The organism is Candidatus Hydrogenosomobacter endosymbioticus (assembly GCF_021654655.1).
Lineage (GTDB): Bacteria > Pseudomonadota > Alphaproteobacteria > Holosporales > GW7 > Hydrogenosomobacter > Hydrogenosomobacter endosymbioticus.
Map to the genome: position 1 here is coordinate 1 of NZ_AP025225.1, position 57,671 is coordinate 57,671.

General features: G+C 41.3%; 51 protein-coding genes and 2 tRNA genes (1 of these 53 running past the window's edge). 34 read left to right on the forward strand and 19 right to left on the reverse strand.

Annotation, left to right across the window (positions count from 1 at the left end; genetic code table 11):
* Positions 1-100 precede the first annotated feature (100 nt).
* Positions 101-1,540: a chromosomal replication initiator protein DnaA gene (gene dnaA, locus HYD_RS00005; protein ID WP_236865072.1), complete on the forward strand. Its 1,440-nt coding sequence runs from the start codon at positions 101-103 to the stop codon at positions 1,538-1,540.
* A 568-nt stretch (positions 1,541-2,108) separates the two neighbouring features.
* Here dnaA and HYD_RS00010 read toward each other — a convergent pair.
* From HYD_RS00010 to HYD_RS00025, 4 genes are all read right to left on the reverse strand, one after another.
* Positions 2,109-3,590 (reverse strand): hypothetical protein, encoded by a 1,482-nt coding sequence (locus HYD_RS00010; RefSeq protein WP_236865074.1) that lies wholly within the window; start codon positions 3,588-3,590, stop codon positions 2,109-2,111.
* A 212-nt stretch (positions 3,591-3,802) separates the two neighbouring features.
* The gene (locus HYD_RS00015) at positions 3,803-6,301 is read right to left on the reverse strand and encodes a UvrD-helicase domain-containing protein (RefSeq protein ID WP_236865076.1); all 2,499 of its coding nucleotides are present in this window, start codon (positions 6,299-6,301) and stop codon (positions 3,803-3,805) included.
* A 168-nt stretch (positions 6,302-6,469) separates the two neighbouring features.
* Complete coding sequence (locus HYD_RS00020) at positions 6,470-7,225, reverse strand: ABC transporter ATP-binding protein (protein ID WP_236865078.1); 756 nt, start codon at positions 7,223-7,225, stop codon at positions 6,470-6,472.
* A gap of 122 nt (positions 7,226-7,347) precedes the next feature.
* Positions 7,348-9,612, reverse strand: coding sequence for a hypothetical protein (locus HYD_RS00025; protein WP_236865079.1), 2,265 nt, complete (start codon positions 9,610-9,612; stop codon positions 7,348-7,350).
* 501 nt (positions 9,613-10,113) lie between these two features.
* Between HYD_RS00025 and rpsB the strand changes: the two genes are divergently transcribed.
* From rpsB to HYD_RS00065, 8 genes are all read left to right on the forward strand, one after another.
* On the forward strand, positions 10,114-10,911 hold the full coding sequence (gene rpsB, locus HYD_RS00030) for a 30S ribosomal protein S2 (protein WP_236865081.1): 798 nt from the start codon (positions 10,114-10,116) through the stop codon (positions 10,909-10,911).
* Positions 10,912-10,969: 58 nt separating this feature from the next.
* Positions 10,970-11,830, forward strand: coding sequence for a lysophospholipid acyltransferase family protein (locus tag HYD_RS00035; protein WP_236865083.1), 861 nt, complete (start codon positions 10,970-10,972; stop codon positions 11,828-11,830).
* 135 nt (positions 11,831-11,965) lie between these two features.
* Positions 11,966-13,672, forward strand: a complete 1,707-nt coding sequence (gene metG / locus HYD_RS00040; protein WP_236865085.1) for a methionine--tRNA ligase — start codon at positions 11,966-11,968, stop codon at positions 13,670-13,672.
* A gap of 178 nt (positions 13,673-13,850) precedes the next feature.
* Positions 13,851-14,504: an amino acid ABC transporter ATP-binding protein gene (locus HYD_RS00045; RefSeq protein WP_236865087.1), complete on the forward strand. Its 654-nt coding sequence runs from the start codon at positions 13,851-13,853 to the stop codon at positions 14,502-14,504.
* Positions 14,505-14,592: 88 nt separating this feature from the next.
* The gene (gene mtaB / locus HYD_RS00050; protein WP_236865089.1) at positions 14,593-15,849 is read left to right on the forward strand and encodes a tRNA (N(6)-L-threonylcarbamoyladenosine(37)-C(2))-methylthiotransferase MtaB; all 1,257 of its coding nucleotides are present in this window, start codon (positions 14,593-14,595) and stop codon (positions 15,847-15,849) included.
* Positions 15,850-15,917: 68 nt separating this feature from the next.
* A complete protein-coding gene (locus HYD_RS00055; RefSeq protein ID WP_236865091.1) occupies positions 15,918-16,343 on the forward strand; it encodes a GNAT family N-acetyltransferase in 426 nt (141 codons plus the stop codon).
* Between the two features lie 117 nt (positions 16,344-16,460).
* Positions 16,461-17,744: a tyrosine--tRNA ligase gene (tyrS, locus tag HYD_RS00060; protein WP_236865092.1), complete on the forward strand. Its 1,284-nt coding sequence runs from the start codon at positions 16,461-16,463 to the stop codon at positions 17,742-17,744.
* A gap of 111 nt (positions 17,745-17,855) precedes the next feature.
* Positions 17,856-19,145, forward strand: coding sequence for an MFS transporter (locus HYD_RS00065; protein WP_236865093.1), 1,290 nt, complete (start codon positions 17,856-17,858; stop codon positions 19,143-19,145).
* Between the two features lie 56 nt (positions 19,146-19,201).
* Here HYD_RS00065 and trxB read toward each other — a convergent pair whose 3' ends face one another.
* From trxB to HYD_RS00080, 3 genes are all read right to left on the reverse strand, one after another.
* The gene (trxB, locus tag HYD_RS00070) at positions 19,202-20,155 is read right to left on the reverse strand and encodes a thioredoxin-disulfide reductase (protein WP_236865094.1); all 954 of its coding nucleotides are present in this window, start codon (positions 20,153-20,155) and stop codon (positions 19,202-19,204) included.
* Positions 20,156-20,293: 138 nt separating this feature from the next.
* Positions 20,294-20,366 (reverse strand) — tRNA-Phe (locus HYD_RS00075).
* 503 nt (positions 20,367-20,869) lie between these two features.
* Complete coding sequence (locus HYD_RS00080) at positions 20,870-21,751, reverse strand: hypothetical protein (RefSeq protein ID WP_236865095.1); 882 nt, start codon at positions 21,749-21,751, stop codon at positions 20,870-20,872.
* Positions 21,752-21,923: 172 nt separating this feature from the next.
* On the opposite strand from HYD_RS00080, the gene HYD_RS00085 reads away from it, so the two are divergent.
* Positions 21,924-22,799, forward strand: coding sequence for a hypothetical protein (locus tag HYD_RS00085; protein ID WP_236865096.1), 876 nt, complete (start codon positions 21,924-21,926; stop codon positions 22,797-22,799).
* Positions 22,783-23,727: a glycoside hydrolase family 3 N-terminal domain-containing protein gene (locus HYD_RS00090; protein WP_236865097.1), complete on the forward strand. Its 945-nt coding sequence runs from the start codon at positions 22,783-22,785 to the stop codon at positions 23,725-23,727. The genes HYD_RS00085 and HYD_RS00090 overlap by 17 nt, the downstream gene beginning before the upstream one ends.
* 112 nt (positions 23,728-23,839) lie before the next feature.
* On the opposite strand, the gene prs is transcribed toward HYD_RS00090, so the two are convergent.
* Positions 23,840-24,772: a ribose-phosphate diphosphokinase gene (gene prs, locus HYD_RS00095; RefSeq protein ID WP_236865098.1), complete on the reverse strand. Its 933-nt coding sequence runs from the start codon at positions 24,770-24,772 to the stop codon at positions 23,840-23,842.
* Between the two features lie 152 nt (positions 24,773-24,924).
* Here prs and HYD_RS00100 point away from each other — a divergent pair, with 152 nt between their 5' ends.
* From HYD_RS00100 to mgtE, 4 genes are all read left to right on the forward strand, one after another.
* Positions 24,925-26,016: a hypothetical protein gene (locus HYD_RS00100; RefSeq protein WP_236865100.1), complete on the forward strand. Its 1,092-nt coding sequence runs from the start codon at positions 24,925-24,927 to the stop codon at positions 26,014-26,016.
* A gap of 145 nt (positions 26,017-26,161) precedes the next feature.
* A complete protein-coding gene (locus HYD_RS00105; RefSeq protein ID WP_236865103.1) occupies positions 26,162-27,544 on the forward strand; it encodes a phosphomannomutase/phosphoglucomutase in 1,383 nt (460 codons plus the stop codon).
* 187 nt (positions 27,545-27,731) lie between these two features.
* Positions 27,732-28,433, forward strand: a complete 702-nt coding sequence (locus HYD_RS00110) for a transaldolase family protein (protein WP_236865105.1) — start codon at positions 27,732-27,734, stop codon at positions 28,431-28,433.
* Positions 28,434-28,574: 141 nt separating this feature from the next.
* Positions 28,575-30,002, forward strand: a complete 1,428-nt coding sequence (mgtE, locus tag HYD_RS00115) for a magnesium transporter (RefSeq protein WP_236865107.1) — start codon at positions 28,575-28,577, stop codon at positions 30,000-30,002.
* 163 nt (positions 30,003-30,165) lie between these two features.
* Here mgtE and HYD_RS00120 read toward each other — a convergent pair whose 3' ends face one another.
* From HYD_RS00120 to HYD_RS00130, 3 genes are read right to left on the reverse strand one after another with little or no spacing between them, the layout of a single operon-like run.
* Positions 30,166-30,456: a DUF167 domain-containing protein gene (locus HYD_RS00120; RefSeq protein WP_236865109.1), complete on the reverse strand. Its 291-nt coding sequence runs from the start codon at positions 30,454-30,456 to the stop codon at positions 30,166-30,168.
* A gap of 49 nt (positions 30,457-30,505) precedes the next feature.
* Positions 30,506-31,783 carry an HlyC/CorC family transporter gene (locus HYD_RS00125; RefSeq protein ID WP_236865111.1) on the reverse strand — a complete coding sequence of 426 codons (1,278 nt, stop codon included), beginning with the start codon at positions 31,781-31,783 and terminating at the stop codon, positions 30,506-30,508.
* Entirely contained in the window at positions 31,780-32,343 is a 564-nt protein-coding gene (locus tag HYD_RS00130) for a shikimate kinase (RefSeq protein ID WP_236865113.1), read from the reverse strand. The genes HYD_RS00125 and HYD_RS00130 overlap by 4 nt, the downstream gene beginning before the upstream one ends.
* A gap of 61 nt (positions 32,344-32,404) precedes the next feature.
* On the opposite strand from HYD_RS00130, the gene HYD_RS00135 reads away from it, so the two are divergent.
* The 4 genes from HYD_RS00135 to HYD_RS00150 all read left to right on the forward strand — a co-directional run bounded on the left by HYD_RS00135 (position 32,405) and on the right by HYD_RS00150 (position 35,232).
* Positions 32,405-32,686: a hypothetical protein gene (locus tag HYD_RS00135; protein ID WP_236865115.1), complete on the forward strand. Its 282-nt coding sequence runs from the start codon at positions 32,405-32,407 to the stop codon at positions 32,684-32,686.
* Positions 32,687-32,751: 65 nt separating this feature from the next.
* Positions 32,752-33,720, forward strand: coding sequence for a tyrosine recombinase (locus HYD_RS00140; RefSeq protein ID WP_236865116.1), 969 nt, complete (start codon positions 32,752-32,754; stop codon positions 33,718-33,720).
* A complete protein-coding gene (gene rlmB, locus HYD_RS00145) occupies positions 33,710-34,495 on the forward strand; it encodes a 23S rRNA (guanosine(2251)-2'-O)-methyltransferase RlmB (protein ID WP_236865117.1) in 786 nt (261 codons plus the stop codon). Before HYD_RS00140 ends, rlmB begins: the two co-directional genes overlap by 11 nt.
* A gap of 128 nt (positions 34,496-34,623) precedes the next feature.
* A complete protein-coding gene (locus HYD_RS00150; protein WP_236865118.1) occupies positions 34,624-35,232 on the forward strand; it encodes a hypothetical protein in 609 nt (202 codons plus the stop codon).
* A gap of 43 nt (positions 35,233-35,275) precedes the next feature.
* Here the strand turns inward: HYD_RS00150 and HYD_RS00155 are convergent, their stop codons facing one another.
* The 4 genes from HYD_RS00155 to HYD_RS00170 form a co-directional block, all read right to left on the reverse strand.
* On the reverse strand, positions 35,276-36,001 hold the full coding sequence (locus HYD_RS00155; protein ID WP_236865119.1) for a YebC/PmpR family DNA-binding transcriptional regulator: 726 nt from the start codon (positions 35,999-36,001) through the stop codon (positions 35,276-35,278).
* 29 nt (positions 36,002-36,030) lie between these two features.
* Positions 36,031-37,122: an NAD(P)H-dependent flavin oxidoreductase gene (locus HYD_RS00160; RefSeq protein ID WP_236865125.1), complete on the reverse strand. Its 1,092-nt coding sequence runs from the start codon at positions 37,120-37,122 to the stop codon at positions 36,031-36,033.
* Between the two features lie 136 nt (positions 37,123-37,258).
* Positions 37,259-38,059, reverse strand: a complete 801-nt coding sequence (locus HYD_RS00165; RefSeq protein WP_236865127.1) for a hypothetical protein — start codon at positions 38,057-38,059, stop codon at positions 37,259-37,261.
* Positions 38,060-38,221: 162 nt separating this feature from the next.
* Positions 38,222-39,115, reverse strand: coding sequence for a hypothetical protein (locus tag HYD_RS00170; protein WP_236865128.1), 894 nt, complete (start codon positions 39,113-39,115; stop codon positions 38,222-38,224).
* A 233-nt stretch (positions 39,116-39,348) separates the two neighbouring features.
* Between HYD_RS00170 and rpsG the strand changes: the two genes are divergently transcribed.
* A complete protein-coding gene (gene rpsG / locus HYD_RS00175; RefSeq protein ID WP_236865130.1) occupies positions 39,349-39,822 on the forward strand; it encodes a 30S ribosomal protein S7 in 474 nt (157 codons plus the stop codon).
* Positions 39,823-40,071: 249 nt separating this feature from the next.
* Here rpsG and HYD_RS00180 read toward each other — a convergent pair whose 3' ends face one another.
* From HYD_RS00180 to pheS, 3 genes are all read right to left on the reverse strand, one after another.
* On the reverse strand, positions 40,072-41,502 hold the full coding sequence (locus tag HYD_RS00180; RefSeq protein ID WP_236865132.1) for a bifunctional UDP-N-acetylglucosamine diphosphorylase/glucosamine-1-phosphate N-acetyltransferase GlmU: 1,431 nt from the start codon (positions 41,500-41,502) through the stop codon (positions 40,072-40,074).
* A 106-nt stretch (positions 41,503-41,608) separates the two neighbouring features.
* Positions 41,609-41,914 (reverse strand): YbaB/EbfC family nucleoid-associated protein, encoded by a 306-nt coding sequence (locus tag HYD_RS00185; RefSeq protein WP_236865133.1) that lies wholly within the window; start codon positions 41,912-41,914, stop codon positions 41,609-41,611.
* 221 nt (positions 41,915-42,135) lie between these two features.
* Positions 42,136-43,164, reverse strand: coding sequence for a phenylalanine--tRNA ligase subunit alpha (pheS, locus tag HYD_RS00190; RefSeq protein WP_236865134.1), 1,029 nt, complete (start codon positions 43,162-43,164; stop codon positions 42,136-42,138).
* A gap of 192 nt (positions 43,165-43,356) precedes the next feature.
* On the opposite strand from pheS, the gene greA reads away from it, so the two are divergent.
* The 13 genes from greA to HYD_RS00255 all read left to right on the forward strand — a co-directional run bounded on the left by greA (position 43,357) and on the right by HYD_RS00255 (position 55,213).
* The gene (greA, locus tag HYD_RS00195; RefSeq protein ID WP_236865135.1) at positions 43,357-43,842 is read left to right on the forward strand and encodes a transcription elongation factor GreA; all 486 of its coding nucleotides are present in this window, start codon (positions 43,357-43,359) and stop codon (positions 43,840-43,842) included.
* Positions 43,843-43,999: 157 nt separating this feature from the next.
* A complete protein-coding gene (gene ileS, locus HYD_RS00200; protein ID WP_236865137.1) occupies positions 44,000-46,870 on the forward strand; it encodes an isoleucine--tRNA ligase in 2,871 nt (956 codons plus the stop codon).
* Positions 46,871-46,882: 12 nt separating this feature from the next.
* Complete coding sequence (locus tag HYD_RS00205) at positions 46,883-47,572, forward strand: hypothetical protein (protein ID WP_236865139.1); 690 nt, start codon at positions 46,883-46,885, stop codon at positions 47,570-47,572.
* Between the two features lie 82 nt (positions 47,573-47,654).
* A complete protein-coding gene (locus HYD_RS00210) occupies positions 47,655-48,035 on the forward strand; it encodes a DUF4167 domain-containing protein (protein WP_236865141.1) in 381 nt (126 codons plus the stop codon).
* An 85-nt stretch (positions 48,036-48,120) separates the two neighbouring features.
* Entirely contained in the window at positions 48,121-49,446 is a 1,326-nt protein-coding gene (locus HYD_RS00215) for an MFS transporter (protein WP_236865143.1), read from the forward strand.
* Positions 49,447-49,682: 236 nt separating this feature from the next.
* Positions 49,683-49,772, forward strand: a tRNA-Ser gene (locus tag HYD_RS00220).
* A 476-nt stretch (positions 49,773-50,248) separates the two neighbouring features.
* A complete protein-coding gene (locus HYD_RS00225) occupies positions 50,249-51,523 on the forward strand; it encodes a phage portal protein (protein WP_236865145.1) in 1,275 nt (424 codons plus the stop codon).
* Between the two features lie 14 nt (positions 51,524-51,537).
* On the forward strand, positions 51,538-52,077 hold the full coding sequence (locus tag HYD_RS00230) for an HK97 family phage prohead protease (RefSeq protein WP_236865147.1): 540 nt from the start codon (positions 51,538-51,540) through the stop codon (positions 52,075-52,077).
* A gap of 39 nt (positions 52,078-52,116) precedes the next feature.
* Positions 52,117-53,334, forward strand: coding sequence for a phage major capsid protein (locus tag HYD_RS00235; protein ID WP_236865149.1), 1,218 nt, complete (start codon positions 52,117-52,119; stop codon positions 53,332-53,334).
* An 11-nt stretch (positions 53,335-53,345) separates the two neighbouring features.
* Entirely contained in the window at positions 53,346-53,864 is a 519-nt protein-coding gene (locus tag HYD_RS00240) for a head-tail connector protein (protein WP_236865150.1), read from the forward strand.
* 30 nt (positions 53,865-53,894) lie between these two features.
* Entirely contained in the window at positions 53,895-54,242 is a 348-nt protein-coding gene (locus tag HYD_RS00245) for a head-tail adaptor protein (protein WP_236865151.1), read from the forward strand.
* Positions 54,239-54,604, forward strand: a complete 366-nt coding sequence (locus tag HYD_RS00250; RefSeq protein ID WP_236865152.1) for a hypothetical protein — start codon at positions 54,239-54,241, stop codon at positions 54,602-54,604. The genes HYD_RS00245 and HYD_RS00250 overlap by 4 nt, the downstream gene beginning before the upstream one ends.
* A 72-nt stretch (positions 54,605-54,676) precedes the next feature.
* Positions 54,677-55,213, forward strand: coding sequence for a hypothetical protein (locus HYD_RS00255; protein ID WP_236865153.1), 537 nt, complete (start codon positions 54,677-54,679; stop codon positions 55,211-55,213).
* A 26-nt stretch (positions 55,214-55,239) separates the two neighbouring features.
* On the opposite strand, the gene HYD_RS00260 is transcribed toward HYD_RS00255, so the two are convergent.
* Positions 55,240-56,112, reverse strand: coding sequence for a DMT family transporter (locus HYD_RS00260; RefSeq protein ID WP_236865154.1), 873 nt, complete (start codon positions 56,110-56,112; stop codon positions 55,240-55,242).
* Between the two features lie 60 nt (positions 56,113-56,172).
* Here HYD_RS00260 and HYD_RS00265 point away from each other — a divergent pair, with 60 nt between their 5' ends.
* Positions 56,173-57,671: the 5' portion of a hypothetical protein gene (locus HYD_RS00265; protein WP_236865155.1), read on the forward strand. It continues 379 nt past the right edge of the window; 1,499 of the gene's 1,878 nt are visible here — the first part of the coding sequence; it begins with the start codon at positions 56,173-56,175; the stop codon falls past the right edge of the window.

Below are 57,671 nucleotides of genomic sequence, written 5' to 3' on the forward strand. Positions count from 1 at the left end.
CGCGTAAAAGTTTTTGTTTTTATTTTGACGGTTTTCTGCGAGGCAGTTTTGCCCGGGGCTGTTTTCTTCGTTCTGGTTGTGTGTTTTTTCGGAGGTGGGTGTGCGCGTTGAGTATGGCTCTCGTTGTGGCGGGTGTGATGTCGTGGATGGCGGCTGTAGTGGCGATTTCTCAGACCGACCATTTGAGGAGGGGCGCTGGGCCTCTGTGAAGGACAAGGCTCGAGTGTTTTTTGGTGAGGCCGTGTTTGCCGATTGGATTTCAAACCTGAAGTTTGTTTCGGCTGAGAGCGGTGTTGTGCTTTGCGGTGTCCCTAATAAATTCGTCAAAGATTGGATAGAGATGCATTACTCAGAGGCCATTGAGGCGTTGATTAGGTCTGAGGGGGTTGGGCGTTTCGGACTCAAAATATTTGTGGAGGAGCCGTCCGAGGTTTATGGAAATGCTGGCTTGGGACTGGAAGGAGATAGACTCAGCCTTATGGAAAGGGGTGAAGAATTTGGTCGCGTCCAGGAGGTTCATGTTGTTGGGTCTGCTCTTAATGATGATTTTACATTCGATTCATTCGTGATAGGTAGATCTAACGAGTTTGCGTATGCGGCGTCTAAGAGGGTGGCGGAGTCTTGCGATTCAGCCTATAACCCTTTTTTCATATATGGACCTGTTGGACATGGAAAGACACACTTGGTGCAGTCAGTGGCTCGATGTATGTCTGCAAAGAAAAAACGCGTTTTGTACATAACTGCGGAGAAGTTCATGTACCAGTTTGTCAAGGCTATCCGCGACAAAGACATTGTTTCTTTCAAGGATCAGTTTCGAGCCGTTGATGTTTTGATAGTTGATGACGTACAGTTTATAAGCGGGAAAGACTCTACTCAAGAGGAGTTTTTTCATACATTCAGCTCTCTTATAGACAACAAGAGGCAGGTTATCATCTCTGCTGACAGGTCTCCGTCAGATCTTGACGGAATAAAGGATCGCATTAGGTCTCATTTTTGTTCGGGTCTTGTTGTGGATATACATAAAACTTCCTATGATCTTCGAATGGCTATATTAAACTCTAAAGTGGCTAGGTCTGGTATTTTTGTCCCAGTAAGCGTTATAGAGTTTTTGGCAAGTAAAATATCGTCTAATGTTAGAGAGCTCGAGGGAGCTCTTGTTAGGGTAGTTGCTCATTCAACCTTGATTGGGCGCAGCATAGATTTAGAGATGACGCAGGAAGTCCTAAGAGACCTGCTTCGTTCTTATGATAAGCAGATTACCGCAGAGCACATTCAAAAGATGGTAGCAGAGCATTACGGTGTGAAGGTTGCGGATATCACATCTTCAAAGCGTTCTAAAAATATAGTTCGACCAAGACAGGTTGCAATGTTTTTGACAAAGACAATGACGAGTATGTCTTTGCCTAAAATCGGGGACAGTTTTGGTGGTCGCGATCATGCAACAGTTATCCATTCTATACGGAAAATCAGTTGTTTTATGAGCGAAGACCCGTCTTTTAGTGCTGAGGTTGCTGCGCTCAGGAAGAAGCTTGATGGTTAGACGCTGGCCTCAAAGCGTGAGTTATTGTTATTATTTTGCTGTTTTGCGCTGGACGCAATGTAACAGTGCGGTGGGGCTTGTTCTGAGGCGTTCTCTAGCTTCATACAGCTGAGAAGATGTGCTGGCACGAATAGGCGGTTAACAGAATTTCTGACAAAACAAAGCTACCAACAAAGAAATAAAATGGAAATGATGTATTATTCAAAGAACCAACAATATGGGATATAAGCTTTTTCCTATAAATGTCTCTGAGTTGGTCTCGTATAAAAAGAATTGATTTTATGTTTATTTGTTGCTTTCTGAAATTTTTGTCCTCACATAGTTTTTCTTTGCTGTGTTGATGTGTTTCTGCCAGGATTTAGATTTTTTCCTGTAAAAATATTTTTTTGCGGTTGTTTTTATTGTGGCGCCATTTTAACAATGTGAGACGTAGTCATTGTTATTGGTAGAAGTTTTTGGACCGCATGTGGATGGGGAGCTGACTTTTTTATCAATATGTACGATTGTGGACATAGATTGAAAAAAAAGGGGCCGAAGCCCCAAAGCTATGCTTAAAGAAAAATGCTGTTTAGTTATTTTCAGCTTCAAGCTTTTTCGCAGCCTTATACTTTTCTCTAAAGTTGGTTTTAACCTGGTCGGCCCACGCAGTGCTGGCTGTATGTATTCTGGAATGTATCTGCGCTTGTAGTTTTTGTCCAGTCGTGGAGAGTTTTGTTGGTTCTTCGTATATATATCCTTCAAACAGAGCCTGAATAGCCGCTTTAGGATCTGTAATTGAAGAGCCTCCAGCGACCGCTCCCTGGATCCATCCGAGGTATCCTGTGGTTTTTCCTTTTGCGCCAAGCCTTAAGTCATTCGCGGCTTGTTTCTCTAGCGCATCAGCGTGACTCGAGATCAATTTTTGAGCTGTTGTCTTGCTGACCATTCCTGCAAGAGTCATGTATGCTATTCGCTCAACATATTGGTCCATATGTTGAGAAGTCATGTTTGTCATCATATCTAGCTTTTCTTGCCAGGAGTTTGCGCTGAATGATCCGGTCGGAGCGTTAGGCGTGATGATTGGGTGAACGGCATAGTTTGTTGCTAGCGCGTTTAAAGCAACGTCCAATGCTAAGAGCTCAGCGTCGGTTGGAGCTCCTCCTCCAGCTTTCCCTCCAGTGGCGCTGTAAGCGAACATAATAGGAAATACTACAGACTCTCCTTCTGCAAGCTCGAATGACTTTCCGTCCCACCCGGTTGCCATAATGTATTGGGACGTATCCCCAGTTGTTTGCGATGCCGATGCTGGTGTGTTCGAATAGCTGGCGGCTGTGTAGTCATTATATTTTGTAGCGTCAAGGTTCCACCCAGCAAACGCAGCGTATTTTGTAGTGTCTTGGTCGTATGGACTTAAGGCGTGCCAGGCTAGTCCGCCAACAGTCGGATTAGCTGTCGAGGAAACTTTTATCACAAGTGGATTTTCTTTTTGGGCTGCTACTGCGCCGCTTGTTTTGCTTAGACAGTTTGATGGAACAGCGGTTGAGCTTCCTGGAACTATTGCCTGGTCTAGCTTCGCATTCATTCCAATTCCCAAAGCATTAACTGTTACTTTCCCTCCACCTTTAGCTGTAAACTTTATGGTTGTGTAGGAGGCGTTGGATGCTGCTGTATTCGGGTCAATGACCGTTTCGAACGAAAGATCCCCGAACCCTGTCAAATGCCCTATTTGAGATTTATATACCTTGTTATTATGTAAATCAGTTACAGGGCTAATGTCATTTGGGAAATATTTTGACAGGTCCTGTCCGTTCAGGTTTATCGAGTGGCCGGCCTCATTTTTTGCATTGAAAAGAAATGCCATAGCATTGATGTAGTTCGCGGGAAGAGGAGTGCCAGTAGTAGGGTCACTTGTCCAAAATCCTGTCACTAATCCTGATGTATCTACGCCGAGATATTTGCCATCTTTTGTTACCACATGCGTTTGTTTCCATGATTCTGCGTCGGAGTTTAGGAATGCAGCGGAAAAAAGCGCCGCTATCACAAAATTTTTTGTCATCGTATTTTTTCTCATATTTTTCAACTTGTTATGCAACCTCGATGTATAACATACGCTATATTCAAACAAAAATCAAGAAAAAAATTTTTGAAAACATGCGATTAAACTGCTAATATTAAGTTATTTTTTGTGGCTCAAGAAGATTTACATAAATAAGTCTAGTTTTTATTATTATTTTATCTGAAAATCAAAAATCAGCTAGCTCGGTTAAGCAAATTTTATGAATTTCAAATTTTTGATTCCTGTGATACAAATGCATAAAATTGCTCTTCTGCTCGGGTTATTGCTACGTATAAAAGTCTTGCGCGCTCCTCAGCGGTGTATTTTTTGTTGAGATCTTTGAGAGATTTTACAGTTCGAGAGGAGCTTTTTTCTGGTGGGCGAATAATAAAAAAGTTATCGCTATAGAGAAAGTTTTCTCTAGTGGATTGTTGGCCGGAGATGTCTAGAAGAAATACTATTGGCGATTGAGTTCCTTTTGCCCCGTGTACAGTCATTAATTTTACGGAGTCCTTATTAGAATGAGAAACATCTTTTTTTACTATCCTTTTCGTTTTTTCCACGTGTCTTACGAACTTGCTTATAGAAGGAGCCGGAGAGGTGTTTTCAAACTCTTGTGCTGCGGTAAGAAAATTCTCGACAAACTCTATGCTTTGCGGGCCAAGTCTTTTTAAAAAAGATTTTATGGAATTGTCGCTGGAAACTACTTTTATGAAAAATTCATATGGAGACAGCGTGCGTGATATGGAAGACCAATATTCAAGTTTTTCGTATATCAGGCGGATTTCGCTATCAATGGTGGACCTTTCTTGCGTTTTTATTTTGCTTTGCAGCTTTTTCCAAATAGACGACTTTCCCCTATCATGAGAAAGCCAGAACAAAGCTTCTTCGGAGCAGCCAAGAAAAGCTCCTTTTATTGCCATGGCAAGCGCCCAGTCGTTGTGATGGCACATGGCCCAGCGAGCTATCCATATTAGGTCTTGCGATATTTGTTGCTCAAAAACGTCATATCTATCGATTCCGCTTATTGGAACAGAGCAAAAATCTGCCTCTTTGACAATGGATTCGAAAAGGCAGTCTCTTTTGGGAGTTAGAATCATTATGTCGCCGAAGGAAGGTTTTCTTTCTTTTGTATAGAGCCACGAATTTTTAGATGAGACTAGTTCTATTATCTTTTTAATAGTATTTTTAGCTAATTGTATATGAAAATCGCATTTATCGTCTTTATTATTATAAGAGCATTTATTTATACCAACTATTCCACTGAGTTGGGCTAGCCGCGCACAAGAAATATGATTCCGGAACGGAACTCCCATTGAAATGTTTTTACTGGAGAAGATGCTGTTAACTGTCAGCAAAATTTTTGGTACAGACCTGAATGAAATATTTAACTGCACTTCTCGAAAGGGTTTTCCGTGATGGCCGGCCCAAGTTTTTAAAAATTCTTTTGACTGAAACAAATGTGAAGGAGATGCTCCTTGGAATCCATATATCGATTGTTTTGGATCAGAAACAACCAGAAAAGATCTATGCGGAGACTGGTTTAAAAATACTGCCGCTTCTATTAAATGTCTTACAATCCCCCACTGTGCTATGCTTAAATCTTGCGCCTCATCGACTAGTATATGGTTTATGGTTTGCCCTATATGGTGCAAAACTGGTCCCATTGATTCTGGGCTTCGCATCATGGACAGTGTTTTCAATATAAGGTCGTCATAGTCAAGCGAGTTTTGATTTATTTTTTTTTCTTCATATATGCGCAAAAATGTGTAAAAAAGCTTTGTATACTCTGAGGTAATTTCTTTTATTCTGTGCGAATTTTGCCATTCAGAATAGGACAGAAGAGCAGAAACTTCTTTATCTACAAATTTTTCTATGACTTTGTTCTGGCTGTAAAATTTTTTTGAAAAAACATTTTTTCTTGGTAGCATTTCTTCTGTGAGAAAAATTTTTTGGTATTCAAAAGAAAATCTTGGACGCTGGGCTATGAATGACAAAGTTTGTTTATCTTTTGCGCTGCCATGAACATCGCATAGCAATTCAAGGTCAGCTATGACGTTTTCTGAGAATACTGTTTCTGGCAAAGGGGACGTAGATCGCAAAGATCCTAAAAATGATATTTGACTTTCTGTTGACGGAAGGAAGGACCTGTTTTCCATAAGCTCAAACAGTCCATCGCGGATCGTGCTTTCTGAATAGCTTTTAGACAGCGTTTTTATGGATTCTTTTGCGCTGTCATAATCATAAAGACTTTCATATGCATTTTGTGTCAACGTCGCTTTTGCTCCGTCGTCAATTAATGAAAAGTCCTTATTTACGCCGCAGTATTCGTAAAATTTTCTAACAATTCCACTACAGAGTCCGTGGACTGTAGAGAAACTCTTACTTATGGATTCTTCAGACAAGTCTGGAGCCGCGCATTCTACATTGGGATTTGGGAGAGGATACCCGAATTTGCTGCACACTTTGTTAGCAGAGTCTATGAGCTCTAGCTTTCCGTCGCTTGAGAGGAGGAGGGAGCGCGTTCTGTGAGCCATTTCTTCTGCAGCAGCGTTTGTGAACGTTAGGCATAGAATTTTCCTTGATTCTGATTTGAAGACTTGCAATAGAGCGACTCTGTGAGCGAGTACTCTGGTTTTTCCGCAGCCAGCAGAGGCCTCGCACCATATGCAGGAGAAAGGGTCCATGGCGTCTATCTGCTCGTCTGTAAAACTAGTTTTTTGCATTGAGGCGAGGATGTTTGTTGGTACAGGATTATATACCGAAAAGCAAGTATCTCAGAAATGTGTTGCGAAATTCTGATAGAATCTTTGTTTGCGATGCGTATTGTTATAGCAAGAAAGAATAAAAAGCAGGCTGTTGTACCTAGTTTCAAATAGGCTATTTAGTTGATGTCAGCTTATGTCTAGCCGTAAGGTTTTGTGAAATCGTTTGCACAGGTGCGTGTTATGTGTCGCCATGACAACGCTCATACCGTTGTTTGAGCACAGTGACAGCAGGATATTGAAAACATCTTCTGAGGTTGATTCATCTAAATTTCCTGTTGGCTCGTCGGCAATTAATATCTGCGGAGAGTTTGCAAGTGCCCGTGCAATCGCGACACGCTGTTGCTGTCCGCCAGAAAGCTGATGTGGCTTGTGCTGAGCTCTATTCGAAAGCCCTACAAGCGACAAAAGTCTCATTGCGTTGTTTTCCGCAGCCTTTTTACTAGCCCCAGCTATTATTTGTGCGAGCATGACATTTTCAAGGGCGGTGAATTCCTTCAGAAGGTGGTGAAATTGATAGACAAAACCTATGGAATGGCGTCTTATAAGGGTGCGCTCTTGCTCTGATAGTTTGCTTGTAGGGAATAAAGACGGCGGTGCGTTTTCCTCTTTGCGTATGTAAATTTCGCCGCTTTGAACGTTATCTAATAGGCCTAAAAGGTGCAACAAAGTGGATTTTCCGCATCCGGATTGCCCAACTATAGCTATCATCTCGTTTTTTCGTAGGTTAAGAGATAAACAGGAAAGAGCAGAGATGCTTTGGTCGCCCTGCTTATATGAATAGCTTACGTCAACTGCAGATAAGACAACGGGCGGCTCTTTTAGTTCTGTTTGCTGACGAAGCGGCTCATTCGCGCCTGGCGTACTGTTTTTTTTGCTAACCATGTGGTGCTAATATCGATCGGCTGATTCAATATAACCTCAAAGGCCAAAAAGCTCTAGCTCTGAAGAAATATTACAACTGATTTCTTTGCGCAATATTTTGAGAACTTACTTTTGCAATCAACCTAGTTTGTGACGCGAGAATTCTTCCGCAGCCTGCAATCTATTTTTTTATGGTCAAACTCCATCTTAAACAGGTGATCAATTTTTCTTTCATGTAACCCAGAGATATAGTCATACAGTAACATGTTACTAATTACATTTTTAACATATTGGCGGGTTTCAGCAATAGGGATTGTCTCTATCCAAAATAACGATGAATTAACGTTTGTTTTGCTTATGTCGAAACCTCTTAACCATTTTTCAGCATTGCTTTCGCCAGAGTTATATGCCGCTATCGCAGGTATATAGCACCCGCTGAACAGCTCTATTGTGTTGAGCAGATATTCTATGTCGACTGTTGTTTTGCGTTTCGACCATAGCTCTTTTTTGTTGTTACTTTTTGCCTTAAAAAGCTGCGTCTTGTTTTTTATAAGTTGCTGCGCCTGCTGCGTAAGGACAACAAAATCGGTTTGATCTGTTGTTTTATCAGGAGCTGGTTCTGTTGTTTTATCAGGAGCTGGTTCTGTAACTATTATAGCCTTTATGAGCGATGAGTCGACATCAGGGCGCTTTATAAACGAAAGCTTTATGTCTGGGAAAGCAATTCGAAACAGAGATTTACAGCTGTAAGAGAATTTTTTTGCAAAAGCTATTGCCTGCTCTTTTGAAAATTGCTCTACCACATTTAAAATCGCTATTTTATACGCAAGCATCTCTGTCTGAGAAAGCGAAGCGCCACGCGAACGGATGAAATCGTTTACGATAGAATTTATGGCTTCTACGCATGGTCTTTTTTTCATCGAGGTATGTCTTAGCAGGCGGATTAGCTCCGAAAAATCTTCTCCAGCTTGAGAACGATACGAATTTTCTCCATTAAGGTCCAGAAACTCCAATTCAAAAGGTTTGTTTGCTTTGTGTAAGGCGAGCATTCCATATAAAGAAAAAGCATATTTACCTGCAGATCGAAAACTCTCACAAGCCGATTCCTTTAACCCAAGCTTTTCCATGCATACGCCTCGCCAATATAAGGCTCTGGCGAGCGCTTTTTCTCGACATGCTTCTGGCAGGTCTTCGGACATATGTATTATATACTCAAATAGCTCCAACGCCCTTTTATAATCAGAAACTCCAAAGGCATACGTTACTCCAGCAAGAGCAACGTTATCAGCTATTTCTTCTGGGTATGTTTTGAAGTTTGCTGATCTGATAGACAGAGCAATATCTGCGGCATTTTTGAAGTATTTTTTTGCCAAAGCATATTCGTTGTTTGCTGCCAGTATTTTTGCGCGAGATATTAATTCGTGCGCCATATGCGCGGAAAGCTTTATCCATGCCGATACTTGTTTTGTATTGTGTGACGATTGAACTGCAGAGCTCGAGTATTTGTTGAATACGCTTATAGCTCCTTTATAGTTGTAAATTTTTAGAAGAGCTTCTGCATGCGCTAAAGGATATATATAAAACTCTGGTAAATTTTTACTTAGTTTTTTATAAAATTTACTGAATTCTTCGATTTCATATGTTGACGGTATATATTTTTTTTCTAAAAATGACAAACATCTCGAAAAAATGTGATAACAACATTTTCTATAAGGGCCTAAAATAGATTGATTTTTGCAAGAGCTTTCTAAACGGACTATGTTTTTTAACCATGAATTTGCTAGATCTAATCTTTCAGAAAATACTAAATTAGCGAACCTAGAGAAAAATACATCGCTTTTCAGCATTTTAGCGTTTTTATAAAACTTCAAAATATACAGCAAAATCCTTTGATCTTGTTTTGAAATAGACGTGCTTTCTGCAACATATTCTCTGAATGCTTCCTGAGATTTTATTGTGTCGATGCCTTTTGCTTGGTGGTATATTTGCCATCCCAAGGGAGTGAGAGGATATCGTTTAGAAAAAAACTCTATACAGCAACGGTCATTAACTGCTTGATCTCTATAAAGCGACCTCTCTCCGGCGATTTGAAGTTTATTCATACACTCTGGGAAAAGCTTCACATAGATTTCTCTTCTTTTAAAGATTTCTGACATTGTTTGAAAGTCTATAACAAAAGAGGCGTCTACCAGAGAGCCTGAAATCAAGCTAGCGTCTTTTTCGAGGTCGTTATGCATAGCGCAAGTGTCGGCCGTGGTACTGCTAGACCGCTCAGAAACGTACACGATGTTGTCTGGAAACAATGGATCTCCGCACGAAAGGGATAAGCCGTTGGAAACGAGCGCAGAAAACAAAAAACTGCAACAAAACACGCGCGCACGCGTTTCCTCTGCTACTTTCCTAATCATCTTTTAAGCGATAATTGCAGCTAGGGCAAGACGTGCACCCAGACAGAACAACCGCAGCGCCAAAGGCGACGATAGACAGCGACATTACAAAGCAACACTTTAATAGGTTTTTCGAGAACTTCATGGCTATAATTCCTTTTAAATATTTCTTAGCAAAGTAGTATAGTTGAAAAATTTTATATATCAAGCAGTTTTCTGATTGGCGTTTCTGATTGTCATCTGTACGTTTTTATATGGGCTTTAGGAAATTTGAGACTATTTGTGTAGAAATGGGATTATGTTGGCTGTGGCAGAGCTTTCTTAGTTATCGTTTTCTGAGTGTAAAAATCAGTCTTTTTATGAAGGTTGATTTTTCTTATGAATTTTGAGCTCTTTTTATGTATAGAATTTTTTGGTACAATCCGCTGAGTAGTCTATAATTTCTCACGCAGATTCGATTATTCCGGTGCCAAGTTTGGTGTTGTCTGCGGAGGTGAAACTGGAAAAAGGGATTTATTTTGTATGGAAAACATAACTGTAAGGCGGCTTTTGGACGCAGGGGTCCATTTTGGGCATAGGGTTCAGCGTTGGAACCCTAAGATGAAGAAGTATATATACGGCGTTCATAATGGAACACACATTGTAGATCTTCCTCAAACGGTTGACTGCATGAACAGAGCCTTAAATGTTTTGCGCGGTATAGTGAAAGATAGAGGGAGAGTGTTGTTCGTGGGGACTAAGCAACAGGCTAAGGATATAGTAAAGGTGGCTGCGCAGAAATGCGGCCAGTATTACGTTGACCATAGGTGGCTTGGCGGTACACTTACAAACTGGCGCACTATCGTTCAGTCTATTAATAGGCTGAACTCTTTGAAAGAGAGAATATCTTCTGACGATTTTTCTTCATATACAAAGAAAGAGCAGCTGTGTTTTAAAAATGATGTTGAAAGATTAGAGCGCGCGCTTGGCGGTATAAAAGACATGGGTGGTTTGCCGGATGTTTTGTTTATCATAGATATAAACAAAGAGGCGATAGCTACTAGAGAAGCGCGTCAGCTTGGTATTCCTGTAATTGCTATTGTAGATACGAACTCAAATCCAGACGGAATAGACTATCCAATTCCAGGAAACGATGACGCTATTAAAGCTATACAACTTTATTGTGATATTGTCTCTGACGCTGTTATAAGCGGTATACAGGAGGAAATGCGTACGGCAGGTGTTGAAATTAGCCAAAGTAAAGATCTTCCTCAGAGTAGCGAGAGTGAAAATCAGGCTCTTTTGCAAGCTTTTGGAGGCGCCGATTCATCAGAATCTTGAACAACTGGTTTTGTGTTTTAAGTTCGGTTTTTGTATTTTGTAAATGGGGAAATAGAGAGTGCTTTTGAAGTGGCTGCACCTTTTGGAGTTTTGCGGGCTTAGATTAGTGTGCGCGATTTTTGGCTCTCTTCCGGAGAAGTCTGCCTCTGATTTCGGAGGTTGGGTCGGTAGGGTTTTTGGTCCGTTTTTTCCTGTTTCAAACAGAGCGCGCAAGAATCTTGAGTTTGTTTTTCCGTACATAAAAGAAACTGTTAAAGAAAACATAGTGCGCGACGTTTGGGATAATCTTGGAAGAGTTGTGGCAGAGTATTGCAATCTTGAGAAAATATCTAAGAATCACGATCGTATGGAAATCGTGGGGGCTCATGTTGTAGAAAAGCTTAGAGATGATGGGCTTCCAGCTATTTTGTTTAGCGCTCATCTGTCTAATTTTCAGATAGCAACTTTGGCAGCTCGGTCGCTTGGACTTTCTATAGTTCAAGTGTACAGAAAAACTAACAATAAATACATCGATGGAGTGATGCGTTATATGCAAGCAAAAGCAGCGAGCGGCGTGATTTCTAAGGATCAGACGAAGCAAATTATAAAGTCCCTCATGGACGGGAAGCACTTGTTTATGCTTGTGGATCAGAGAGTGCTCGAAGGTGTGCGTATACCTTTTATAGGGCGAGACGCTCTTACCACAACATCTGTAGCTCGATTATGCAGACGGCTAAGGTGCCCCTTAGTTCCAGTCCGTGTTGAGCGCGTTCATACACATAATTTCAGAGTTACATTTCACGATCCTATTAGTATAGAAGGCAATACTGATGACGAAGTGATGCGCGAAGTGAATAGCATAATTGGTCTTTGGGTTAAAAAGGCCCCGAGTCAGTGGATGTGGATTCACAAACGATGGGAGATTCCTACTGAAAGCTGAAGCTTCCTTCTGATGTCATTTCGAAGTAAGAGGTTTGAGCAATCATTGCTTTTGTCAGAGTTTATGAACTTTCTCCTTAACTAGCTGGTTACATGCGTGTATAATCTTCGAGTACGATAGGACATGCCATGCATAATGCGAAAACATCTTATAACTAGCGCTCTTCCATATATAAACGGCGTAAAACATATAGGGAATCTTGTTGGCTCTATGCTTCCCGCAGACGTGTATGCTAGGTTTTTGCGTCAAAATAGCGGAGAGGTTTTATTCATATGCGGAACCGATGAGCACGGTACTCCTGCGGAAATAGCGGCAGAAGAAGCGGGAAAAGATGTGCGGGAATACTGTGATGAAATGTATGAAACGCAAAAGTCTATTTATGAAAAATTCGGACTAAGCTTTGATTATTTCGGGAGAAGTTCTGCAGGATCTAACAAAGAAATAACAAATGAAATTTTTCTAGCGCTTTGGAATAACGGGTACATAATAGAAAAAAGTATACGGCAGTATTACTCGATAGACGATGGGAGGTTCCTTCCAGACAGGTATTTGGAGGGAACGTGTCCCGTATGCAAATACTCTAGAGCTAGGGGAGACCAGTGCGATGGTTGTGGGGCTCTTCTTAATCCGGAGGAGTTGATAGACCCTGTGTCCGCGATAAGCAAAAGCAAAAATATAGAGCTTCGAGAAACGAAGCACCTTTTTCTGGATTTATCCAAGATAGAGGGAAAGGTTGACGAATGGGTGTCTCTGCATGATAAGTGGCCAGATGTTGTGAAGGGAATAGCGAAAAAATGGATCAACGAAGGGCTGAAGTCTAGGTGTATAACGCGCGACTTAAAATGGGGAATTAACGTTTCGCTTTACGAATATAGTGATAAAGTTTTCTATGTTTGGTTTGACGCTCCAAACGCATATATAGGAATAACTAAAGATTGGTCTGAGTCTGTTGGAAGGCCAGAAGAATGGAAGGAATGGTGGACTCCTTGTGACGAAAAAAAAGTCTCTTATACGCAATTTATGGCAAAAGATAACGTGCCGTTCCATGCAATATTTTGGCCTGCTATGCTTTTCGCTGCGAATTTGGGATTTAAACAGGTAGATTATATAAAGGGCTTTAATTGGCTTACATACGATAAAGGAAAGTTCTCTACAAGCCAAAAACGAGGGATATTTACAGATTCTGCGCTAAAGATGTTTGATCCAGACTATTGGCGCTATTATCTGATCGCAAATTGCCCAGAAGGAGACGACTCTGATTTCAGCTTTTCTCATTTTGCTTCGATAATAAATAAGGATCTTTGCGATGTTCTTGGCAATTTTGCTACGAGAGTTCTCGCTCTTTTAGAAAAACATTTTGATAGCGCTATTGCTGTTGACCTGAGAGAAAAAGGTAATATCGACGAACATCTTTTAAAAAATGTCTGCAAACATGTCGACGAAATAGAAGAGAATCTTGATAGTATGAGGTTTAGAAAAGCTGCTTCTTCTATGCGTGCTTTTTGGGCTTTAGGAAACGAGTATATTTCTGAAAAAAAACCATGGAATGAGGTAAAGCAAAATAAATGTGCCTCTGCTGTTTGTCTTGCCCACTGCGTGCATCTTTTAAGAGCATTTGCTATAACCGCACACCCAGTAATTCCTTTTTCTTGTAGGAACATCCTAAAGATACTGAATGATGTCGGAGGAGAAAAAAATATAGACAGGCTTTCGTTCGATGAAGCGAAGAATTTTCAATATTTTAAGCCTGATCATAAAGTTGGGGCTCCGCAGAGGCTTTTTGAAAAAATAGAAGATGATAGGGTGAAAGAGTTGACCTTAGAGTTCGATGGACGCTGCTAGATAGACAAATGACATGGCATTAATGTTGCTCTGTTGCTTTTTCTTGAACCGCCGGAAATACTGTGGCAATCTGTTGCGAGGGAGCGTCTCCGCTTTCTGGCAAAATTGTGGACTTTCTATTTTTATTGATAGAATACTACTGAAACACGGAAAAATAAGTATTTATTAGGGGGGTCGTATGCTGAAAATTGAACATCTTTACAAAAAGTTTGGAGATAATATGGTTCTGAACGACATTAGCATGTCGGTAGACAAAAACAGCATCTTAGGAATTGCCGGTGCGTCGGGAGGAGGAAAATCTACTCTTCTTAGATGTATTCAGGGGCTGGATACGCAGTATAGAGGATCTATAACGTGCGGTGGAAAAGTTTCGTTTATGTTTCAGGATTTTCAGCTATTCCCGCACATGACAGTTATGGAAAATATAACGTATGCTCCAAGGCTACACGACAAAGCGAAGGACCATTATATTCTTGCAAAAGACATATTGGGGAAGCTTGGAGTTTTGGAGAAAGCGGATGAATATCCGTCGAAGTTGTCTGGCGGACAAAAACAGCGAGTAGCTCTCGCGAGGAGTCTTATGGTATCGCCAGATCTGTTGTTGTGCGACGAGCCCACCTCTGGATTAGATATCGCCACAACTTCTGATGTCGTTTCTTTGCTTAAAATGATACGTGACATGGGGGTTACTATATTGATCGCATCACACGATTTAGACTTTTTAACGAAAATAGCTGACCACATAATCGCCCTCAAAGGTGGTAGAATTTCTGCAGAGCTATCGACAACAGATGTTGAAAACCCGATAGAATATTTAAAGAAGCACTACTAAAGGCGATTTGATGGTGTGTTGCGTTTATGAATAGGGCGCTAGCGTGTTATAATGCGCTTTCTACGCAGATCTTGTCTTAGAGTTTATTATGCAAAAAAAATGGATAGGCGCGCGGGTGGTTACTCTCGGCTGTAGGCTTAATCATCATGAATCAGAGGTGATGAAGGAAATAGCAAATGAAATAGGAATTGGTGATGTTGTGATCATAAATACTTGCTGCGTTACATCTGAGGCAGAGCGGCAATCTAGGCAAATGATTAGAAAAGCAAAAAAAGAAAATCCGTCGTCTGTTATAATAGTGACCGGGTGCGCGGCAGAACTGAATTATGATAAGTTTTGTGCCATGCCCGAGGTTGACTTGGTTATCAGGAACAGAGAGAAAGCAGATAAAAAAATATTTACCAGCAAAATTAAAGAGATAAAAGAAGCTGGCTGCAGTTGCGGGCATGAGCAGGGCAAGGAAAGAGATCGTGATGCAAAAGATAGAACGAGATTTTTTTTAAAAATACAAGATGGATGTGACAATAACTGTTCGTATTGCATTGTTCCAAGCGTGCGGGGCAGAAGTCGAAGTGTTCCGATTTGCGACATAATTGAATGTTCTCGGTCCTTAGCGCGTAATGGGGCCTTAGAAATTGTGCTCACAGGCGTTGACATAACGTCATACCGTGATACGGAATCTCTAGGTGCCGGAGGATTATGCGACGTTGTCAAAAGCATAGTAAAAGAAGTTCCAGCTATCCAGCGAATTAGAATATCATCCATCGATCCTGCGGGCGTAGATGACGAATTGTCTCGGGTCATATGCCAAGAAGAAAAGATAATGCCTCACCTTCACCTTAGCCTTCAGTCAGGAGACAATGTTGTATTAAGGCGTATGCTCAGGCGGCATTCTCGCGAGCTCGTTTTGGATTTATGCGAAAAAATTCGCTCTATGAGGCCAGGTTTTGCTTTCGGCGCAGATGTAATTACTGGCTTTCCAACGGAAGATGAAGATATGTTTCGAAACACTGTTGAGTTGATTGAAATGTGCAGAATAAACAGCCTTCACGTGTTTCCTTTTTCTCCGAGACCAGGAACATTAGCCGCTGGTATGAATCAGGTTTCCCCGAAAATAGCAAAGGAGAGAGCCGCTAACCTTAGATCTGTAGGAGAGAATTTGATGAAAGAATATATGCAAAGCCAAATTGACTCTATTGCCAAGGTTTTAATAGAAGACGGACGACTTGGCTATTGTGAGCATTTTGTAAAAGTGGAAACGAACTCGCAGGTTAAGCGCAATACAATAGTTGATGTGAAAATTTCTGGATTCAGAGATAATTGTATGATTGGTAATGTTGTTTGAGGTTAATTGACGCTGGGCGAATCATGACCATATAATAATAGAGATGATTCAAGTATTTACTTAGTGTTATGTGTGCTGAAATTTGTTTTTCTCAGGCGGAAAGCGGATGCGATGCTTCGGTCATAACGTCTGGTATAAACGAAGAGGCGAAAGCTCTTGGAGTAGCGAGCAGTTCTGAGCCGTTTTCTTTTTTCGTGAAAGATGATGGTGGAGCCGTAATTGCTGGGTGTAATGGGTATTTTGTTCATGGCTCTGCGTATACAGATCAGCTGTGGGTTGCGAAAGAATATCGTGGCAATGGGCTTGGAAGAATTGTAATGAATAAGGTCCACAAAGAAGGAATGGAACGCGGTTGTTGCATTGCTACAACTTCGACTATGAGCTTCAGGAATGTGGTGGGTTTTTACGAAAAGCTGGGATATGTTGTCGATTTTATACGAGATGGATATGCCAATGGCGCGAGGTGTATATTTTTGCTGAAGAAGCTCGCATAGGTTGTTGTCCTTGTTGGCTTTTCTTACAGTTGCTGTTTGATGGGCGCGGGATAAAAGTCTGGAACTGGATCTTTATATATACTAGAATCCTTTAAATAGTTTTTGTTGGAATGTTTTGTGGCGATATATAGAAGTGATTTATTGAAAACTCTTGAAGATCGTGGATTTATCTATCAAAGCGCAAATTCTGAAGAATTAGACGAAGCTTGCGTCAGTGGTTCTATATGCGGGTATGTTGGGTTTGATGCTACTGCGCAAAGCCTTCATGTTGGAAATTTGATGGTTATTATGATTGCGCGATGGATGCAGAAGTTTGGCCACAAGCCGGTTTTATTGATGGGCGGAGGCACAACGAAAATAGGAGATCCTTCTGGTAAAGATAAAGAGCGCACAATGCTGGATGAGTCTCAAATAAACAACAATATAGACAACATAAAAAAAGTTTTTGCCAAAATGATGGATTTCGAAGGCGAATGCTCTGCGAGGATAGTGAACAATGCCGACTGGCTAGATAAGCTTTTGTATATTCCTTTTTTGCGCGACATAGGGGTGCATTTTTCCGTCAATCGTATGCTGACGTTTGACAACGTTCGGCTTAGGCTAGAGCGTCAGCAAAACCTAAGCTTCATAGAATTCAACTATATGCTTTTGCAGTCATACGATTTTTTAAAGCTTAATCGAGAATACGGATGTGTACTTCAGTTTGGAGGAGCTGATCAGTATGGGAATATAGTGTGCGGTATAGACCTTGTACGCAAGGTTTTGGGAAAAACTGTCTACGGCTTTACGTGCCCTCTTCTTACTACTTCTAGCGGAACGAAAATGGGAAAGAGCGAAGGTAGGCCCATATGGCTCGATAGTGATTTGCTCAGCCCATACGAATATTGGCAATTTTGGAGAAACGTTTCCGATGCTGACGTGGTACGGTTTCTTAAAATTTATACATTTCTTCCCATCGGAGAGATTGAAGAGCTGGAAAAAATGGTTGGATCGTCTGGTATCAACGAAGCTAAGGTTATACTTGCGGATGAGGCTACAGCTATACTGCATGGGAAAGAAGTTCTTCCTTCGATTCATGAGAACGCAGAGTTTGCGTTTAAAGGGGGCGCAGCAGGAGCTGCTTCTGCTGGGGGGCTCCCGTTTGCACGAACTTCATTAGAGCAAGTAGAAAGCGGACTATTAGTTACAGATGCTCTCACCTCGCTTGGATTTGCTCAGTCGAAAAGTGCTGCTAGGCAATATGTGCGTGACCGAGCCGTCAGTGTAAACGATAGAGTTGTGGTGTCAGAATTAGCAACCGTCTCGAGCGCAGATTTCGTGAAAGAGACATCTTCCGAGAAGCTATGTGCAAAAATTTCTGTTGGAAAAAAGAAGCACGGTCTGATTTATCTTGATTCATAATTTTTTGCCTATTTTTTAACAAGCGTAGGTGCTGTAATTGCGCTCATATTTGAATAATTTCTTCTCATAGGCTTTAATATGTCTTTAATGCTATCGCAATGGTTGGGAGGTATGTGGAAATTTACTCAAGTAGCAATTCGCGTTTCTCGTTTTGTCCATATCGCTTCTCTCGGATTTTCTAGCGGGGTTCCGTTTTACGTAATAGCTTCTGTCATATCTTTATGGCTTGCCGATTGTGGCGTGAGCAAAAAGATGATAGGAATTTTTTCTATTGCCTCTGTTCCATATGCGTTTCGAATATTTATAGGGCCAGTTATTGATTCTGTGCGAATTCCGTTTTTGCCTTTTGGGAAGAGAAAAAACTGGGCACTGATTGCTCAGTTTATGGTAGCATCAGGGCTTGTTTCGATGAGCTTTTTAGACCCAGTATCGCAACTGTGGCGGCTGTTTTGTGTATGTATGTTCATTGCTATGTCTGCTGCATGTATGGATACAGCCCTTGAAGCTTATCGCATAGAGTTTACTATTAGTAAAAAATTAGCTTTAAACTTGAAACCTCATGCATACCAGTTTTCTTCAGCAGGAGTTGCCATGGTCGGAGCTAGAATTGGTATGTGGAGCGTTGGAGTGATTGCGCTGTCTTCTGCTCATTATTTTTCCTGGGCCGTCGCTTTTAGAGTGATCGCGCTTCTTATGCTTGCATGTGCGGCGTCTCTGTTGTTTGGAGAGGAGCCCGAATTTAATCCCTCAAGCACGCGAGCTACAAACAGGTTTATAAATATTTTTACATCTATAAAAGATAGCTTTTGTCATTTTTATATAAACGGAAGCATTGCTCGTATAATTGTAGCGATAATTTCGTATAAGGTTTTGTCTATGGTTTTTATTCGTGAAATGTGGAGCCCGTTTTTGATTGAATCTGGATACACGAAAATGGAAATAGCGGCTATAGACAAAAATATTGGTACAGTTGCAGCTATAATTGGTGTTAGTGCCTGCGCGTATATTGTGACAGTAATGCGTGTTCGCGCTCAGATTGTTTTGCTTTTAGCGCTGCACGCTGTGCTGACGGTGCTGCTGATTGCTCATTGTTACTGCGGCAGAAACTTTGCTCTTCTTGTGGCGTGCATAGTGATGAAGCAGCTGGTTGGTGGAATAGGAGCTGCTGGAGGGGCGGGGTATATCGCGTCAATTTGTTTTCCTCCTAATACCGCCGTTCAACATTCCATATTTTCTTCTGTAAGTGCTGCAGTTAGAGTGGCTGTAAGCGTGTTTGCTGGATTTTGTGCGGATAATCTTTCATGGCAGAAGTTTTTTATGGTTAGTTTCGTCATATGCGCTATATCATCGGTTTTTGCTATGCGCAGCGTATTCCCAGAAACTATAAAGGCTCAACGCTAGCATTACATTAAAAATACAGTAAAATTTTTAGCTAGTATAAATGTTAAGAAAATTGTTTATAAATCGTAAACCTTGCCCAAAAACTCTTTTACCTGAAGAGCTGCTATGCACCCGTAACCAGCTGCAACGACAGCTTGTCTGAATTGCTCATTCATAACATCCCCAGCAGCAAAGACGCCATCGATATTCGTAGAACATGTACAAGATTTCGTCGCTATATACCCGCTATTAGTTACCTCGATATGATTGTTGAATATTCCTGAGTTTGGAGTTCTTCCTATGGCAATGAATACCCCTGATGTTTCTATGCTGGATTCAGCTCCAGTTTTTATGTTCTTGATTTTTGCTCCTGTAACCTTCTTTGGTGAGTGGGAACCATGTATTTCTAGAACAACTGAATCCCACACCATTTTCACATTGCTTTTATCAAAAAGTCTATTCTGAAGAGCGATCTCAGCTCTGAGTGAGTTTCGCCTGTGAATGAGCGTAACACTTTTTGCATGGCCGCTTAAAAACAAAGCATCTTCCACTGCTGTGTTTCCGCCCCCAACGACAATAACATCTTTTCCTCGAAAGAAAAAACCGTCGCATACTGCGCAGCCAGAAACACCATATCCCAAAAATTCCATTTCACCAGGTATGTCGAGCCAATTTGCAGATGCTCCAGTTGCTATTATCACGGACTTTGCTCTGTATGCGGAAGACTTTCCCTTGCACAGAAATGGGCGAGCAGAAAAATCCACCGCTTCTATGATGTCGTCGAGTATAGTTGTGCCATAACGTGCGGCCTGTTCTCGCATATCTTTCATTAGCTCGCGGCTTCTGATGGGATCCTTAAACCCAGGGTAATTTTCTATGTCTTCTGTAAGTGTCAGCTGTCCTCCAGGCTGATTTCCGCTTATCAACAGCACCTCTATGGCAGATCTGGACGCATATATGGCGGCGGTATACCCCGCTGGTCCGCTTCCAATAACAAGAAGATCTGTTTCTATAGAGTTATGAAGAGTCATAATAGAGGCTCCTTTTTGATACTAACTTTTTTCTGGTTTAGTAAATAACCTTCCGCTATGTTTACAACTAACGGCAAACAGTATGCAAACACAGCCATCAACCGCAACTATGTAAATAAATACAATTTTACGGGGAAGTGCCCAGAGCCGGAATTGAACCAGCGACACGTAGATTTTCAGTCTACTGCTCTACCAACTGAGCTATCTGGGCAAGAACGAGGCGTAGCCCGCACTAACAAAATACTAATTGACAGTTTCTGGAAAATCAATAGCCCAGAGCTATACTTAATGGTTGTCTAAAAATCGATGTTTGAGAATATGCGCTTTATGTCATATAAAGTTTGACTCTGTTCACAAAACAGCTCCAGCAAACAAAGTTGTTTTGTGTAGAATTTTTTACAGAGCTCTGCAAAGATTTCTATAAAAAGCGATTTTTGTTTAGTGGTCTTGCGGTAAGTGTTATTTAAACATAAATGTACGCAAAGCACGGTGAGAAGGATGATAGACATGCGGGAACCCAGCTCTGCTCCAGATTTTCCCGTTTTCTATTGTTGCTTGTAAGCTTACGCGCGGTGCGTTCTCGTGTATATAATAAAACAAAAAAACCGGCCCCCAAAGATAGAGAGCCGATTTCGGAAAAAAGACTCTATCCCCGCACACGAACAGGCTAGACTATTGTCTGCCTGCAAGTGTAGCGGATGCTGAACTAAATAATTACATAGCCCTGCAGGTTGGGAACTTGTACTTCAAAGTAACCATTGCAGTCAAGATCGTGGAGCGAAGCTTCAAACGAGCCTTCTGATCAAACATATTGGCAAATTTCTTAGATTCTTTTCTTCCAAACGAAACAGTGCTCTCTAGACCTGCGACGATGTTGTTGGTCAAATTGGTTTCAAAACCTCCACCAAACTGAGCATAATTGATCCAAATCGAACCACCTCTGTTCTTCTTACTCATATTCCAGCTCTTCTTCGCTAAAGGACTAGCATTCCTGATTGCTGCGTTGACTATTTTCATATCGTGAATTTCCCAACCAGCGAGCACGTATAGCAAAGTGTTATTGTTGACAATTCCACCAAGACGTACACCAGCGAGGAAAGACCCGCGATCCTGCATCCTGCACCTTCCGCTCACAACATTCAGCAAAGACTGTCCGGCTTGGTTAACTAGCACTACAGAAGGCATAGAGCTGTGCGCGCCATTAACGCTTCCGCCAGCAAAAAAACCTGTAACAATTGGAGAGTTTCTTAATTTGCAATCGAAACCAAACTTAAGCTGAAACGCAGGTGACAAAATTGTCCCAGAAAGATTTTTCCCAATTTTGTTATAGTACAACTGCTCTATAGAAGACGCCTCGCTCTGAGAATACGAATAGTTGTGGTTATCAAGCAGGGTTGACATATCGACAGCGTTCTTGAAAGATTGTTTCACTTTATTAGACGCAAGTCCGACACCGAGACCAACATATCCGCCGGAGCTAAAAGTCGTAGACGACTGTTGGGCGCCAGACATGATGTCCTGGTCGGCAGCGAAGGCTGCAATTCCAGATACAGAAGCTGCAAGAGCAGCGCAGAGCATACCAATTTTCAAATTCATAAAATTTCTCCTTTAAAACAACAACAGTAACAAACAAGACTACTGTGCGTATTGCTCAGTGATTTCACAATGACAGGACAAAAAAATCAATCCATTTCTAAAAAACGGAAAAAATTTTATCTGGAGTTGCTTTTTTGCAACAGTAAACGCAAAGCTTAGGTTGGAGTTGAACTTGAAAAATTCATATCTTGAATATAATGGAACAAAGGATAAAATCATAGTATACGTGCTAAATGGTGATTTTGTGAGAAAGAAAAAGGGCGGTCTGTCAAAAGGAAAATCTGGAGCCTCGCTGAACAACTTAGTTAACTATATAAAACTGTTCTTCTCTGTTTTTGGAGCGGGTGCGTTTTTGTATGTGGGATACAAATTTTTGTTTTCTAGTGACGGAAATATTGCTGCGTTGCCGCCGATAGTGCGCGGACCGTCGGAACCTATAAGGATAAAAATCCAGAATAAGAAAAATGGAGAGGAAGCGGCATCAAAATACGTGTATCGTCAAATAGAGAAAAAGTTTAAAGAGGGAGGGGCTCCTGAGAGGCTTCTTCCACCTTCTGAGGAGCCGATAGTAAAGGAGCGTATAGATGAAAAGCAAAAGGGCAAGGAATCTTACGCCGCTCAGAATGAACCTGTTCATAGCGCGAAAACGTCTGGAAAAGGGACGGATGAAGCGCTTCCGAATGACGAAACAGATGTGTCTGATTCTGTAGACAGTATACTGAACAAGCAAAGTGAAACTCTTACTGGAAAAGCTTCTGGCGATGAAGATTCGTTGCGTTTCGCTGGGTTATTTTCTGAGAATGGGAAAGTTATGGCGAAAATTGGATATGCCAGCAAATCTATTTCTGATGCTAAGTCTCAATGGAAAAAAATCGAGAAACTATTGCCAAAAAAGGTTGATTTCCCAGCGCCGTCTTTTGTGAAAGTGAATAAAAAGGGTAGAAACTTCTATTTTATCGTGATAAAAAGATTTAAGTCTAGAAAAGAGGTTGATCTTCTTAATTCTTACTTATCTAAAAAAGGAGTTAGCTGTGTTTGTGTGCAATAGGCCGGTGCTGCCTGTAATTTTTGGGGTTGCTGGTGAAGAAATTTCGGTTGAAGAGGCTGCTTTTTTCAAAAAGTATCCTCCAGCTGGATTTATTCTTTTTAAGAGAAACATATCTAAAGAAGAAAAGGTGAGGTCGCTTACAACTGCTATGAAAGAAATATCCGAAGAAGAAAGTATACCAATTCTTATAGATGAGGAAGGCGGAGACGTATCTAGGATAAAAGATCTGGAGGGCGCCCCGATTGGTAGGATTGTAAGTGAATATGAAAACTCTGCTTCTACGATCGAAGAGGCGGCATCTTTATGCGAGTCCAGTTACAAATCTATAGGGGAATTTTTGATTTCTCTTGGAGTGTCCGTTAATTGCGCTCCAGTGCTAGACGTGAAAGGGCCTGATACATATAGCAGTTTCAAAAACAGGTGTTTCAGCAGCGACAGTTCAACTGTCTCTTTGCTTGGTGCGGCTGCTATGAGAGGGCTTAAAACTGCCGGCTGCGTTTCTGTTATGAAGCATCTTCCTGGGTATGGTAGCTCCAGAAGCGACAGTCATTTAAAGTCAACAGTTATAGATAGTTTGCCAGATGGGCATATGTTTGCTTTTAAGAGATGTTCTGGAGAATGGCAGTGGGGTATGAGCTCGCATCCGATATTTCTGTCTATAGATAAGGAGCATAGCGCAACGTTTTCGAAAATAGTTGTTAATGAAGTTATACGCCGTCAGATTGGGTTTGATGGTTTTTTGCTTACGGATGATCTATGCATGGGGGCTCTTCATGCTTATAGCATGTGTGATAGGATAGAGATGTCTCTTGAGTCTGGACACGACTGCGCCCTTGTGTGTAGCGGCAGTTTACGTGATTTGGAAAAAGCGGTCGAAGGAATCCCTTTTATGTCCGATAGATCTGTTGAGAGAATGATAAGTGTATAAGAGTGTGCTTATATAACGTACATATTGTGAATTCAGCTGCGATATCATTTGCTGAGGAAAGGGACGCAGCGCTGTTGCTGGGTATATGTGTGTGGTGTTTCTGGAGTTTTGTCTAGGCCATTGCTGAAAACGCGGCTTTTATAGACTCTGCCAGTTTTTGTGTACACGATATCACGCTAATCTTGCGGCGGTTTATGCATGCCTCACTGACAGAGTTGATGCTGTTGCTCAGAGAAAGTGCGCTTATTTGAGACATTTCTATTTTGTCCAAGAGATTATTGCTAAGGTTCGTAGCGTGTGTCACAACAGCTCCGATATTCTTGGCTCCGGCGTTGTATAAAGTTGTGGACGTTTCGAGAAGAGTAGCCCCGGAATCAAGGATATCATCTATTATAATGCACTTTTTCTCTTGAACATTTTCTCCTAGGTCTATTTTTATTTTATTGCCTGGCAGGCGTGTTTTTTTACACGCAACAAACATTGATCCGAATGTTTTTGCAATATTTTTTGTGTATGCCGCTCTTCCACGGTCTGGAGAAACAAACGTAATTTCTGAAAGATCTGTAATGTTGGAGTGTGCGGCATGTTTGTCTATCATAAAGTCTGGATCGACAGAGACTAGCCTATTTGAACGCAGAGCTGTTAAGTTTTTATTGTGTATGTGAAGTGTTATTATCTTGTCGGCGCCGCATATGTTAAGCAAGTTGGCGACCGTGTTGGATGCGGAAAATTCACTGCCTAGAGGATGGCAATCTTGTCGTGAACAGCACAGGTATGGCACGCATACCAGCACGGTTTTTGCACCGATGGATTTTGCCGCATTAACTGTAAAAAGGGTTTTTATGAGGAAATTGTTGGGCGTATCGTCGAGCGGAGCTACGATGCAAACATTGCTCCTATACAAAGCTCTCCAATCGGCAGCTACGTATATTTCTCCATTGGGGAAAGTATGCGAGCGAGTGAAAAGCATTGATGCTCCGAGATATCTTCCTATGTTTTTTGAGAATTCTGCGCATGTATCCGAGGAGACCGCTATTATCGACATAGCCGTATTCGCCATTTATTTTTAGACGATGATACCAGAATTTATGATGCGTTTGCCCAAAATGACTGTGATTTTTTGCTCTGTTAATCAAATTTTCTCTGTTTGCATGGTATAGCTTTCCCAATTGCGCTTAAAAATGCCAATTAAGGAAAATGAAACGATTCTGTTTTGTGAGACTTTTTACTAATACAATGGCTGTGGCTGTTGTTGAATTTATAGTTTTTGTAAGCGTTAGTCGCGGGGAAAGCACTTTTACTGAACGCGGATCAAGATATGAGTTGACCATTGGAAACAAAAGCTTGATATTGAACGAACTGAATATGCCAAAATTCACAGAGTCTAAGATAGGGCTTTTTAGTTGTTATTTTGAAGTTCAGGCAACAAGGGATTCTGATAATGTCGAATATTACAGTTGGCTATATGACGACCTGGATAAGCAAGGAAATTTTGTTTTTACTAGAGATCACAGAGCAATTGCTGTGGAAGATGGATATTCGTATGAAACGGATGGAGGTATTGACGGATTTTTCAGTATAAATACAAAAATTCATGGAAACGAAACAGAACTTTCTGATGGTTCGAAGGATCAAAAGATAACAATTACGAGCGTATTTACTGCACTAGATGATTTAAAAAATGTGAAAATCGGGAGTTTCAATCATGTCAGTGGTGGAAGCGCGGAAAAGATCAGCAAAACATATAAAGGCAGTGAAAACTGCAATTTCATATGCGCTTATGAAAATAAAATAGGGGGGTATCCTGCTGTTGGAGTATATGTGCAGCCCTCGGATTCACCAAATTATAAGACATTCTCTGGGTATGGGTGGCGGCTTGACGAGGCTAATATAGGGAGCCCTATTTCTGCAGAAAGCAATTATAGAATAGATGCTTTTGCCCTAGGATCAGACTCTGACCCAGAGTCTAACAGTATAACGTCGTTTTCTATGAAGAATGGAGAGCAAGTCGTTCTTAAAGTTTGTTTGCGCGGTGTCCCTGGAACATATTTATCGTCTACTGAGTCCGTTGATGAAGTCGGAAAGTATATGGTCCCTTATCCGCCTACTCCATCGCGACTCAGTCTTAAAGAGGCGGTTAAGCTTTGGTTTGAAACCCTCATATCTACTAGATGCCCTATAGATCCAAGGGCTGCGGCAATATGGAGGCAAATACGGTTTAGAGTGGAAAATCTCGAAGAATATAGAAAAGCGCGTGCGCACGAGGTATGTAAAAGATATGTGGAATAAGTCTTGCGAAGGAAATGAAATCTTCGAGGATTGTTGCTGGGCTAGTTTGGGTTAGTGTTTGACGAAGCTTAGGACTAGCGTCGTTTTCTTTTCAGGATCTGGAGTAGTATAATTTCCACGTAGGCTGATTATAATGGGGCGCTTCGTGAATAGGTCAATATTTCGAGAGTATGATGTAAGGGGGACATTCATGAAAACTCTGTTTCCAAAGGACGCTTTTGACATAGGGGTTTCGTTTGGTGCTCTTTGCGCAGTGAAAGCTGGAGACGGCTGCGGGGAGCTATTGGTTTGCGTGGCTCGCGATGGACGACTAAGCAGCCCTGAGCTTTTCGAAAATCTTGTGCGAGGACTTGTTAGCGCTGGCGTCACGGTTATAGATTGTGGAGTTGGCCCGACTCCGTATTTGTATTGGACAGATTTTTATTTGAGGCCAGCCGGCGCTGTGATGGTTACAGGTTCACACAACCCGTCATCTGATAATGGGTTTAAGCTGACTGTAAAACAGGCTCCTCTTTTCGGGGATGCTCTTAGGGCTATGTGCGATATGTCGACTCAGTTCATTGGAGGGGACCGTCAGAAGCGCGGTAAGGTTGTTGAGTGCGACTATAGAAACTTATATGTTAATGCGCTGATAAACTCTGTGGAGCACGGACTTCATGGATTTTGCGAAAATATAGTTTGGGATCCTGGGTTTGGAGCTAGCGCAGAAATTTTACACATGATAGCGGCGCGCCTTCCTGGCAATCATTTTATTATAAATGGTAAAATAGACGGATCCTTTCCTGGAGCAACTCCTGATCCAACTGACCCTGGTCGCGTGGAACGTCTTAAAGAATTCATAGCTACGCATGAATGTGCGGCTGGGTTCGCTTTTGATGGTGACGCTGATAGGCTTGTCGTAGCAGACGAGTTTGGCGAAATTCTTGCAGGAGACGAACTGTTTGCTCACTTTATCAGCCATAAATTGGCTACAGATGGAGGGAAATGCAACTGTATTGTAGACGTTAAATTTAGCGATATTTTAAAATTTGACCTTGAGCACAAAGGAGCGAAAATAAGGCAAGCAAAAACAGGCCATGTTCATATAAAATCATCTATGCGAGAGTTAGAGAGGTCAATAGCTGGCGAAGTTAGCGGGCATTATTTCTTTTCAGATGATTGGAATGGTTGTGACGATTCTATCTATGCGGCACTTAGGTTTATGAATGTGATGAAGGCAAACAACAGGAGATTGAGTGAATGGAGCTCTCATCTTCCTCCCAGATATGCGTCGAGAGAGCTACGGCTTAATTGTCCTGAAGATGTGAAGTGGAAGGTAGCGGAAAATATAAAATGTCGACTGGAAAATGTTTCTATATCTGAAATAGATGGTATTAGAATTACGTGTGACGACGGGTGGTGGCTTGTTCGTCCATCGCAAACTGAGGAAAAGGTTGTTGTGCGCTGGGAGAGCCCGACTGTTGATGGATACAGCAAAATGGAGCGTCGTATAATGATGTTGCTTAGATCTTCTGGCGTGGCGGTGTAACTTTATGCTGAAAACAGACCGTGCATGGTAGATTATAGTGCCGGATTTGTACGTGCTTGGTGCATACGGTTGACTGCTTGGATTTCTGTTGAGGAGTATTTGGTTTGTATTTGTAATTAACGTTTTGACTTTTTCTGCGATTTCATACAGAATCTGATTCGAGGGCTTGGTCTTTAATTGTTGATTAATGATATTTTTTCTGGACAGCGTTTGCTTAAGAGATATAAAAGAGGCTTGTAGTACTGGGTTGATTGATGGTATAACCACAAACCCTTCTCTTATTGCTAGGTCTGGCGTCGATATGGACAGCGTTGTGCGCGACATATGTTGTGAAGTGAGCGGTCCCGTTAGTGTTGAGGTGATGTCTGATGGGGTGGACGGAATGCTGTCTGAAGCCGACAGGTTTCTCGAGTTTGGAGAGAACGTGGTGGTAAAAATTCCTGCTAGCGCCGATGGGTTTGTTGCATGTAAGCGCCTGTGCGATCGCGGAGTGAAGGTGAATATTACTTTATGTTTCTCTGTTGTGCAGGCGCTTTTGGCCGCTAAGGCTGGTGCAGAGTATGTGTCTGTGTTTATAGGAAGAGTGGATGATGCTGGATATGATGGGTTGCGGGAGCTTTCGGATATTCGTGAAATGTATGATAATTACGGGTTTCGAACAAAAATCCTTGCAGCATCTGTCAGAAGCGTTTACCACATCGCAGAGGCGGCTAAGATAGGCGCAGATGTTGTTACGATTCCAATGAAGGTTTTTCGTCAGCTTAGTTCTAATCTTTTTACTGAGTCTGGAATTCGATCTTTTTCCAAGGATTGGAAAGAGTACATGTCGAGCGGTACGGCGAAAGCAAGGGACGTTCGTTGTGTTAAAGAAGTTTGTTATATGGAGTGACTGCTATGATATTTCCTGAACATCCCTAAAACTTTTGGCGCTTCCATGGCGTCTTTAGTACGATTTTGAAATGGATTTTTGGTTTAATAAGTGGGGCTGGTTCGTTTTTGTGCTGGCTTTACGGCGGGGGTTTTTTGTTTTTTGTCTCGCTGGTGGTTTACGTTCAAAAACAGGGAGTTGTTGAGAGCTATGACTGGGGTTTCTGATAATTCAAGGAAAGAAAAGTCATATTTACTTATCGAAGATAAAGTTGGCCAAATACAGGATGCTTTTGACAGCGGTATCGTGAATAGCGTGTTCGTCAAGAATCTTGTTGTTGGTCTTCATGCCAGCGAAATTGCCCAGATAATCCAGTATATAGACTATTCTTATAGAGAAGCCCTGATAACTCTTTTGAAACCGTTTGATCCTGAGGTGTTTTTGTTTCTAGATGAGCACCTTAGGGAAGAACTCATAGCGGTTCTTTCTAGCAAGGAAATAGCGGCTATTGTGGAAGTTATGGAAAGTGACGATGCGCTTTCTATATTGCTTGATTTGGATGAAGAACAGCAAAGGAAAATCCTAGCTAAGCTTCCGAAAACTGTTGGCAATAGTCTTGAGAGAAAATTACGGTACCCTCCGGAAAGCGCAGGGAGGCTTATGCAAAATGAGGTTCTTGCCCTTCCGCAAAGCTGGACAATAAAGGCAAGCCTGGAGTATATAGCAAATGAAGGGTCTTTGCCGTCTAATTTTCATGATGTATTTGTTGTTGATGAAGAGAACAGACCGGTTGGAGTTCTTTCTCTTAGTAAGCTTGTAAAAAGCGTAAAAAAGGATCTCTTGCAGGACGTTATGACCGGTTCTGTGCGCACCATAAAAGCACAATTGAACCAGGAAGAAGTTGCTTTTTTGTTTAGGTCATACGACCTTATGTCTGCGCCTGTGGTCGATGCGGACGGAAAAATTGTTGGCATGATAACCATAGACGATGTCGTGGACATAATTGAGCGCCGCGCGGAAGAAGAAATAATGCATATGGGGCGCATAACTACTTCTGATTTTTACATACCTGTTTTTAGGACCAGCCTTATACGAATTCAGTGGCTTATTGTGGCATTTGTTGACGCTATTCTGTCATCAGTGGTTATAGACCAATTCCAGTCTACTTTTGAGGGGCGTGCCGCTCTCACAGTACTTATGCCAATAGCGGCTGCGATGGGAGGTAATTCCGGGATCCAGTCTGTAACTGTGACCGTCCGCGCTCTTGCAACGCGAGAACTTAGCTCTTTGAATATGTGGAGGTTTGCTGTAAAAGAGTTGGCTGTATCTATGTTGAATGGGTCTGTGTTTGCTGTTGTTATTGGGTTGATAAGCTTTATATGGTTTCATGAGCTTTTGATATCGGTAGTTTTGAGTAGCGCTGTTGTTTTTAGTATGTGTTGGGCCGGATTTGCTGGTACGTTCTTGCCAATATTTATAGAAAAGCTCGGATATGATTCTGCTCTTAGCTCTGGCCCTCTTTTGTCTATGACAACCGATATACTTGGGTTTACATCTTTTTTGTGGCTTGCGCAGGTGCTTATTTTATAGGAGTAACGCGGTGTAACGGCAAATGGGCGGCGTGGAGAGATGGATAAGCGTTCGGTTTTTGTGGCTATCTGCTGTTGGTTGCGGGCCCGTTTCTCCTCTCGTATGCGGGACGCAAAATGTTGCAGCACCGATGCGTGAGCTGAGGTTATCTAAAAAGTACAAACTATATTCTGGAGATTATGATGGTTTTATCTCTGCTTTCCTCTCCTTTATGTATGAAAACCGATGACTTTGGTACTTCGAAAAATTTGGAAAGTTCGTTTAGCACAGCTTTGTTTGCTTTTCCATCTTCCGGTGCGGCGGTTACATACACCCTGACAAGCTTGTCTCCATACTGTCCTGACTCCACTAATACCGTGTTTCTCGATGCTTTTGGAGAAACTCTAACTCGAAAACGTACAATTTTTGTTCGTGAAAGTTCGCTTTTTATCTCGTGAAGATAGTCGCCATCCATTTAAAAAACCTTTTTTTGTGTTGTGGTTCTGTATGCCAACTCATTATAGTCACTCAGCTGGTAATTTTATAGCTGGATTTTCATTTTTTGGCAGTATTTTTACGAGGACTATCTGATTTTGCTGTTTGCGAAGTATTTTTATTTCAAAGCCATTTATTTTGACAATGCTTCCCGTCTCTGGTATCTCCCTCGTTTTTTGAAGAATCAGACCAGCAATAGTAGCCGCATTTTCACACTCAAGGTCCCAATTATACTGCCTTTTAAGGTCTCGAAGAGTAACCTCTCCGCTAACTATATAATGCCCCTTGGATGTAACTCTTACTCCAGAAATTTTTATATCGTGCTCATCCAGTATTTCACCGACAATTTCCTCAAGTATGTCTTCAAGAGAGATCATTCCTAATAGGGCTCCATACTCGTCAACGACAAACGCTTGATGTTTATGCTTTTCACGGAATAGTTGAAGTTGGGCAAACAAAACTGTCGACTCCGGTATGAACCAAGGAGAAGACGCTAGAGATGCGAAATCTATATCTGCCGGTTTCGAGTTTTGTAATGCGCGAGCAAGGTCTTTGACATTTACAACTCCTACAATATTGTCCGGACTCCCTTTCCATAGTGGTATGCGCGTGTATGTGCTTTTAAGTATCTTGTTACACAATTTTTCGGTTGGCGTTTCTATGTCAAAGGAGACGATATTTTTTCTGTGTATCATTATTTCTTCCACAGAAACATGTGACAAATCTAATATGCTGTTTAGCATAGCCCTTTCGTGAACGACGGCGCCATCTCCGACATGCAGGTCTATCGCTCCGCGCAGCTCATCTAGATTCGATTTAAGCGGCTGCGACTTTATGCTTATACCAAATGTGGACAGGGAAAATCTTGCTATTTTATCTATTACTACTGTTACGGGGAACAAAAAATTTCTCAACAGTTCAAGCCAGCTGGCAAGAGCTATCCCAACTTTTTCCGGATTGCGATATACGTATATTTTCGGCAGTACCTCAACATACACTGTTATGAACAAGGCGATAAAAAACGACGCAATAACAACCCCTATTTCTCCTGTAAGTTCAACTAAAACATGAGTTGCAAGAGCCGTTACCCCAGCTATTAGCCACGTGTTTGCAAGAAGAACGCTGCTTATCAACGTAGACATATTATCCTGAAGAGACAGAAGCAGCATGGCGCGCTTATGCCCTTTTTTGGCCAGCTGATATAATCGCAACCTTGAAGATGCTGTCACAGCTGTCTCGCTCGCAGATAAAACGGCAGCGCACATCACGGCTATAATGCTAACTATAATCGAGATAACTAAGCTCATGAATTTGGGTACAAAAACTCCTTGAGCGCGGAAAGCACGCGCATAACCGTATCTTGATAAGTCTCATCATCGCTCTCAACATGGATATCCGCAAGCCGATATACCGGATATCTTTCTTCTGTTATTTTTTGAAGAGCGGCCTCTATACCCTCTTCTTCGAACATCTTGGGCTTTGCCTTTCGAGACTGTATCCTAAGGGCTATGGTGTTTATATCTGCCTTAAGCCAAACAGTTATAGCAGATTCCTGTAGTAATGAACGAGTAGACTCGTTCATAAAAGCGCCATCACCAGTTGAAAGGACATGAACCGGCTGCGTCTCTATCAGCCTCTTTATGACTTTGAATTCGACGTCTCTGAACGCGGCTTCTCCCCACTGATCGCAGATACTCGCAACGCTATACCCGCCAGACGCAGCTTCCACTTCCTGGTCTGAGTCAAAAAATGGCATCCCAAGCTTTTTGGCCAATCTCCTGCCTATAGTGCTCTTTCCAGACCCCATCATACCAATTATTGCTATGATCTTCGGAACATAAAAAGGAGCGAAATCGTAAATCTTCATTGATTTTTCCCCCCGCGTCTCATACACTAGCAAAAACACCGCGAATAGACAATAGATCAATATGGTAAAGTCGAAGGTAAAGTCAAAGTGGAATTGGTGGAATTTTTTCAGAAGCTTATCTTCTGCAAAGGCGGTGGTGCTCGTAACGGTTGCTGGCGTCTGCTTCATAGTTTTCGCTATATTTGTATTGCTATACTTCGTTCCTCCTGTCCAAAAAGTTGTAGAGAAAGAAGTTCCTAAAAGCGTGTTTATCAAGAGAAACAACAATACGGAGAAATATGGCGACGATACATATAAAAATCGGGATGTTGGCGAAGAAATTGTGAAAGATAGAGCAAGTTGACATTTCTATGTATGAAAATTGTGATTGTATTTTGCAGAGTTGCTTTTTGGTGGCTGGAGTAGGCTATGGGAGAGGGCTCTAGGAATTGGGTTAGCTCGTTTGAGTGCGAGAATATAAAATTGGCGGAGTTGTTCTTAGAGATGATGGCTAGCGAAAGAGGCGTGGCTAAGTATACTATTCAGGCATATAAAACAGATGTTAGAGGCTGGATAGAATTTTTGGGTAATCGGGCTGTTTCGCATGCTACGCGTGCAGAAGCCGAAGAGTATGTCTTGATGATGAATTCTGCTAGCTTGAAAACAAGGTCAATCGCTCGAAAGATATGTGCGCTTCGTCAGTTTTATAAATTTTTAATATCAGAGGACTTGGCTCTAGTTCATCCCTTTGATGACGTGTGCGTATCGATAAGACAAGATATTTTGCCAAAAATTCTTTCTATGACGGATGTATCGACGCTGCTTGAAAGCGCGCGTAGAGATGCTTCTGCAGAAGGAAGAAGAACGTGGGCGATAGTGGAGCTTTTGTATGCGACAGGTATCAGAATATCAGAGCTTGTCTCGCTTCGTATGGGGTTCGTTTGCGACATTATGAAGGAGAGTTTTGAAGGGTATGTGAATATAAAAGGTAAAGGAGGGAATGAACGTATTGTTTTTACTACGCAAAGATCGATAGAAGCCGTGCGAGCATATGTTATGATACGACCGCTGTTTTTAGACAAAGAAGAAAATGATTTTTTGTTTGCGTCTAGGGGAGCTACAGGACATATAACTCGCCAAAGAGTAGGGCAGATTTTAAAGCAACTTGCTGCTAACTGTGGCATTGCTAATGAAAAAATATCTCCGCATGTTTTAAGACACGCCTTTGCAACACATTTGCTTGAAAACGGGATGGATATAGTTTCATTGCAAAGCTTGTTAGGACATAAAGACATTTCAACGACTCAAATATATACGCATGTTAGCAATTGTAGGCTTTCTGAAGTTGTTGATAAATTTCATCCTCTTGGAAAGTCGGAGCATAAAAATGAAGAGTAAGCATTCGCGTAATTACAATAGCAGAGCTAATAGAGCTAGACACAGCTTTCAGAATATGGAAATCATTTGGGGAACCCATGCTGTCGCTGCGGCCCTTAGAAATCCTCAGAGAGTTATAGACAGGCTTTGCTATGTTGGAGAGATGGACGAGGCGATACGAGCTCTTGCCGAAAAGAAAAATGTGGATTTTTCTGCGGTTACGAAAGATGAAATGCGGGAGCTTCTGAGAGTTGGCGTGAATTCTGTTCACCAGGGAATCGCGGCGGTAGCTCGTCCATTACAGCAAATTTCTGTAGGCGATATTTGCAGGCACAGATTTGTCTTGCTTTTAGACCATGTCACAGATCCTCACAATGTAGGCGCCATATGGAGAAATGCTGCTGCGTTTGGAGTTGGAGCTGTTGTCATGACAAAGCGCCATTCTCCGTCTATTACTGGAGTAATCGCTAAGGCCGCTGCTGGAGCGCTTGATTTTGTCCCGTATGCATATGTTTCGAATCTTGCAGTTACAATCGAATTATTGAAAAAAAACGATTTTACAATCATAGGGCTGGACGAAAGTGGAAAAACGCCTGTGGATAGTTTTTTTGACGCTATGATTGCTCCTCCTGTCGCCCTTATAGTTGGAGGGGAAGGCTCTGGTATGCGCCATCTTACAAAAAAATCGTGTGATTTTCTCGCATGTATTCGTACAGACCCTGAATTTTCTACATTAAATGTATCATGTGCAGCTGCTGTGGGGATGCATGCTATTTGGCGAAAAATATGTGGATAGCCTGTTATTAATGTTCTTTTTATTGTTTTTTGCTATTATTTATACACTATATGTGTGTGTAGATTTTTAACAAAATGAATGGCGATAGAAAAGTTTTATTAATTGCGTTTAGTACGACGCTATTAGCTGTGGGAAATATAATTATTAACCAGGAGGCATATGCTTTTTGCACAATATCTAAAATACAAAATAAGACAGTTGTTGCTGAATGTGACGAGAAAGACGATATAAAACAGTCTATTCAAGAAGTGTTGGATTCTGTGCGTATGGAAAAAAGAAAAACCACAGATATGAACCTGATTTTGAGAGGTGACCCTTTTAATTTGGTAATTGGAAACAGCTCTATGGAGGTTAAAGCGAAAAATAGAGGCGCTAGTTGGACCGCAAAAACAAGTGATGGCACAGAATTGTCGTCCGGAGGTGGAGCCTTGGAAAAACCAGAGCTAAAACAACAGAATACAAGCGATGATCGGCAAATAAATTCGATGTATTCTTTAGAAAAACAAGCAGAAAAAGAAAAAATTAATGCTGAGCGTTCAAGTATAAATAAAATGATGGAGAAAATGGTTTTTCAAAAGCAAGAAGGAAATATTTCTGAAGCAAAAGTTACGGCAATGGAAGCGCTTGGAAAATGTGCAGAAATTATACGCAGCGGCGATCCGGCACTTACCAGCGGCATCGTTAATCTGGATTCTCAAATACGGTTGTTTATTCAGGACATAGAGATTGGTAAATGAGCATATAAGTGTAGCGAGTGATAGGTGCGTTGCACTGAAATCCTTATATATCGACATTATGCCATACGGAGATAACATCTTCGTTATCTTCTAAAAGGTCTATCATGTTTGTGAACGACTTTGCTGCGTCATCGCATTGAAGCGATACAGTTGATGTTGGGCTCCAAACAATCTCTGCAAATCTTGGTGTTCCAAATTCTTTTTCCAATGAATTTTTTAGTAAAGAGAACTCCTCAATTTCGCAAAACACCATGACCTCTCCATCTTTTTCTTCTATTTCTCTTGCTCCTAAATCTATGGCAGAAAGCTGAACTGCTGACAAGTCGCAGCTGTGTTCAGATGAATATACTATCAGCCCTAGGTGTTCAAACATAAAAGAAACGCTGTTTTGCTCTGTGAGGCAGCCTCCATTTTTATTGACTATTGTGCGCACCTCGCATGCTGTACGATTTCTGTTGTCAGTCGAGGCTTCTATTATTATTGCGCTTCCGTCTTGATGTTTAGCTTCATAGCGCACATCTTCATATGAATTTTCCGCTCCATCTCCGCATGCGCGTTTTATAGCTCTTTCTATGGTGTCTTTTGGGACGTTTGATTGGCGAGCAGAGGCTAATGCTGTTCGAAGCTTCGCGTTTGATTCTGGGACAGATCCTCCTTCTTTTATAGCTGTATGAATGTCTTTTATGATTTTGGTAAATTGCTTGCCCCTTTTTATGTCTTGGGCTCCCTTCCTGTGCATTATATTTTTAAACTGAGAATGTCCAGCCACTTTGTTCTCCACTCGTCTGGTTATCTAATCTATGCAACGTCCGAATCCGCAAGGCAAGAGTATAAAGAGCCTCTCTTTAAAATATTCTCTGTCATCTCGCGGATAAGAGATTGTATGACGTTTTCGCAAGTGTCTATGGATTTTACCATCCCTACGCTTTGGCCAGCCATGACAGATCCCGTTGTGACGCACCCCTCAATCGCTGCTTTTCTAAGAGAGCCGGCCCAAAAGCGCTCTATCTCTAGCTGCGCGCTCTCCTTAGAAATTTCTCCAGAGTCGAACAAGGCAATAACTCTCTTTTGCATTTCTATAAATTCGCGCATTCCATCATTTTCAAGCGCTCGCACAGGGGCGACAGTGAACCTGTTATCGAGCTGAACAGACACTATGGCGTCGCGTGAATTGGCTCGTATAAAGGCGTTTTTAAAATTTTCGTGCGCTATTGATTCAGCTGTGCATACAAACCGTGTGCCCAACTGGCATCCGCTCGCTCCCATTTCTATGTAGGACAAAATTGTTGATCCGCTTCCTATTCCGCCAGCTATGAAAATTGGTACTTCAGAAATGAGAGTCGGTAGGATTTCTTGAACCAGCACGCTTGTTGAGACAGAGTTTATATGGCCTCCAGCCTCGCTTCCCTCTATTACAAGAGCGTCAACTCCAGAGCGAACGAGCCTTTTTCCTATAAGTGGAGACGTCGCAAAGCACACAACAGCAACGCCTGCTTTATGAAGCGCGTCTATAGAAGCTTTTTGTGCCAGCCCTCCGCCAAAGAAAACGCATCTAACTTTTTCTTCGCAGCAAACAGCTATTAATTCGTTGATATTTGGGTGAAACGCTATGACATTAACGCCGAATGGAAATATTGTCTTTTTCTTAGTCTTTTGAATCTCTTCTTTAAGCATGTCTGGAGAGAGAGAGCCTCCGGCAATTACTCCAAATCCGCCAGCATTAGATATTGCAGATACAAGATTATGTTCAGAGATCCACGCCATAGCTCCGCCGAGGATAGCATAGCGGCTTCCTAAAAAGTCTGTGCCGCGCTTCCACATGCTGGATATAAGCGAAAGCGCATTGTCTTTAATATGATCTCGGAGGCCGCTATTTAAATACTCGGACATAACCAACACCTCCACATCGACGAAACCCGCTAAGCGCTAGGGTAAATGATATCAGAATTAAGCGCGTAGTTCAATTTTGCTGTGTTGGACTCGTTATGTGTGCGCGCTTTTTTGTTGTGGAGCGATGAGCTGTGTATTAGTGTTGATCAATTGCTTGAGGTTGTTTCAGTTGTTGTCTGGGAGCAGTTTTTTGTAGAACTCGTTCAATTGCTTGATTTACTTGTTTGGTATACCTTGGATTAGCTTTCATTATACTGGCATTGTGTATTAATTCTTTTAAACTGAGTCGCTGCGGATTTGCCATAGGAGCTTCTATTATCATGCTGGATTCGGACTTTTGCGCATTACTTTCTATTTCTGGGCCACGTAAATAATCGGGTCCATTTAATTGCGCGAGGTTTAGCGGTGGAACTTTTACCTTTGTAGGGTGGCTTGATTTTATAGGATTCTTCACCTCTATTAGCATTGATTCAGGCTCAGGCATTTGTTCAGTAAGCTTTTTTAGGATTTCTGGAGTAAGCTCTCCCTTTTTTGATAGTATTTCCATAGACCCCTTGCTTATCTTTAAGCGGCTTCTTTCTTTTCGCATTTTTTGTTCTTCCTGGGATTTTTTATTTTCCTTTTCATTAAGCATTCTCATAGCATCTGCATACAAAACGTTTCCTATTTTTTTCTCATCAATTCCTTGTAGTATAAGTTCTTGGTTGCGGCGCGCTCTAGCGAAGCTGGCCAGTTTTTGTGATTTTGCTGAAGGTTTAAATTTTGCCTTTAACTCATCATTGTTTGAGAAGTTGCCGAATTCAGAGTAATTGGAGGCAGGACTCTTGAATCTTTCTGATTTAGAAAAAGTGTATGCTCCGGCGGCGAAAATACTTGATGTGGAAAATATTCCAGATATTGCTAGCGAAGGAATAATTATTGAAATAATTTTGTTCATGGCATTTATATTACATTGTTTATTTTTTAATAATATAATATAAATGCGCTTTTTGCAATTGAGGCTAGTGGCAATTCTTTGAAAATAAAGAAATGATTTTTTGATTTTATTAAAATAGCGAAGCATGAGTGTTTGTTTTTATATCAATAGGCTTCTAAATTTTTATTGTTTTTTTACTATTTCTTTTATTTTTTCGAAGGTGCCTATAATTGTTTCAAGAGACTGAATGACATACTCCATCTGCTCTTTTTGATTTTGTATAGAATTAATCGCGTCTTTGTCATAAAGTTTGCTTAAGTATGGATTTGTTGTATTGCGTAGCATGGATATCATTTTATCAGCGTTCCATATGAAATTATCCATTTCTTCTAGATTTAGTTCGGCGCCCCTTCCTTGCTCTGCTAGAGAGAGCTTTCTTTTTGATTCTGCAAGCGCTTTTGGCATTTCCATGAAAAGGGTATTTATCATAAAGGGCTTTGAATTTTTTTGTAAAAGATAATGATTTTTTTGATTTATGGCAGTAGCACCATTTTGTGTGGGTTTTCCTATTTCTTTTTTTATTTTGCGATATAGCTCCTTTATTTCTGCGTTTTTCGTTAGATGCACTATATCATGGTATGGTTGATTAGATTGTTGAAATTCCCAAATTTTCATATTCTTTTTTACGTCTTGTAGAATTTTTTCTTTGAGTTCTGGCTGTGCTGATTTCGCTGCATTTAGGGCGCCTGTGAAGAATTCTAGCGCTTTTTCTGAAAAGAAATTTAATTCATTAAAATAAGCTTGTTTTAAAGGGTCTTTTTCTAGACTTTCCTTTATTTTTTCTAAACTTGACTCGTTGTTTTGCGAAACGGGACCTTCTTTAATTTCCATTTTTTCTTTATTGCTGCGCAGTTCTTCCAGAGCTGTTTGTAGCAATTTTTTTCTTGCAGCGTTAGCTTCTTCTTTTATTATAGGTCTTTCTATAGCGGGATCAGGCTCAGTTGTTGATATTGGAAATTCCTCTTTATATTCTTCTTCTTGTTTTTCTTGCCCTGCGAAAAGATTAGATGATGTCATTGCAGCAATCAGCAATAGAAAAGATTTTTGTAGCATTTTTACATTTTTGTTAATATTATTTTCTTATATTATAAGATTTTTTATTTATTTTTATGTTAATTTGATTTGTGGGATTTTTATTTATAAATTCGACTGCTTCTTGGTGGCTTCTTATCTCGAAGACTATGTATTTTGTTTGCTAAATGTGATACCGTTACCGTGTGTGCGTGTTTCATAGTTGAGAGAGGTGATTGATGGCTCGTAGGCGTGCGGCAAAAAAGCGTCCAGACCAACCGGATGCCAGGTTTTTAGACCATGTTTTTGGCAAGTTTATAAATGTGCTGATGGAGGAAGGGAAGAAGTCTGTCGCGGAGTCTATTTTTTACAGGGCGTTGGAATATATAGAAGAAAAAAACGCTGGCGCAGATGCGAAACAGATGTTTCATGATGCGATTGCGAATGTGAAGCCGTCTTTTGAAGTTCGTTCACGTAGGGTTGGCGGCGCTACATATCAGGTGCCTATTCCTGTTTCTCCTTTTAGGTCTCGTTCGCTTAGTATAAGGTGGTTGATTCAAGCTGCGAGGGAGAGATCGGAGCGGTCTATGGAGCGAAGGCTTGCTCTTGAAATTATGGATGCTGAGAAAAAGACTGGTGCCGCGATAAGGAAAAGAGAAAATACTCACAAAATGGCTGAAGCTAATAAAGCTTTTTCCCATTTTCGGTGGTAGCATAGCTCTTCGTGTCGTGTTTTGCTTGTTTTTACGGGCATGCCGTAATGTGACTGTTTGACGCTTTGTGGTGTGTTGGACGGCTGTTTTTTGTGGAATGGACTGTTTCTTAGTGGGGGCAGAGGTTTGTTCTTTGGGTTTGTGCTGTGTTTATTGTGTTGGTTCGGATGAACTGAGCGCTGGCTTGCGGCAAGATAGAGTGCCGGTCGCTCTTATGCTTTGCGCGTTAAAGCTGTCTGATAGGTTAGATTACTTTTTTCTTGATAGATGCTTGCTGGAGGTTTTTAGAGGTACCACTTTTTGCTCTGGGCGGGATAATGACAGGCTTTTGCTTGGTACGTTTTTTGTGATAACGCTTCCAGCCCCGATAATTGACGTTTCTCCGACTTCAATTGGCGCTATGAGAGACGAGTTGCAGCCTATGAAAGCGTTATTTCCTATTACTGTTTTGTGTTTTGAGTGGCCGTCGTAATTTGCCGTTACAACTCCAGCTCCGATATTTACATTGCTTCCTATGCATGAATCGCCTATGTAGCTTAGGTGTTTTACTTTTGAACGAGGGCCAACAGAAGACCTCTTTATTTCTACGAAACTTCCCGCAGTGCTTCTGTTGTGCAAAACCGTGTTTCCGCTTATTAGTGCGAACGGTCCTATGGAGCAGTGTTCGCCGATAGTCGCGTTACATATGTATGAAAATGGTAATATTTCGGCTCCTTCGTGTATGTGCACTCCCGGCCCTATACACACATTGGAATGTATTGTCACATCTCGCTCTACTACTGTGTCGTAGGACAGAAATATCGTGTCTTTTCCATATAAAGTAGCGCATCTCTGCAAAGCTTTTTCCCGAAACCTTTTTTGCAGAATATCGTGCGCATGGGATAGTTCGGCTCGAGTGTTAATTCCGCATAATTCGTTTGCCGGAGCTTCAACTGATATAACGGAGTAACTATTGTCGGTTGCTAATCGAACGATGTCTGTTAAATAATATTCTCCGGACAAATCATTTTTTTTGAGCAAAGGACAAAGCTTCTCTGCAACATTGATATCTATTAGCAAAATTCCTGAATTGCAAAGAGGTATTAGCTTTTCTTCAGAAGAGGCATTTTTGCATTCCACTATTTCTGTTACTTTTCCATTTTTCTCTTTTATGCGCCCATACCCCGATGGGTTTTCTGGATACATCGCCAGTATCACTATCGCGGCCTCTGGGTTTTTTTTCTTTGCTTCGAACAAAAGCTGAATACTTTCGGTTGTTATTAATGGAGCGTCTCCATATAAAACCAACGCCATCTCGCTGGAGGTTCTTTTTTTCTCGATAAAAAGAGAGCTTGACGCGTTGTTTGCTAGAGCTCGCTGTTCTGCGTCAATGGTGACGGGCCCGGTGCAGAGGGACCCTTGTTGGCCTAATAGTCTAAAAAGGGCAGATCGAAAAGCATCTCCAGTTCCCAGCGCATCTTTTTGTCGAACGCATACTGTATCCGCTATTTCTGGAGAATCTTTGGAAATAACTGAAATTATGCTGTTGTAATCGTATGCAAAAAACCTAGCAACGTCTAGAACATAGTTAACGACTGGTTGCCCACATAAATCATGGAAAATTTTGCTTGTACTTGAATTAAATCTCGAAGAGCGCCCGGCAGCTAAAATAAACACAGCTGATTTATTGTTACTCAACACGAGATAAACCCCCGAAATAATAGACCACCGATAATGAGTGCGCTTTTTAATCTACGAAAATGCCGCAAAAATACAAAATCTTTTCAGTAAAAGCAAAAAATATACTTCATAGACCTGGAATATCTAGCCCTTGAGGCACCTTAAAACCTCCGAAAACTTCTTCCCTTTTCTTTTCTAGTTTTTTATAAGCGTCGTTGTGCGCCGCAACTATGAGGTCCTCTAGAACCTCCGCGTCTTGGAGGATGCCTGCGTCTATTGAGATCTTCTTCATGGCATGCGTTCCTGATAAAACTATAGTAACAGCGCCGCCGCCAGAGCAACCAGATACCTCTGATTCTGACATAACTTTTTGGGCCTCGCTCATTTGTTTTTGAAGCTGCTGCGCCTGCTTCATCATTCTTGAAAAATCCATGTGTCGTAAATCAAAGCAACCACTAGTTGGGAATTATATATTCAATTCTTGACGCGGTCTAATATTTTCTCACTTCTTGTTGTCTTGAGTGGAGCAATGTTAAAAGAAGCAGCTTGAGAATAACCGATCCATGATGAGCTTTCCACGGAGTAATCCTGTCTCTTATTGCTGCTGGTTCGTATAGATCGATGTATCGAGCCGCAAAACTCGACTATATCTGTTTAGTGTGCTTTGTCGCTTATTGAAAATCCGTAATACTTTAAAAACCTTTGGTCGTTGCAAAAAAAATCTCTCAGGTCTCCTATTCCATACTTCACCATTGCTAGCCTCTCTACCCCCATTCCAAAGGCGAATCCAGTTATTTTATCATCCTGTATACCGCAATTTTTGAATACATCTGGATGAACCATACCGCACCCTAAAAGTTCTAGCCAGTCTCCCTCCATCCCGACTTCTATTTTACCGGAGACTCTTCTGCACGGCACGTCTACTTCCATAGAAGGCTCTGTAAAAGGAAAAAAACTTGCTCTGAAACGAAGCTTCATAGTTCGATCGAAAAATCTTCTGCAAAACTCTTCTAAACACCATTTTAAGTGCGCCATAGTCACTCCATAGCCAACGGCCAGTCCTTCTATCTGGTGAAACATTGGAGAATGTGTGTTGTCGTAGTCCGGTCTATATACTCGTCCAGGAGCTATTATACGAAGCGGAACCCCGAGCTTTTGCATTGACCGTATTTGGACAGACGATGTTTGGGTGCGCAAAAGCGCTCCACTGTCGAAATAAAATGTATCTTGATCCGACCGTGAAGGGTGATGATGAGGTACGCACAAAGCGTCAAAGTTGTAGAAGCTTGTCTCTATTTCAGGCCCGTCTTGGACAGAAAACCCAAAAGATGAAAATATCTCTGTTACTTCTTCGATGACGTGCGTTATAGGGTGCTCTCTTCCTTCGTTGCTTTGTTTATATGGAGCTGTCATGTCAATAGTTTCCGATAGCAACGCTCGGTTTAAAGCTTCTTCTTCCAGCGTTCTCTTTTTTTGTGCTATCGCATCCAGGACGGCGGTCTTGACTTTGTTTAGTTCTTTTCCTTGCTCTGCCTTATCTTTTCCAGAGAGGAAGCGCAAGGAGTTAATGGCTTCTGTTATGCTTCCGTCTTTTCCAAACATGCTGAGGCGAGCTTTTTCTAAGTCCTCTAAAGAGGATGCGTTCTCCAGGATATACATAATCGAACCAAGATCAAACTTCATGCTGCATGCCAACTGTTTCTATATCGACCTAGTATAAGAATTTATTGCAGAAAAAACTATATTGCTCAGTAGTTCTTCGCTTATAGACATTTTTGTGCTTTGAGAGCGCGAAAAAACGCATTCTCAGTGTTGAATTTTTTCAGCAACTTTCCTACAATCTGCTAATCGTTTTTGTGTGCAGTGTACGCGTCTATGCCAAAGAGTTTTCTTATTACGAAAAAGGGTTTTGAGAGGTTAAAGGATGAGCTGAAGCACCTTAAGACCGTTGAGCGGCAAGAAGTGGCGAAAGAAATTGCAGATGCCAGAAAGCATGGGGATTTTTCTGAAAATGCAGAGTATCACGCGGCAAAGGAAAAGTATGCGTTCATAGAAAACCGCATTGCAAAAATAGAACAACGATTGTCTAGCGTCGAAGTTGTGGATGTGTCGTCTGTTTCTGGCCCGAATATATGTTTCGGAGCTTTTGTTAGGCTTATAGATGACGTAACTAGGGTTCCAGTTACCTACCAAATAGTTGGAGAAGACGAAGCTGACATAAAAAGGGGACTGTTATCGTGTGAAGCTCCTTTGGCCAAGGCTCTTATAGGAAAGAAAGAGGGAGATGTTATAGAGTTCGTTACTCCAAATGGCGAAAAATGTTATGCGATAGATTCAGTGTTTTATGAACAGCAGACGTAAAGGGTCGTTTTTGCGCTGTGTTTAGTTTGTGTTTATGTGCTACATCGTGGGATCTGTTGTTTTGGTGGAGAAGGAACGCAGAGAAGCCTGTACTTTGTGGTTGCTAGCTTGGTTTTCTATGATAAACTAGGTTATCCTGCGTTTTTTGGGTTTGAATATGTATAAAGGTGTGTTTTTACCGAAAACCTCTTTTCCGCTGAAGGGCGGGCTTCCGATTAATGAGCCTAAACTTCTCGAGTGGTGGGAGAAGATAGATATTTACTCTGTGCGCAGAAGAGCTAGGGCCGGAGCCGCAAAGTTCGTACTCCACGACGGGCCGCCTTATGCTAATGGAAGGATACATATCGGTCATGCGCTTAACAAAATTCTTAAAGATATTACAAACCGTTGCAAGTTTACTATGGACGGGCTTGACGCTGTATTTGTTCCAGGATGGGACTGTCACGGACTTCCTATAGAAGCAAAAGTCGAAGAATCTGTGAGTGAAGTTGGAGCGCAATTATCGATCGAGCTGCGTAGGAAATGTCGCGAATTTGCAAATCATTGGCTGTCTGTTCAAAAAGCTGAATTCAAGCGTCTTGGTGTTTTAGGCGATTGGGAAAATCCTTATAAAACTATGGATTTTGAGTTTGAAGCTAGAATAGTGGAACAATTCTTTAAGATGCTGGAAATGGGTTACGTGTATCGCGGAGTAAAACCTGTTATGTGGTCTGTTTCTGAGCAAACAGCTTTGGCCGAGGCAGAAATTGAATATAAAGACGTTACTTCTAAGTCCGTTAATGTTGGATTTCCTGTGTGCGACGCTGACGATCAAAAACTTGTTGGAGCCAAAGTAGTTATATGGACTACTACTCCGTGGACGATTCCTGCTAATCGTGCAATTTGTTATGGAGAGAGTTTGCAATACGTTCTTATTCGAGTGACAAGCGTTGGAGATATGGCGCGAGTTTGCGTTGGGGATAGCCTGATAGTGTGTGGTCAGCGTCTGGAAGAACTTTGCAAACTTGCGACGATATCTAGTTATGATATAGAGCGCCAAATTAGCTCTGGTGAGCTTAGAAATATTGTTTGCAAGCACCCTCTTTGCGAAGAGGGCTATTGTTTTGAAGTTAGGCTATTTCCTGGTGAGCATGTTACGGACGAAGTTGGCACAGGCTTTGTGCACACTGCTCCTGGGCATGGAATCGAAGATTTCGGTATAGCGCAAAAATACGGAATAGAAATTCCAGAAATTGTGGCTCCTGACGGTAAGTTCGTTCATTCTGTCCCATTGTTTGCTGGTATGCACATATGGAAATCCTTTGCTGATATAGAACTTGCGCTTATAAAACACTCGGCTCTTATAAGCTGTTCAAACTATAAACACAGCTATCCGCATTCGTGGCGCTCTAAGCAGCCTCTTATATACAGGACAACGCCGCAATGGTTTATTTCTCTTGATGGAGAGCGCGATCTTCGAGCTGCCGCTCTTGCTATCATACCTAACGTTAGATGGAGACCCGAATCTTCGGAGAATCGGATTTCATCTATGGTTCAAGGGAGACCAGATTGGTGTATTTCTAGACAACGCAGATGGGGAGTTCCTCTTTGTTTATTTGTCGACAAGGATACAGGTAAACCGATAATTAATAGCGACATGAACTCGCGGATAGTTGAACTTATAGAAAAACAAGGTTCTGATGTGTGGTTTCTTGATGAGATATTCGATATCCTCCCAGACGGAGTGCGTCGATCATCTGTTGAAAAAATAGACGATATAATAGATGTTTGGTTTGAATCTGGTGTCACCCATATGGTCGTTCTTCGCGGAAGCAGCGATTTGTCGTGGCCAGCAGACCTTTATTTTGAAGGATCAGACCAGCATAGAGGTTGGTTTCAATCATCGCTTCTTACGTCTGCTGCATTAGAAAAACGTGCTCCGTTTGAGGAAGTTGTTACTCATGGATTCGTTATCGACGAAGACGGAATTAAAATGTCAAAATCTGGTAGCAATGGCGTATCTCCTCAAGACGTGATAGCGAAAATGGGAGCTGATGTTCTTAGGCTATGGGTGGCGAGCTCTGACTATAGCGGAGATGTTAGCGTAGGAGAAACTATACTAAAACACACAGGAGATATGTATAGGCGCTTTAGGAATACTTTGAGATATCTCCTTGGTGGTCTTGACGGTTTTACAGTAGAAGAAGTGGTCGGCCTAGATGAAATGCCTATTGTAGAAAAATGGGTGCATCATAAGCTTTTTGAATTGCAGAAAAATGTCAAAAAGTATGTAGACGAGTATGACTTTAAGGCGGCGGTGCACGCTATTCATCATTTTTGTAACAACGACTTATCTGCTTTTTATTTCGATGTGCGCAAGGATTCGCTTTACTGCGATTGTGAGTCGGCGGTTAGAAGGAGGGCTGTGCGCACTACATTTTTGCACACATTTTTTATACTCATACATTTATTAGCGCCATTTCTTTGTTTTACGTCAGAAGAGGCTATGCATTCGTTCGCTATCGATGTTCTAGGGATAGATCCTATGAGCGAAATAGTTGGGCAAAAAAATAGTGCTTTGATGGAATATGTATTGGAAAAAGGATTATGTGTATGTGGTAAGTTTTGGAGCGTTCATTTGAGTAAATGCTTTGATATTCCTTTCGGATGGAAAAACGAGGCTGTTGAAAAAACTGTAAGCAACCTTAGAGAGATTAGATCTGCAGTTACAGAAGCTCTGGAAAAATCAAGAGAAAACAAAGAGATTACTTCAAGCCTTCAGGCTAGCGTCAGCGTATACTCACCTTCTCGTTATAGCGGATTTGAGGACGAGATTTCTTTGGCCGAGCTGTTTTTGACGTCAAATGCGGAGATGTTAGGAATAGGTGACGCTCCGCGTGATTCATATGATTGTTCTGGTGGTGTGAAAGTTGTTGTCAAAAAGGCTGATGGAGAAAAGTGTGACAGGTGCTGGAAAATTCTTCCAGAAGTGAAAATATCCGAAATGCGATTGTGTAAGCGTTGTTTGTGCGCGGAGAGTTCAGATTAACGTAAACCAATTATGAATATCATAGCATTTTGCACATTTCCTAATCCTGCCGTTGCTCTTGTCAGTGGCGGCGCCGTCTTGTTTTCAGACTCTTGCGAGAGCGACTATAGTACAAATGACATTGCTGTTGCCTCCTTTTTGCATAGAGCGGTTAACGAAGCAAAAACGCTCGGACTATTTGGCGATGCGTCTTTTCTTACATTTCACGGTCCGTCTCCGTTTTCATCTATAAGAATTAACATTTCGCTTTTATTCGGAGTTTATGTGGGAGCAAAAGATTATTTAGAGAATGGTTCTGCAGCTGCGTATTCTTTGTCGTTGTTTGACGCGCTAGCTCTTAAAATCTTTTCTTCGCGAATAGAGGAAGGGATTATTATAGCTATTTCTTCTTCGAAGGAAAGTTTTTTTGTAATGAAAATTGAAAAGTCAGGGGATAGAATCATATTTAGGGCTACCGCAGAAGAACTTGCAAAATATGAAGGATGCGGATATAATGTGCAGGTAGTTTCTAAGGGGGTGTTGCCGGTGATTGGCGACATTAGCATGCGCTCTTTGTTCCTTAGTTGTGCTGGATATATAGGTAGTTGCGGGCGCGGGGCTTTTAGGAGCATTCCTTTCCGTTGTGCTTGTGATGAGATGGTGTGTAGCGGCTTCTGCGATGCTGGCTGTTGTGGCAGGGTTTCTGTTTGCAAATGGTGTTAATGGGACTGTTTGGTTCGCTCTCTTGCCGGCTGTACGTGGAATCTAGTTGTTGGGTGTTGTTGGGAAATAAGAAATAAGCTTTATGAAAAAATGTGCAAACAAAAGCGCCGGGCAAAGAACTCGTCTGGCGGATGGTGGTAGCTCTCAAAATAGAGTTAAAGGTACCGCTCAGCAGATGGTGGACAAATATATGTCCGCCGCTAGGTGCGTTATGCGTAGTGGTGACGTTGTTGAGGCAGAGAGACTGTTTCAGTATGCAGAACACTACAGAAGATTAGTGTTGTCAATGCCAAAGAAAAAGAGTTTTTCTGATGGTAAAGGAGACGGAGGCTCTGAGGCTTCTTTATGCGGCGCAGAGAATGTTGGCGATTTTGTTGAAGTGGCGTTTGATGATCATGGTTCTTTGACCGACCATTCAGATGGGTCCTCTTGCTTAGAACAGGATTTTGTGGATGCTAGATAGAGCTGAACGGCTTTCCGTTGCTGGGATGTTGCAAAAAATCGTTCTGTGATTTAGTTTATAAAAAGTTTTTTTATTGTGGCGCGGTATGAAAAAGTGGTTGTTGTCTGTTCGCTGTAGGTGCTCTGATATTGCGTCTTCTGCAGAAGGGTCTGGCTTGTCTGTAAAGACTACCATAGCGGTTTTGGCTGGAAACTTTCTTGAGTATTTCGACCTTCTTTTGTTTGCGCATATGCTTTTTATAATATCTCCTCTGTTTTTTCCAAATGATAGCAAAGGGATAAAAGAGCTTTTCGAAATAACTTCATTTGCGCTTGGGTGGTTTGTAAGGCCAATAGCGGCCCTTATATTCGGATATGTTGCAGATTTTATAAGCAGAAAAAAAATGCTTATTGCGTCTACTGTTATGATGGGTGTTTCCACTCTTATGATTGCGAGCGCTCCTACGTATCAAAGCATAGGAATTTGGGCCTCGCTTATAATACTGTTCTGCAGGTTCCTCCAGGGCTTTTCTAATGTCGGGGAGTTTGTTGGGTCTACTGTTTATATAGTGGAGAATGCTCCGCCAAAATATGTGAACTTTTTTTCTTCTTTAGTGTACGTATCGTCTACGCTTGGTGGGCTCTGCGCTGCTTTGTGCGGGTCTGTTTGCGTTAGGGTTTTGGGAGAAAATCCTGGGTGGCGGGCGCCATTTTATATCGGAAGTTGCATAATGCTTCTTGGTGTTTCTTTGAGAAGGTTGTTGCCAGACGATAGGCCCAAAATCGCAAAAAAAATTGTTCTTTGGAGAGAATTATGGGATAAAAAATGGCCTGCGATCGGCGGGGTGTTCATAAATATGTGTCACCCTATAGTGTTTTACATGGTATACACCCATATTCCAAAGATATTGAAAGAACAAATAAGTTGCTCTGCGGATGGGATCCTTTTGCAGAGTTCTGTTGTGCTTTTGTATGAAATTTTTGTCGTCGCTGCTCTTGGATATGCTGGCGATATGTTTAACATAGTTAAAGTTGCATATCTTAGGAGCGCATCGGTTGTCCTTCTTGCCGCTCCGTGCGCTGCCCTTATAGTGTATGGGCATGCAAATAGATGGCTTCTTTTGGCAGCCCAAATAGCACTAATTAGCATATCTCATGCAGAACTTCCGGTTTTAGCAAGCTCTGTTAAGTGTTTTTCTTGGTCGCGCGTGTATAGCTCGTTTGGGTTCGTATGGGGAATAGGAAGATCTATAATGTATGGGCTTGGGCCTTTTCTGTTTGGAGTGTCTCAGAAGTATTGTGGAAAATGGGGGTTTGCGGTTGTCCTTATGTGGATGGCGGCTAGCTATGCTATAGGCGTGTTCTGTTTGTTTAAAAAACCAGGTAGGCAGAAAAACAATGATGAGGCTGGGTTCGTTGCAAGAGCTGCTTAGTAGATGGTAGCTCATATATACAGCGCTTTGCCCTGTGTGTTTTCTGGACGGGCCTTTTGTGTTCGTCATTAATGCAATATTGAGCGAGCCGGTCCTTTGTGGCGGCGTTTATGTTTATGCTCTTTTATGTCTGAATTTTATGCATGATGAGCGAGCCCAGTATGCAAACCTATGTATATAGAAAAATTTGCACATATAGAAAAAATTATAAATAAACGGTACCATTGAAATGCAGAGGAGAGGTGCCGGAGCGGCTTAACGGGGCGGTCTCGAAAATCGTTGTGCGCGAAAGCGTACCGGGGGTTCAAATCCCTCTCTCTCCGCCAGATGTCGGCAATGCGCTTTGTCTCCTCATACCGCTAGCTCACCTCCGTCCGTCATATCACGAAGCAGTGCTAAGCGGAGAAGTGAAGCCCGTTATTGGGTATTTTTTTCAAACCGAAGCTATAAGAGCCATCCTAAAAAGTAAATTTCCTTTAATTGCCATTTTTATGCATAGCTCGCTTATGGAATTTTTATAATTCGGATGTAGCTACTACTCATAGTAAATATGCGTCTGGGAGTATGAAACCCTGAATGTCGCTTGTTTCCCATATTTTTTTAAGAATTTAATAATATTTTTACGTAATGTAAATGAAAATGTTGCTTCGATTGCAATACACAATTGACTAATTTCCTAATTCAATCATTTACAAAAAGTAAAAAGATTGCGTTTCTCTCATTCAATGTGATATCTAATAAATAGAATATAAATAAAAAATCGGCAAAAACAGCTGGTTATATCCAGTCGCAAGGAGACGGTATGTTCGGAATTTTACGTTCAAAAAATAAGAAGAAAGACCTGGATACGAAAAATAATGGAAGATCAACCATGTTGTCGTATCAATCTGTTGGGCAACCTGTTTGGACAGACCCGCTCTTTCAAAGCCTAGTAAAATCAAGCTATCAGAGAAACCCAGTTGGCTATAGGTGCGTTACTCTGATTGCAAGAAGTGTTAGCAGCGTCCCTTTAGTACTGTATAACAACGGAGTTAGGGTTTCAGAACACGCATTATTAGACCTGGTTCGCAAGCCTAACCCTCTTCAGGGATATAATGCTTTCTGCGAATCTGCTATAGCATACCTGCTTTTGGCTGGTAACAGCTACATAGAGGCTGTTTCGGCAACAAATTCTGATATTCCAGAGGAGCTATACGTCCTTCGTCCAGATAGAGTTCGTATAATCCCAGGGGATAAGGGTTTTCCCGCTGCTTATGAATACTCCGGGTGCGGGAAAGAAAAAAGACGTGTTCGTGTAAATCAAATGTCTGGACAGTCTCCCATACTTCACATAAAGCTTTTTAATCCTCTCGACGATCTATACGGAATGAGTCCACTTGAGGTGGCTCGACAGTCTATAGATTTTCACAATACTGTAACAGGACACAACATAGCTCTTATACAAAATGAAGGAAGACCTTCTGGGGCTCTTATAGTTCGAAACCAGTGCGGACTGACAGATATTCAACGGCAACAACTTAGAGATGACCTTGAAAGACTTTATGCTGGCGGATCTAATGCAGGCAAAATGGCTGTTCTTGAAGGGGATTTTGAATGGAAAGAAATGGGGCTTTCTCCTAAAGATCTTGATTTTATAGAAGGGAAAAATATTGCTACTTCAGAGATCTGCCAAATATTCGGCGTATCTACGATACTAGCCGGAGTAATGAATAACGCCACATTCTCTAATTACAAAGAAGCGCGTTTGTTGCTTTGGGAAGAGACAGTGCTTCCAACGCTAGATCTTGTTTTAAGTCTTTTGAATAACTGGCTTACGCCAATGTTTGGGGAAGACCTAAGACTGGGATATGACCCAGATGATATACCAGCTCTTTCTCCAAAAAGGGAGGGCGTGTGGGATAGAATAGACGGCGCAGATTTCCTAACTCCAAATGAAAAACGATCGGAAATGGGGTTTGCTCCTGTCGACGGTGGTGATGCGCTTACGTTGCTCCACGATAAAAAAGAATCGGGGCAGAAAAATAATATAAGTAATAATGCGCGAAAACAAAATATTGATGGTTCAAAAATTGCTTAAAATTGGAGATATACATGAATGATACATTGTATCCACAGCTAAAAGTGGAAAATGTTGTGGAGGCCGGAGAGTTTTCTGGGTATGCTAGCACGGATTGTGTAGATAAACATGGAGAAAGGATAGTCTATGGAGCATTCTCTAAGTCTATAGCATGGTGGAAAGGAAAAAGAAGATACCCCCCAATTCTTTGGCAGCATAAACAAGAGGAAGTAATAGGCTGCATTACGCATATGGAAGAGGTTCGAATGGCGAACGGTAGAAGCGCTCTTAGAATAAGAGGAAAGCTTTTGCTATCTCTTGAAAAAGCAAAAGAAGCATACATTCTTATTAAGAGCAACATTGTCAAAACCCTTTCAGTGGGAATAAACATAAAAAGATCAAAAGTTAATTCTGAAGGAGTTAGGGAGCTCCTTGAGGTTGATCTTAGGGAATGTTCAGTTGTTACGGACCCAGCAAACGAAGAAGCCGAAATCTTAGAATACAAAAGCAAAAATGCTGCAAACGATATTTTAAAATCTGCAGAAAAAGTAAAAAAACTACTGAGACAAAAATAAAAATAATTGATAATTCAAAAACAAAAAGGGAGAAAAATTATGTCAATGATTGAAATAAAAAAAGCTATTGATGATATCGGATATGCTTTTCAGGAATTTAAATCTTCGAATGATGAAAGAGTTGGAAAGCTAGAAAACGACGTGTTGTTGGACGATAAGCTAGATAAAATAAACAGCTTTCTTGATTCTGCTCAAGAAAAACTCCACAAGCTCGACATCATGCAGAATAGGCCTGCTATCGGAGGCGAGTATTCTGAGCATTCCATAAAAAGCGCTGAACATAAAAAGGCGCTGTCTGAGTATATCAGAAAGGGAGATGATAGAAAATTGAAGGCTATCAGAACAAAGGCTATTGGTGTCGGCGCTCCCGAAAGCGGTGGACACTTTTTGCCAGATATAGTCGCTGATGAAGTATATATAGCATTGCAAAAGCTTTCCCCTATGAGGCGGATCTCTAAAGTTGTCAAAAGTTTACACAGAAATTATGAAATGATCTTTGATAATGACGAAAAAAGCGCTGTTAAATGGAGTGAGTCTGAAGTTGATGGTAAGGCGGACCCGGAAACAGTCAGCCCAAAATTGGCAAAAATAAAAATACAATGCAGCTCTCTCTACGCTAGGCACTTGGTGTCTGGTTTGCTTTTAGATGAGACGCCTAACGTCGAACAGTGGCTTATCGACAGGATAGTTCGCCAAATTGCTACAGAAGAGAATCGTGCTTTTACCAATGGGAAAGGAAGAAATACTCCGCGCGGATTTTTAAGCTATGAAATTATGGCAAAATCCGAATTTGGCAAAGGAATAGCAGGGATAAAAACTGGAGAAAAACACGCGTTTTCGAAGCAAAATCCAGAAAAATCCATTATAGATCTAATGCATATGCAGTATGCTGCTTTTCTTGAGGATTCTGTGTGGATGATGAATCGGTCTTGCCTCGCAGAAGTACGTAAACTTAAGCTTCCGGAAGGGCAATATCTTTGGCAACCACCTTTATCTGCTGATATGAAAACGATGTCTATTCTCGGATATCCAGTTGTCATAAATGACGATATGCCAGGAATAGGCCACGAAAGCTTGTCTCCCGTCATTGCCTTTGGAAACTTTAAAGAAGGCTATCTTATTGCAGATCACGGCGGGGTACAAATTTTACGTGATCCATATACTTCTAAGCCATTTATAGAATTTTATTTCTATAGTTGCGTTGGCGGAGATGTTCTTAACCCAGACGCTATACGGCTTCTATCTCTTTCTGCATAAGGAGAATTACAATGGATATTAAAATTATTAAAGAATCTGACAAGCGACTTCTAAGCATAGCAGAGATCAGAGGAATAATGAGGATTTCTCATGATAAGGACGATTGGCTCTTAGACCACTTAATGCTTTCAGCAACGGATATAGTTGAAAAAGAGCTCGAAAGAAGCATGCTTACAAAAATTATACACGTGTCCCATGAAAACACTAGGGTCATACTCCCGTATGGCCCAGTGTCTGAGATAATTTCAGTTGTGTGTAATGGCAAGGAACTTAATGAAGATGAATATAAAAAAACAAGCAGGGGAGATAGCTTTGTCATAGAAGTTCCATTTAGGTGGAGAAAAGTAAGAATGGAGGTAAAGTATAAGGCCGGATTTGGGAGCGAGCCAAAAGATGTTCCTAGCTCCATGAGACACGCCGTTCTTAATACGCTCTGTTATTTGTACGAAAACAGAAGCTCGGTCGATAGGAACAAACTTTTAGACCAAATACGTATAGCAGGAGCGCAAAAGCGCTATGCGCTGACATAATTGTGTAATGCTAACAACAAGGGGACGAGTATGGAAAATGATGCGATAAAAATAGGAGATATAAAGGAGGTTATTTTTCTGTATGAGCGATTGGAAAAAACAGATAAATTGGGAGGCGTCATAGAGGAATGGAAAAAGATCGGAGAAGCGTGGGCAGCTATTAGTCCATGCTCTATCTCTTATCCTCTTAGAAAAGACGGAAAAAATAGATATTCTGGCAGTGCATTCGACCTCACTTTCAGAATAGAAGATAACGCCAATCTTGCAGATAAATTTGTTCATAATGGAGTGGAATTGTTCCCTATTGTTAGCACTCCTAAGCTATATAAAAAAGGATACATTACGATAAGGGCATTTTCTTGGGAGGCGGCAAAATGATAATCAGTGATAGATGGTTCGATGAGGTATATGCTTATATAGGAAGTAAATCTACGGCCCCTTTAGTTACTAGAAAATATAAAGATGGATATCCGTATGTGTATATGGAAAAACAAACTTCTGAATATGCGTTTGATAGGATAGGAGCTAGCGTGCATTTTACTATATTTAGCGATTATGACGGGGAAAAAGAAGAGCGTGAGATTGAAGAAGCTATTATAAATGCAATATGTAAATCTGTTAGCCTTGGTAAGTATGTTGTTACAATGAAAGTGGACAAAATTGTTCCTAAAGTGATGGACGCGACTAAGGTGCGGCAAAAAACTGTTATGTGTAAGTGTTTTATTAAGGTGCTAGTATAAACAGATAACTTATTTCCATTTTTTATTTTTTTTGCTTGAGCTGCGTATTTTTGTATTTTTAAGGAGGTGTTGGTGGATATATTGCAAACCGATCTTAGGTTTTATAAAAAAGGGTATGAAAATGCCTCATATATACCTTGGAAGGCTGCGAGAGAGTGTACGCAAACTCTTGAGCTTTTTCAGGATAATGTGAGCATGGCGCGCACTATAAACGGCGAGCTTGCGAATACTGGACATAAACCAATAAAAAAGTATAAATCCGTTATTACATGCGAGGACAATCATCCAATCGCTTTTGAAGGAATATGGAAATGGGATATTGTTTGTGTTGAATGTGTGCAAAGGCTTGTTACGGCTGAGGTGAAAAAAGGAGGCTCCGTAGTTCTTGAGCGGAGACCCGTGAAAGGGTCTGTTTTTTTGTGTACAGAAGGCGAGATTTTTCAGCTAAAAGATCCTCAGCAGGGATTTCAAGTCAAGCTTGATCAGAGCGAAGGGCCAGGATTTATTAGTTATCGTCCTATTCTTGAGATGATCGTGATAGACGTAGAAATGAAAACCGATGAGCAAAAATGCACAACCATTTCAAAAATCTCTCTAGAAGAAATTTAAACATAAGTGTCGTAGACGGATGAAACCTATGAAACTTTTTTTCTTAGCGAAAGTTCGTGGTAACCAAGATATATCGCTGCCGGAACAATTAATGCTACGCCAAACAATATCAACATGTTCGGCCACTCGCCAAACACAAGCACACTTAGTGCGCAGGAAAATACAAACTCGAAATACCGAAGCGGCTGGAGCGCAGAAACTTCATATGCTTGAAAAGCTCTTAGTATGCACAAAAATAAAAGATTCGCGCTTGCTCCTAGAACAGCTAAGTATGCCAGTTCTTGGATAGTAGGAGTCTTCCAGTCTATGAAAAGCAATGGAGCTGTAAATACTGCAGCCCAAAAAGTGGAATAAAACATCATAGGAATTAGGCCTTCTTCGGCGCAGAGAAGTCTCTTGTTTATTATGTCTAGTGTGGCAAACATAGCCGTTGCACACAAAGCAACCAACACAAATTTATTAGCTCCATTAGCAGAAAAGCCAGAGCCTATAAGAATTCCTGCAAACCCAACTATTGTGGCAAACATCCTATGGGACCCAACATTTTCATGTAAAAACATTTTCGCAAATGCTACGACAAACAGCGGAGTCGTGAAACTTATAGCAGTCATAATAGGTAGAGGTAAGTCTATTAACCCGTAAGACCATGGGATCATAGCCAACGCAAACAAAGCAGCCCTCATTGCGTGAACGCTCATGTTTTTTGTAGCAAATGCCTGACGACCTTTGATTAACATTATTGGCAAGAATACAACAGCACCGAAAAAAAACCTAAAAAATAAGGATTCTCCACCTCCGATCTTTATGCCCATCATTTTTCCTATCATGTCATTGACGGAACTCATAAAGCACGAAACTAAAATCCAAAAAGCACCAATATAATAACTTCTTTTTAACATAACTGCGCCAAGTAACATTTGTTAAGCCATACTACCACAAATTCAGGACGAGAGGAAAACATGATTCATTTTTGCTGGGTCGATGAAAAAGAAATTTTTTCAATTGAAAAACACTCCAAAAGCGACGAAAACATATTTGATATGAAAATCGTCCACTCAGAAGGATTGCCAGCTAAGGCAGAGATTACTATTTCTTTTCTGAGCGACGCAGAAAAACGAAAATCTCACTGCGTGATAGTTTATGACGATGGGAATGATGCGCGTTTTTGCCTTTTTCGTGGCAAACTCGAAAATTCAACAAAAAAACAAGATGGTCCTTTTATTACAATCTCGTTTGTTGCTTGCTCTGAAATAGAAAAAGATAAGCAAAAATTTGTAGAAATTCTTAAAAAAGAAAAATTTTATGATGAGCTAATATATGGAAAAAATCCGAAAGCAGATGAACTGATTGCAGCAACAAATTTTGTGTTTTATTGGGATAGAGTAACTGGCGAATGCAAAATGTCTGACCTTTTTAAAGGAAATAAGAGTTTTGAGATAAATTTTCAAAATTTTTTTGAGGGAAGTTTGAAATCTCGCTCTGAAACTCCTGTGATCAAAGTGGAAATGCAGATCGAAGCTCAGTGGATTCAGCATTTAAGCGGATTTGTTAACCTGTTTCACTTCATAAGGCATAGATTTAAAGAAGGATATGTTAATTCGTATACGGGCAAAAGTCTTAAGCGGGCGTGGCCTAAGAGCGGAGAAACTTTTGGGCGATCTGGGTATAGGGTTGTATACAGCGAAATCAAAGAGATAGAGCCGCCGTTTTGCTCGCTGTTTAAAAGAAAGCCAGGGTCGTTTGCAATTAGTGTTCCAGTCAGAAAACGCGGCCAAACCGGTGAGCAGGAAATTAGTCATAAGCAAATGCTAGCCAAAAGGACATGGTTTGATGGAGAACTGCTTGCTATGTGGACATTTAAACAAAAGCGGAAAGAGACTTTATCGTTTGCTCTAGAAAGCTCTTTGCAGGTTCCAAATGACACGTTGTGTGAAACTAAAACTGCTTTTATTCGTCTGCAGAAAATAGTTCAGATTGACGATATACCATTTTGGTACCCAATGGCTTTTTATAAAAAAGGTGATAACGTTAGGTGTTCTAATGGAATATACTCGGCTATCAAAGAGCACTATGCTTGTAGGTCGTTCGACCAAGATAAAGATAAATGGAAAAAAGAAAAAAATATTTGCCCGAGCGTGCATAGCTCTTTTTTTAATACTGATAAAGGAGTCGAAATATTTGAGCTTGTTGTTGAAAGAGCTCGCGCTATTCTTGATAGAGGAGCTAGAATATTCAAAATATCCTTTTCTGGAGACCCGGAAAGTCTAGCGCAAATAACATTGGACGATCAGGTATCAATTGTTGATAAGAGGATCCCTGGAGGAAAGGCCGTTGGAAAAGTTTCGTCGTATAAGTTTGTTGCCGATGGAAAAAAAATATATGTAGAAATTGAAGTTACTTGCAGCGTAGGTTCGAAATCCGCGAAAAAACAAAAAAGACAAGAAGGAGAAAGCTATGT

Bases quoted from the DNA above. Each gene is read 5' to 3' on its own strand.
- HYD_RS00065 (WP_236865093.1), top strand. From the start codon at position 17,856: ATGTGGAAATTTACTCAAGTAGCAATTCGCGTTTCTCGTTTTGTCCAT.
- HYD_RS00230 (WP_236865147.1), top strand. From the start codon at position 51,538: ATGAATGATACATTGTATCCACAGCTAAAAGTGGAAAATGTTGTGGAG.
- mtaB (WP_236865089.1), top strand. From the start codon at position 14,593: ATGCAAAAAAAATGGATAGGCGCGCGGGTGGTTACTCTCGGCTGTAGG.
- rpsG (WP_236865130.1), top strand. From the start codon at position 39,349: ATGGCTCGTAGGCGTGCGGCAAAAAAGCGTCCAGACCAACCGGATGCC.
- HYD_RS00210 (WP_236865141.1), top strand. From the start codon at position 47,655: ATGAAAAAATGTGCAAACAAAAGCGCCGGGCAAAGAACTCGTCTGGCG.
- trxB (WP_236865094.1), bottom strand. From the start codon at position 20,155: ATGACTCTTCATAACTCTATAGAAACAGATCTTCTTGTTATTGGAAGC.
- HYD_RS00110 (WP_236865105.1), top strand. From the start codon at position 27,732: ATGATATTTTTTCTGGACAGCGTTTGCTTAAGAGATATAAAAGAGGCT.
- HYD_RS00245 (WP_236865151.1), top strand. From the start codon at position 53,895: ATGGAAAATGATGCGATAAAAATAGGAGATATAAAGGAGGTTATTTTT.
- HYD_RS00240 (WP_236865150.1), top strand. From the start codon at position 53,346: ATGGATATTAAAATTATTAAAGAATCTGACAAGCGACTTCTAAGCATA.
- HYD_RS00215 (WP_236865143.1), top strand. From the start codon at position 48,121: ATGAAAAAGTGGTTGTTGTCTGTTCGCTGTAGGTGCTCTGATATTGCG.
- prs (WP_236865098.1), bottom strand. From the start codon at position 24,772: ATGTCGATAATAGCGGTCTCCTCGGATACATGCGCAGAATTCTCAAAA.
- HYD_RS00100 (WP_236865100.1), top strand. From the start codon at position 24,925: ATGAAACGATTCTGTTTTGTGAGACTTTTTACTAATACAATGGCTGTG.
- rlmB (WP_236865117.1), top strand. From the start codon at position 33,710: ATGAAGAGTAAGCATTCGCGTAATTACAATAGCAGAGCTAATAGAGCT.
- HYD_RS00140 (WP_236865116.1), top strand. From the start codon at position 32,752: ATGGGAGAGGGCTCTAGGAATTGGGTTAGCTCGTTTGAGTGCGAGAAT.
- HYD_RS00260 (WP_236865154.1), bottom strand. From the start codon at position 56,112: ATGTTAAAAAGAAGTTATTATATTGGTGCTTTTTGGATTTTAGTTTCG.
- HYD_RS00170 (WP_236865128.1), bottom strand. From the start codon at position 39,115: ATGACATCATCTAATCTTTTCGCAGGGCAAGAAAAACAAGAAGAAGAA.
- rpsB (WP_236865081.1), top strand. From the start codon at position 10,114: ATGGAAAACATAACTGTAAGGCGGCTTTTGGACGCAGGGGTCCATTTT.
- metG (WP_236865085.1), top strand. From the start codon at position 11,966: ATGCGAAAACATCTTATAACTAGCGCTCTTCCATATATAAACGGCGTA.
- ileS (WP_236865137.1), top strand. From the start codon at position 44,000: ATGTATAAAGGTGTGTTTTTACCGAAAACCTCTTTTCCGCTGAAGGGC.
- HYD_RS00025 (WP_236865079.1), bottom strand. From the start codon at position 9,612: ATGATTAGGAAAGTAGCAGAGGAAACGCGTGCGCGCGTGTTTTGTTGC.
- HYD_RS00020 (WP_236865078.1), bottom strand. From the start codon at position 7,225: ATGGTTAGCAAAAAAAACAGTACGCCAGGCGCGAATGAGCCGCTTCGT.
- HYD_RS00160 (WP_236865125.1), bottom strand. From the start codon at position 37,122: ATGTCCGAGTATTTAAATAGCGGCCTCCGAGATCATATTAAAGACAAT.
- HYD_RS00010 (WP_236865074.1), bottom strand. From the start codon at position 3,590: ATGAGAAAAAATACGATGACAAAAAATTTTGTGATAGCGGCGCTTTTT.
- HYD_RS00225 (WP_236865145.1), top strand. From the start codon at position 50,249: ATGTTCGGAATTTTACGTTCAAAAAATAAGAAGAAAGACCTGGATACG.
- HYD_RS00135 (WP_236865115.1), top strand. From the start codon at position 32,405: ATGGTAAAGTCGAAGGTAAAGTCAAAGTGGAATTGGTGGAATTTTTTC.
- greA (WP_236865135.1), top strand. From the start codon at position 43,357: ATGCCAAAGAGTTTTCTTATTACGAAAAAGGGTTTTGAGAGGTTAAAG.
- pheS (WP_236865134.1), bottom strand. From the start codon at position 43,164: ATGAAGTTTGATCTTGGTTCGATTATGTATATCCTGGAGAACGCATCC.
- HYD_RS00045 (WP_236865087.1), top strand. From the start codon at position 13,851: ATGCTGAAAATTGAACATCTTTACAAAAAGTTTGGAGATAATATGGTT.
- HYD_RS00125 (WP_236865111.1), bottom strand. From the start codon at position 31,783: ATGAGCTTAGTTATCTCGATTATAGTTAGCATTATAGCCGTGATGTGC.
- HYD_RS00120 (WP_236865109.1), bottom strand. From the start codon at position 30,456: ATGGATGGCGACTATCTTCACGAGATAAAAAGCGAACTTTCACGAACA.
- HYD_RS00080 (WP_236865095.1), bottom strand. From the start codon at position 21,751: ATGAATTTGAAAATTGGTATGCTCTGCGCTGCTCTTGCAGCTTCTGTA.
- HYD_RS00205 (WP_236865139.1), top strand. From the start codon at position 46,883: ATGAATATCATAGCATTTTGCACATTTCCTAATCCTGCCGTTGCTCTT.
- HYD_RS00235 (WP_236865149.1), top strand. From the start codon at position 52,117: ATGTCAATGATTGAAATAAAAAAAGCTATTGATGATATCGGATATGCT.
- HYD_RS00015 (WP_236865076.1), bottom strand. From the start codon at position 6,301: ATGCAAAAAACTAGTTTTACAGACGAGCAGATAGACGCCATGGACCCT.
- HYD_RS00055 (WP_236865091.1), top strand. From the start codon at position 15,918: ATGTGTGCTGAAATTTGTTTTTCTCAGGCGGAAAGCGGATGCGATGCT.
- HYD_RS00130 (WP_236865113.1), bottom strand. From the start codon at position 32,343: ATGAAGATTTACGATTTCGCTCCTTTTTATGTTCCGAAGATCATAGCA.
- HYD_RS00165 (WP_236865127.1), bottom strand. From the start codon at position 38,059: ATGAACAAAATTATTTCAATAATTATTCCTTCGCTAGCAATATCTGGA.
- HYD_RS00250 (WP_236865152.1), top strand. From the start codon at position 54,239: ATGATAATCAGTGATAGATGGTTCGATGAGGTATATGCTTATATAGGA.
- HYD_RS00185 (WP_236865133.1), bottom strand. From the start codon at position 41,914: ATGGATTTTTCAAGAATGATGAAGCAGGCGCAGCAGCTTCAAAAACAA.